The organism is Nocardia cyriacigeorgica NBRC 100375 (genome assembly GCF_000308555.1).
In the GTDB taxonomy this organism is placed as follows: domain Bacteria; phylum Actinomycetota; class Actinomycetes; order Mycobacteriales; family Mycobacteriaceae; genus Nocardia; species Nocardia cyriacigeorgica.
Genome location: NZ_BAFY01000194.1, coordinates 1 through 40,488, shown reverse-complemented (window position 1 = coordinate 40,488; position 40,488 = coordinate 1). Strand labels below are relative to the sequence as shown.

Sequence of the window (40,488 nt, the reverse complement as noted above, 5' to 3'; positions counted from 1 at the left end):
TGTGATCGATGTCATAGAGTCTGCCGATGTGGTTTTGCTCGCACCGTCGAACCCGGTGGTGAGCATCGGCGCCGTTCTCGCGGTGCCCGGCATCCGCGGCGCGCTGCGCACCACCGCCGCCAAGGTCATCGGCATTTCGCCGGTGATCGACGGAAAACCCTTGCGCGGCATGGCCGATGAGTGCCTGTCGGTGATCGGGGTGGAAACCTCGGCCGAGGCGGTCGGCCGGCACTACGGTGCCCGTTCGGCGACCGGCATCCTCGACGGCTGGCTGGTGCACACCACCGATACCGCCGAGGTGCCAGGCGTCGAGGTCCGCAGCGTGCCCCTGCTGATGACCGATCCGCCGACGACCGCCGAAATGGTACGGGCCGCACTGGATCTGGCCGGAGTCAAGCCATGACCCGGCCCGCCGACCACGCCGCGGGTGAGCTGCGGCTGCTGCCGATCACCGGGCTGCCGGAATTCCGCCCCGGCGACGATCTCGCCGCACACATCGCCGCGAACGCGCCCTGGCTGGCCGACGGTGACGTGCTCGTGGTCACCAGCAAGATCGTCGCCAAGGTCGAAGGCCGCATCGTCGCCGCGCCGCTGGACCCGGACGAACGCGACACCGCGCGGCGGGCGCTGGTCGATCAGGAAGCCGTGCGGGTGCTGGCCCGCAAGGGGCGCACCCTCATCACCGAGAACCGCCTCGGCATCGTGCAGGCTGCCTCCGGCGTCGACGGATCGAATGTGGAGCAGGGCGAATTGGTGCTGCTGCCAGTCGATCCCGACGCCAGTGCGAAGGCGTTGCGCTCGGCGCTGGCCGAGCGGCTCGGGGTTGAGGTCGCCGTCGTCATCACCGACACCATGGGCCGGGCCTGGCGTAACGGCCAGATCGATGCGGCGATCGGGGCCTCCGGGCTGCGGGTGCTGCACGACTACGCGGGCGCCGTGGACGGGCAGGGCAACGAACTGCACGTCACCCAGGTTGCCATCGCCGACGAGCTCGCCGCTGCCGCCGATCTGGTGAAGGGCAAGCTCGGCGGCGTCCCGGTGGCGGTGGTACGCGGCCTGCCGATCGCCGACGACGCTTCCAGCGCAGCCGATCTCGTACGCCGCGGCACCGACGACCTGTTCTGGCTCGGCACCGCAGAGGCGATCGAGCTCGGCCGCGCGCAGGCGGTGCTGCTGCGACGCTCGGTGCGCGAGTTCGCCGCCGACCCCGTCGATCCGGAACGGGTGCGCACGGCGGTGTCGGTCGCGTTGACGGCCCCGGCTCCGCATCACACCCGGCCGGTGCGCTTCGTCTGGCTGCGCGATCGCGCGCTACGGGAGCGTCTGCTGACGGCGATGGCCGACAAGTGGCGCGCCGATCTCACCGCCGACGGACTCCCGGCCGATCGGGCGGAGCGCCGGATCGCGCGTGGCCGCATCCTTTTCGACGCGCCCGAGGTGATCATCCCGTGCTGTGTGCCCGACGGCGCGCACGACTATCCGGACGACCGGCGCCGGGCCGCCGAGCAGACGATGTTCACCGTCGCGGTGGGCGCGGCGGTGCAGGGACTACTGGTGGCGCTGGCGACGGAGGGGCTCGGCAGCTGCTGGATCGGTTCGACCATCTTCGCCCCGGAGACGACGCGCGAGGTGCTCGGTCTGGCCGGCGACTGGAATCCGCTGGGCGCCATCGCGATCGGCCACCCGCTCGACGAGCTGACCCCGCGCCCGCCGCGTGCCCCCGGTGACGCGCTGGTCGAGCTGTGAGCGCGGAATCGCTGCACGCCTCGGCGACCGAGCTGCTCGAGGCGTGGTCGCCCACCGTGGGACCGGACGCTTCCCTGCGCGAGGCGATGCTCGCTTTTCTCGGCTCCGCGCCACGCGGATGTCTGCGTGAGCATGCCGCGGGACACATCACCGCCTCGGCGGTGGTGTTCTCCGCCGGTGGCGATGAGGTGCTGCTGACGTTGCATCCGCGGGTCGGCCGATGGATCCAGCTCGGCGGGCATTGCGAGGAGGGCGACCTCACGGTGGCCGACGCTGCGTTGCGCGAAGCCACCGAGGAGTCGGGCATCGCGGGGCTGCGCTTGGAGCCCGGCCTCTACGGCGCGCAAGCCCATCCGATCACCTGTTCGCTCGGTGTGCCGACCCGACATCTGGATCTGCTGTTCCGGATCACCGCGCCCGCGGGAGCGGTTCCGGTGCGCAGTGCCGAGTCGACCGATCTGCGGTGGTGGTCGATCGATGCGCTGCCGGACGATGCGGACGTGCTGATTCGCTGAACCGTGATCCGTGCCAGGGGCGCTCGCACAGCCGGTGCGGGCGCCCTTTTCGTGTTCGAACATCACGGTCGGGCGCCCAGATCACAGGCGCTTTACAAATTGGCTTGTTTGTCTAGACCGAGGACAAAGCAACGTCTATCGTCAACTTCAGGTGGTAGTGCACATCACATGTGATGTGTGTCGCATGAAGGAGACGATGATGTCTACTGATGCCGAAACCGCAGGCCTGGCGGCCGAGACGTCGGCCTGGCGGGACCGGAAGCGGTATATGTGGCTGTGGGGCCTGTTCGCGCCCACCGGGCTGTTCACCATCGGGCTTCCGCTCATCTGGGCACTGAACCAACTGGGCTGGACCGGCCTGGCGCATGTGCCCTTCTGGCTCGGCCCGATCCTGGTCTACCTCGTCATCCCGCTGGCCGACATCTTCTTCGGCCCGGACGGCTCCAACCCGCCCGACGAGGTGATGGAGTACCTGGAAAACGACAAGTACTACCGCTACCTGACCTACCTGTACCTGCCGTTCCAGTACGCCTCGCTGATCATGGCCTGCTATCTGATCACCGCCGACGATCTGAGCTGGCTCGGCATCGATGGCGGCCTGCTGGTGGTCGACAAGATCGGCTTGGCCATCACGGTCGGCATCATCGGCGGGATCGGCATCAACACCGCCCACGAACTCGGCCACAAGAAGGTCGATCTGGAGCGCTGGCTCTCCCGCATCGCCTTGGCTCAGTCCTGCTACGGCCACTTCTACATCGAGCACAACCGCGGCCATCACGTGCGCGTCGCGACCCCGGAGGATCCGGCGAGTTCCCGGGTCGGCGAGACGTTCTGGGCGTTCTGGCCGCGCACGGTCGCCGGCGGACTGCGCTCGTCGTGGCGATTGGAGAAGACCCGGCTGGAGCGGCTCGGCAAGAAGCCGTGGACCTTGCAGAACGAGGTGCTCAGCGCCTGGCTGATGTCGGTGCTGCTGTTCGCGGCGCTGATCGCGGTGTTCGGGATCGAAGTGCTGCCCTACCTGCTGTTGCAGGCGGTGATCGGGTTCAGCCTGCTGGAGGCGGTCAACTATCTCGAGCACTACGGGCTGGTGCGGCAGCGCACGGCCAGTGGCCGCTACGAGCGGCCTGCGCCGGTGCACAGCTGGAACAGCGACCACCTGGTGACCAACATCTTCCTGTACCACCTGCAGCGCCACAGCGACCATCACGCCTATCCCACCCGCCGCTATCAGACCCTGCGCAGCTGGGATGGCGCGCCGAATCTGCCCAGCGGGTACGCGAGCATGATCCTGCTCGCCTACTTCCCGCCGATCTGGCGCCGGGTGATGGACAAGCGGGTGCTGGCGCATTACGACGGCGACATCACCAGGGCCAACATCCACCCGGCCAAGCGCGACAAGGTGCTGGCCCGCTACGGCGCGACCGGGCAGGAGGCCGCCTCGTGAGCGCCTATCGGTGTCCGGTCTGCGAATACGTCTACGACGAGGCCACCGGCGAGCCGCATGAGGGCATTCCGGCGGGAACCCCCTGGTCGGTGGTGCCCGACGACTGGTGCTGCCCGGACTGTGGGGTGCGGGAAAAGATCGATTTCGAGCCGGTCGGCAGCGGCCGGGCGAGCCGCTAGGCCGGCGCGGGAGGAGAGGACGACATGACCGAGTACAAGCTGTATCAGTGCATCCAATGCGGCTTCGAATACGACGAGGCCAAGGGCTGGCCGGAGGACGGCATCGCGCCCGGCACCCGCTGGGACGCCATCCCCGACGACTGGACCTGCCCGGACTGCGGCGCCGCCAAGGCCGACTTCTTCATGGTCGAGATCGAGCGGTCGTGAGGTTTTTGACTGCGGCAGACGCCCGTGCCAATGTCGCAGGCATGCCGCGCAACGGGTCCAGACTTCCCTATCAGGAGGCCGCACGGGAGCTGCTGCGCAGCTCGGTCCTGGATGCCATGCGCGAACTGCTCACCGAGCGCGACTGGTCCAAGATCACCCTCGGTGATGTGGCCACGCGCGCCGGTGTCAGCAGGCAGACGCTGTACAACGAATTCGGCTCGCGCGCGGGCCTGGCCCAGGCCTATGCCCTGCGGTTGGCCGACGATCTGGTCGATCACGTCGGGGCCGCCATCGACGACAATGTCGGCGACGCGCGCGCGGCCTTCCGGCAGGGGCTGTCCGGCTTTTTCGTCGAGGCGGCGGCCGACCCGCTGGTGCGTTCGCTGGTCGCGGGCGAGGTCAAGCTCGACCTGCTGCGGCTGATCACCCTCGATGCCGAGCCGCTGGTCGAGCACGCCACCGAACGGCTGTCGGTCGCGTTCCGGCACAGTTGGGTCGATGCCACCGCCGCCGAGGCCGATGTGCTGGCCCAGGCGCTGGTGCGGATCGCGCTGAGCTACATTCCCACCCCGCCGGCACCCGGGCGCGACGCACCCGAGGAACTGAGCATGCTGCTCGGTCCGTACGTCGAGGCGATTCTCGCCGCGCGCGGGGTGCGGTAGCTACGGTGCTGCCCGACCGTGCTCGCGGTGACCAGCGGCCGCCGCCGGCCCGGCTGCCGGGACCCTTCCAGTTACGCCACGGTGGCCTTTTCAAGCGGCGGCGACCGACTCGGCTGAAGCTACACACCTGCGTGATCGGTGTGCCGTGATGTCGCTCACACGCTTGACGAGACAACGCGCTTTTATCAGCGCTGTAATGGTCACCACGTTTCCCACCCAACGGAAGGTGTAACAGACCACACGTCTGAGACTATGGATCTCCGTTGGTGTCAGGGTTCATTTTTAGCGGGGCAAGCGTGCAAACGGTTGGCAAACCGAGGGGATCGGCCGATCCCAAACGCCACCTGTGGTTTCTCGGTCTCATCGCGCCCGCGTGCGCGTTGCTGCCTTCTCAACTGGTGTTGCATACCGGCCTGACCATCTTCTGGTGGATCGGCCCGATCATCGTGCTGATCGTGATCCCGGTGCTCGATCAACTCGTCGGCGAGGACGGCAGCAACCCGCGCGAGGAGGATTACGAGCTGCTGTCCAACGACCGCTACTACCGGTGGTGCACCTACCTGTTCCTGCCCATCCAACTGCTCGGCCTGGTCGTGGCCGGCTATCTGTGGTCCGGCGACGAACTGAGCGTCGCCGACAAACTCGGGCTGGCCTCCACCCTCGGTCTCGTCTCCGGTATCGGGATCAATGCCGCCCACGAACTCGGCCACCGCGTCGAGCGCCTGGAACGCTGGCTGGCCAAGATCGCGCTGGCCCAATCCGGCTACGGGCATTTCTTCGTCGAACACAACCGCGGCCACCACATGCGGGTGGCCACCCCGGAGGATCCGGCCAGCGCCAGGTTCGGGGAATCGCTGTGGGAATTCCTGCCGCGCAGTGTGTCCGGCGGATTCCGCTCGGCGATCCGGCTCGAGCGCGCCCGGCTGGCCCGCCGCGATCTCGGCTGGTGGAGCGTGCACAACCACATCCTGCAGGCCTGGTCGATGACGGTGGTCCTGTTCGGCGGCCTGATGCTGGCCTTCGGCGTGCGGATCCTGCCGTACCTGCTGCTGCAAGCCATCATCGGCGTGATGCTGCTGGAGACGGTCAACTACGTCGAGCATTACGGACTGCTGCGTGAGCGCAGGCCGAGCGGGCGCTACCGGCGCTGCTCGCCGCGCGACAGCTGGAACAGCGACCGGCTGGTCACCAATATCTTCCTGTTCCATCTCCAGCGCCACAGCGACCACCACGCCAACCCCGGCCGCCGCTATCAGACGCTGCGCAGTTCCCGGCAGGCGCCGCAACTGCCCGCAGGCTACGCCACCATGATCCTGCTCGCGGCCATCCCGCCGCTGTGGCGGAAGGTGATGGATCCGCGGGTGCTCGCGCACTACGACGGCGACCTCACCCGCGCCAATCTCGCTCCGCGCAGGCGTGTTCGGTTGCTGGCCCGGCACGGGGTCCCCGCGACCTGAACCCGGTGGCTCGGTTGCCGAGCACCACCGCCGCGGGAGCGACTAGCCTTGCTTCGGAACCGATATCCGGAGAGAGGCTGATCCAGGCGCATGACGACCTCAGAACTTCCCGCACGTACGTCGCTGACCGCTGATGTCCGTAACGGCATCGATTACAAGGTGGCGGATCTGTCCTTGGCCGAGTTCGGTCGTAAGGAGATCCGGCTGGCCGAGCACGAGATGCCCGGCCTGATGGCCCTGCGCCGCGAGTACGCCGACGTGGCGCCGCTGAAGGGCGCGCGCATCTCGGGTTCGCTGCACATGACGGTGCAGACCGCGGTGCTGATCGAGACCCTGACCGCGCTGGGCGCGCAGGTCCGCTGGGCCTCGTGCAACATCTTCTCCACCCAGGACCACGCCGCGGCCGCGGTCGTCGTCGGCCCGAACGGCACCGTCGACGAGCCCAAGGGCACCCCGGTGTTCGCTTGGAAGGGCGAGACGCTCGAGGAGTACTGGTGGGCCGCCGAGCAGATGCTGACCTGGCCGGATGAGCCCGCCAACATGATCCTCGACGACGGTGGCGACGCCACCATGCTGGTGCTGCGTGGCGCGCAGTTCGAGAAGGCGGGTGTGGTCCCGCCGGCCGATGAGGAGCATTCCGCCGAGTACACGGTGTTCCTGAACCTGCTGCGGGAGCGGTTCGAAACCGACAAGGGCAAGTGGAGCAAGATCGCCGAGAGCGTGCGTGGCGTCACCGAGGAGACCACCACCGGTGTGCTGCGGCTGTACCAGTTCGCGGCGGCGGGGGAGCTGGTGTTCCCGGCGATCAACGTCAACGACTCGGTCACCAAGTCGAAGTTCGACAACAAGTACGGCACCCGCCATTCCCTCATCGACGGCATCAACCGCGGCACCGACGTGCTCATCGGCGGCAAGAAGGTGCTGATCTGTGGCTACGGCGATGTCGGTAAGGGCTGCGCGGAATCGCTTGCCGGACAGGGTGCCCGGGTGCAGGTCACCGAGATCGACCCGATCAACGCGTTGCAGGCGCTGATGGACGGCTACGACGTCGTCACCGTGGAGCAGGCCATCGCCGACGCCGATATCGTCATCACCTCCACCGGCAACAAGGACATCATCACCCTCGATCACATGCGGGCGATGAAGGACCAGGCCATCCTCGGCAATATCGGTCACTTCGACAACGAGATCGATATGGCGGCGCTGGAGCGTTCGGGCGCAACGAAATTGAACATCAAGCCGCAGGTGGACCTGTGGACGTTCAAGGAGTCCGGTAAGTCGATCATCGTGCTGTCGGAGGGCCGTCTGCTGAACCTGGGCAATGCCACCGGCCACCCCTCGTTCGTGATGAGCAACAGCTTCTCCAACCAGGTGATCGCGCAGATCGAGCTGTGGACCAAGCCCGACGAGTACGACAACGAGGTCTACCGCCTGCCCAAGCACCTGGACGAGAAGGTCGCGCGCATCCACGTCGAGGCCCTCGGCGGCACCCTGACCAAGCTCACCAAGGACCAGGCCGAATACATCGGTGTGGACGTCGAAGGCCCGTACAAGCCCGACCACTACCGCTACTGATCCAGTGACCCGCTGGTGGCCCGCCGACGCATCCGTCGGCGGGCCACCAGCTTGCCGGGACTCACGGCTCTCGGCCCGGCCGCCCCGGGTACCCTGCTGGCCATGGGTGCACTGATCGCAGTCGAGGGGCTCGACGGCGCCGGTAAGCGGACGCTGATCGAGGGTCTGCTTGCCGCCCTGCGCGCGCGTGGGCTGCGCGCGGGCACACTCGCCTTCCCCGGCTACGGCCGCTCGATCCACGCCGACCTCGCGGCCGAGGCGCTGCGCGGCTCGCACGGCGACCTCGCCGGGTCGATCAACGGCATGGCCGTGCTGTTCGCCCTCGACCGCGCCGATGCGGCGGTGGAGCTGTCGAACCTGTTGGACGGCAACGACATCGTGATCCTCGATCGCTATGTCGCTTCCAACGCAGCGTATTCGGCGGCCCGCGCCGGACAGTCCGCCGACGGCGAAATCGTCGATTGGGTGGGCGATTTGGAGTTCGGCCGGTTGAAGCTGCCGGTGCCCGCGCTCACCGTGCTGCTCGACGTCCCCACCGAGGTGGCCGCCGAACGTGCCCGCAGGCGCGGCGAACTCGACTCGGCCCGGGCCTTGGACGCCTATGAGCGCGACGGCGGACTGCAGGCGCGCACCGGCGCGGTGTACCGGGAGCTGGCCGAGCGGGACTGGTACGGCCCGTGGTGGATATACCGATCCGATGACGATAAAGACGCCCTACTCGCCCGTTGTGTGGAAATCCTGGGCGAATAAGGTTGGATATGCGGCGCGCATGCACCAGTAATGCGCGTGGTGGCCCGATACTGGCGTGGGAGATGACAACATAGAGATATGAAGCCGAAGATTCTGGTCGTCGACGACGATATGGCACTCGCAGAGATGCTCACGATCGTCCTGCGCGGGGAAGGGTTCGACCCGCATGTGGTCGGCGACGGCACGCAGGCGCTGTCGGCGGTCCGGGAAATCCGCCCCGATCTGGTGCTGCTGGACCTGATGCTGCCGGGTATGAACGGCATCGACGTCTGCCGCGTGCTGCGGGCCGATTCGGGGGTCCCGATCGTGATGCTCACCGCCAAGACCGACACGGTCGACGTGGTGCTCGGTCTGGAGTCCGGCGCCGACGATTACATCGTCAAACCCTTCAAACCGAAGGAACTCGTCGCGCGCGTGCGCGCGCGGCTGCGCCGCACCGAAGAAGAGCCCGCCGAACTGCTCACCATCGCCGACATCGTCATCGATGTGCCGGCGCACAAGGTGAGCCGGGAAGGCCAGCAGATCTCGCTGACCCCGCTCGAATTCGACCTGCTGGTGGCGCTCGCGCGCAAACCGCGGCAGGTGTTCACCCGTGAGGTCCTGCTCGAGCAGGTCTGGGGTTACCGGCACGCCGCCGATACCCGTCTGGTGAACGTGCACGTCCAGCGCCTGCGCGCCAAGGTCGAGAAGGATCCGGAGAACCCGGAGATCGTGCTGACCGTGCGTGGGGTTGGGTACAAGGCCGGACCGCCGTGATCGGTCGTCGGTCCGGGTCGATGACTCGGAGGCGGCGGCTTGCCTGAGCACGAAGGCGGCCGCCTCGCCTCGCTGCAGCGAGGGCTCGCGCCGGTGGGCGCGTGGTTCAAGGGTGTCGGCAGTTCGCTCGGTCATCTGTGGCGGCGTTCGTTGCAGCTGCGCGTCATCGTCTCGACGCTGACGTTGTCGCTGATCGTCATCACCATTCTCGGTGTGGTGCTCACCAGCCAGATCACCGATCGGCTGCTGGACGCCAAGATCAACGCGGCGATCGAGGAGATGGACCGCGCCCGCGCGACGGTGCAGAGCCAGGTGCAGGGCGCCCATGATCCCGCACTGCTGCGCCAGCGCCTGGCCGACGCGCGCACCGCGGTGTCCGATCGCGGTGGCGAGAGCCGGTCAGGCAGCGCGGCGGGCAGCTTCGACTCGGCGTTGAGCATCGTCGGCGGCACCCCGCCGCAGCAGATCACCGCGGGCCCGATCGAGCAGATCCCGGACGAGCTGCGCCGGTTCGTGCAGGGCAACCAGGTCAGCTACCAGTTCGCCACGGTGAACGATCCGGACGGCTACCAGGGCCGCGCGCTCATCATCGGTAGCCCCAGCGCCGACAACCCGACGCTCGAGACCTACCTGATCTTCCCGCTGGCCAACGAGGAACGGTCGCTGGCGCTGATGCGCGGCACCATGATGGTCGGCGGTCTGGTGTTGCTGGTGCTGCTGGCCGCGATCACCGCGCTGGTCACCCGGCAGGTGGTGCTGCCGATCCGGTCGGCGGCGCGGATCGCCAGCCGCTTCGCCGACGGCAGGCTGCGCGAACGCATGCTGGTGCGCGGTGAGGACGATATGGCGCGGCTGGCCGAGGCGTTCAACGAGATGGCCGAGAGCCTGTCCAACCAGATCACCCAGCTCGAGGAGTTCGGCAATCTGCAACGCCGGTTCACCTCCGACGTCAGCCATGAGCTGCGCACACCGCTGACCACGGTGCGCATGGCCGCCGACCTGATCCACAGCAGCAGCGAAGACCTCGACCCGGCGCTGGCGCGCAGCGCCGAACTGCTGGTCACCGAGCTGGACCGGTTCGAGGGGCTGCTCAACGATCTGCTCGAGATCAGCCGCCACGACGCGGGCGTGGCCGAACTGCAGGTCGAATCGCTGGATGTGCGGATGTGCGTGCGCGCCGCGGTGTCGACGGTGCGTCATCTGGCGAAGGAATCCGGCGTGGAAGTGGTCGTCGACCTACCCGAAGAGCCGGTGGTCGCCGAGGTCGATCCGCGCCGAGTGGAGCGGGTACTGCGCAACCTGCTCGCCAACGCCATCGACCACAGCGAGGGCAAGCCGGTGCTGATCCGGATGCGCGGCGACAGCGAGGCCAACGCCGTCGCGGTGGTCGTGCGCGATCAGGGCGTCGGGCTGCGGCCGGGGGAGGAGAAGCTGGTCTTCAGCCGGTTCTGGCGCTCGGATCCGTCGCGGATGCGGCGTTCCGGCGGGACCGGACTCGGTTTGTCGATCAGCGTCGAGGACGCGAATCTGCACGATGGCAAACTGGAGGCCTGGGGCGAGCTGGGCGTCGGCGCCAGCTTCCGGCTGACGCTGCCCCTGGTGCGTGGCCGCAAGATGGGCAAGAGCCCGCTGCCGTTGGAGCCGGGCATACGCAAGGTCCGCGGCGGCGGTACCGAATCGTCCGGCGCGGAAGCCGAATCCGCGCAGGCGGCTGCCGGCGCGGCGCTGTCGGAGGCAGGCGGTCCAGGCGCGGCCGAGGCGCAGGCGTCCGGGGCGAACCGGGACATTGAGGCCGCGACGTCCGTGCCGGCCGACGATGCGCAGGCCACCCACACCGGCGCGTCCACCGACGGCGCATCCGGCACCGGCTCACCCACCGACGCCGTGCTCACCGACACCGGAGACAAACAACCATGACGATGCGGCCCACCGACCCGAGCAGGACGCCGCGCGGGCGATTACTCGCCGCGCTGGCGGCCGCCCTGGCCGGGGTCATGCTGCTGGGTGGTTGCGCGAGCCTGCCGGAGTCCTCGCAACCGCAGGCGCTCGGCACCATCAACCGGGAACCGACCTCCGCCGGCCCGCCCGCGCCGCTGGAAGGCCGCGACCCCGGCCTGCTGCTGCTGGACTTCCTACAGGCCAGCGCCGACCCGACCAACCGGCATCTGGCCGCCAGGCAGTACATGAACCCGTCGGCGGCCACCAAATGGAACGACGCCGCGGGCACGGTGATCGTCGAGCGGCCCGACACCCTGCTGGAATCGCGCACCGAAACCACCGCGACCTACCGCATCCGCGCCCAGCGCGTCGCCGAGCTCGCCCCCGACGGTGCCTACCGGGCCATCGACGGACCGCCGCTCGAATACAAGGTCGAGATGAGCAAGGTCGACGGCGAATGGCGCATCGATGAGCTGCCCGACGGCGTCGTCATCGATAAGCCCGCTTTCGCCAAGTTCTACCGCCGTTATGTGCTGTACTTCGTCGATCCGACCGGCAGCGCGCTGGTGCCCGACCCGCGCTGGATCGCCTCGCCGAAGGATCAGTTGACCCAACGACTGCTCACCCTGCTAGGTGAGGGTCCGCAGCCTGCCATCGCCCCGGTGGTCCTCAATGAACTCGATGCCAGACGGGTGACGTTGCGCGGGCCGATCACCAAGGCCAACGGCGATCCGGAAGAAGTGGGCGTCGGCCTCGGCGGAGTCCGCATCGACCTCGCGGGAGCCTCGGCCCTGGCGCCGCGCGAACGGGAACTGCTGGCCGCCCAGATCGTGCTCACGCTGGCCAAGGCCGACGTCCTCGGCCCGTACCTGCTGCTGGCCGACGGCAAGCCACTGGATGAGCGGTACGCCGCCAACGGCTGGTCGGTCGCCGATATCCACCAGTACAGCCCCGAGGCCTTCGCACAGAACCAGACCGGGTTGCACGCACTGCGCGACGGCGCCCTGGTCGAGGTGAACGGCAACGGAATCGCCCCGGCCCCCGGTTATTTCGGTGCGGTGCGCAATCTGCAATCGGTCGCGATCACCCCCGACGGCCAGCTGGTCGCGGCCGTCGCGGATGCGGGCAGGCCCGCGCCGGAACCGCCGCGGACCCTGATGATCGGCAGTTACGGCGGCAACCAGTTCCCCGTCGCCGAAGGCACCACCATCAGCCGCCCGTCCTGGACGGTCGACGGCACGGCCGCCTGGGCGGTGATCGACGGTGAGCGGGTGATCCGGGTGGTCAACGACCGCTCCACCGGCAACGTCTCGGTGCAGGATGTCGACATCTCCGCGCTGACCAGCGGCTCGAGCGGGCTGCGGCTGCCCGTCACGGAGGTCAGGATCGCGCGATCCGGCGTGCGGGCCGCGCTGATCGCCGACGGCAAGGTGTACGTCGCGGTGGTCGAACGACGCCCGGACGGCAAGTTCGCGCTGACCTCACCGCTGCCCATCGCGGTCGGGCTCAGCACGCCGGCGGTCTCGTTGAACTGGCTGACCGCCGACACCATCATCCTGGCGCGCGACGGCGACGTCGACCCGGTCAGCACGGTCTCCATCGACGGCTCCCAGCTGATCTCGCAGACCACCCGCAACCTCACTCCGCCGGTCCGTTCGGTGACCGCGGCCCCGGACCACCAGTATGTGGCCGATTCTCGCGCGGTCCTGGAGTTCACCACCAATCCCGAAGGCGGCGAACAATATTGGCGTGAGGTGCCCGGCCTCGGCGCCAGCGCGGTGCCGATCCTGCCCGGCTGATCCCCGCTTCCCGTCGCGGATCCGGGCGTTCATGTCGGTGGGTGCGGGCACACTCGGGCGATGCGGACCCTGCTGGATCTGGTGTTGCCCTCCGAATGCGCCGGATGCGCCCGCCCGGGCCTCGGCTGGTGTGCGCGGTGCGCCGCGCACCTGACGGGCGCTCCGCACCGGGTCCGCCCGCGCACCGATCCCGGCGTGCCCTGCTGGACGCTGAGCCGCTATGCCGGCCCGCCGCGCCGCGCGGTACTGGCCGCCAAGGAACGCCGCAGGCGGGACCTGGCCCACCCGCTGGGCCGTGCGCTGGCCTGCGGGCTGGCCCGGCTGCGCGCCGATACCCGGCCGCTGGTGCTGATCCCCGCACCGAGCCGGCGGGTCGCGGCCAGGCGCCGCGGCGGCGATCCGGTGGTGCGGTCGGCGGATGCGGCGGCGAGTTGGCTGCGCGGTTGCCAGGTGCTTCCGGTGCTGAGCGTGTGGCGGGGTGTACACGATTCGGTGGGTCTGTCCGCCGGTGAACGCAGGCACAATCTGCGCGGCCGTATCATGACCGCTCCGATTCCGGCGCTGCCGGTAAACGCGCAGGTCGTGCTGGTCGACGATGTGCTGACGACCGGGGCGACCGCCGCCGAGTCGATTCGCGCGCTGACCGGGGCGGGGGTGGCCGTCGACGCGGTGGTGGTGATCTGCGCGGCTTGACTTCAGGAAATTTGCGTGAACAGTGGCGGACCAGCGGTTGTCGTACTAGCGTCGCGGTCACACACCCGAACCGGCAGTTTGGAGGTGGGTCTCGGACAAATGGTGCCGAGCGGCTGTCATCCGGCAGATCGATCGGCACGTCTCAATCCCGCCGCACGCCAATCGGGTCGTGCGGCCAGATCCGGGAGGTACGCGTGACGACTTCTTCACGACCTTCAGTGCAAGATGTAGATCCTTCGACGCTGGACGCTCAGCGGGCCGAGCAACCCGAGGCGGACCGCCCACGAGCCACCCGCGCCGACATCGTGGTGAAGGGCCGCAATGTCGAGGTGCCCGACCATTTCCGAATTTATGTGTCGGAGAAGCTATCTCGACTGGAACGCTTCGACCCGTCGATATTCCTGTTCGATGTCGAACTGTTCCATGAGCGCAATCGTCGTCAACGCAAGGCCTGCCAGCGTGTGGAGATCACCGCCCGCGGTAAAGGTCCGGTCGTGCGCGCGGAAGCCTGCGCGGACAGCTTCTACGCCGCCTTCGAATCGGTGACGGCGAAGCTGGAGAGCAGACTGCGCCGCACCAAGGACCGCCGCCGGGTGCACTACGGCGAGAAGACGCCGGTCTCGGTCGCCCAGGCCACCGCCGACCTGATCGACGAGTCGCTGTTCCAGCCGGGCGGAGGGGCGCATGAGCATCCCGACGAATCCCGTGGCCGGGAAAGCGACGAGCACACCGATTACGCGGCGGGCCCCGGCCATATCGTGCGCACGAAGGTGCATCCGGATACGCCGATGACCGTGGACGACGCCCTGTATCAGATGGAGCTCGTCGGGCACGATTTCTTCCTGTTCCACGACAAGGAAACCGACCGACCTTCGGTGGTCTATCGCCGACATGCCTTCGATTACGGCTTGATCCGACTGGCCTGACGGCCACGCCGAGGCCGCGGTTCGAGCACCGCCGCCACGGCCATCCGATGATTCCCGGCGACCCGGCCGGTGCTTCGCGCACCGGCCGGGTCTCGTCGTTCGTGGCGATTTCCTCGACGCATAACTTACTTAAGAGTAAGTTGGAGTGTCCGATGGCTGAAAGGAATTCGCATGGCAACCAGGGCTGCTCGCCGTGCCGTAATCGTCTCCGGCGCACGAACTCCGTTCGTGCGCGCGTTCACCGACTACACCCGGCTGGATTCGATCGACCTCGCCGATATCGCGGTACGCGGACTGCTGGAACGCACCGGCCTGGCCGGTGATCAGGTGCAGGCGATCGTCTGGGGCGGGGTGGTGCTGCCCAGCGCGGCACCCAATATCGCGCGGGAGATCGCCCTGGACCTGAAGCTGGACCCGGGCTGCGAGGGCTACACCGTCACCCGGGCCTGCGCCTCGGGTTTGCAGGCGGTGACCTCGGCCGCCGCCGCCATCGAGCGCGGTGAATACGACATCATGATCGCCGGCGGCAGCGATTCCACCAGCGGCGCCGAGGTCAAGCTGCCGCAGAAGATCGTGCACGCGATGGCCCCGCTGGCCTTGGGCAAGCCGAAGCCCAAGGACTATCTGTCGGCGATCTCCCAGCTGGCGCCGTTCACCGATCTGCTGCCCTCGCGGCCCAAGATCGCCGAACGCACCACCGGCGAGGTGATGGGGGAGTCGGCGGAGAAGATGGCGCGCATCCACGGCATCGGCCGGGCCGCCCAGGACGAGTTCGCCGCCCGCTCCCATCACCGGGCCGCCGCCGCCATCGCCTCCGGCCGGTTCGACCAGGAAGTGCTGGCGGTCGACACCCCGGACGGTGCCAGGATCACCCGCGACGGCCTGGTCCGTGCCGATACCAGTATCGAGAAGCTGGCCAGGCTGAAGCCGGTCTTCGCCGAGGACGGCAGCGTCACCGCGGGCAATGCCAGCCCCCTCACCGACGGCGCGTCGGCGGTGCTGCTGATGAGCGAGGAGACCGCGCGGGCGCTGGGCTACCAGCCACTCGCGGCGTTCCGTTCCTGGAGCTACGTCAGCGTCGATCCCACCGACCAGGTGCTGATCGGCCCGGCCATCTCCATGCCGCGGGCGCTGGACAAGGCGGGCATGTCGCTGGACGACGTCGACCTGGTCGACATCCACGAGGCATTCGCCGCCCAGACCCTGTCGGTGCTGTCGGCGCTGGCCAGCGACGAGTGGGCCAAGACCCGGCTGGACCGCGATACTGCCGTCGGTGAGGTCGATATCGACAGGCTGAACGTGCACGGCGGCTCGGTGTCGATCGGCCACCCGTTCGGCGCGACCGGCGCCCGGATGGTGACGACCATGGCCAACGAGCTCGCGCTGTCCGACAAGCAGACCGCCCTGCTCGGGATCTGCGCGGCGGGCGGTATCGGGGCGTCGGCGGTGCTCGAGCGGATCTGAGGAACCTGCCGCGCCGAGCGGTGGAGGACCGGGTCACCATGGAAACGCCCGGTCCTCCGCTGCGGCGCGGAGACCGTGTCGCTTCCGGATGGTGCGTTCCCGCGGGGTGGTTCAGCGGGTGGATCGGTGCGGCCGCCCGAAGGTTTCGTGGTGGACCGCCTCGTCCAGCGGGCGGCCGGTGCGCCACCCGAACCGCTCCAGATCGGGTACCTGCTGGAATTCGTGCACCGGTCCCACACACAACCAGGCGATCGGGCGAATCCCCTCCGGGACGCCGATGAGTTCGGCGAGGAACTCCGGTTCGTAGAACGACACCCAGCCAACGCCGATGCCTTCGGCGGTCGCGGCCAGCCAGAGGTTCTGGATGGCGAGAACCGCTGAGTAGACACCGGTTTCGGGGACGGTTGCGCGCCCGAGTACTTGCGGCCCGCCCCGATCGTGGTCGTAGGTGACCACGATCCCGGTGCCGCTCTCCTCGATCCCTTCGATCTTGATCGGATCGAAGGTCGCCGCGCGCTCCGGCGGCAGGCTGTCGTGGAAATCGCGGCGCTTGCCCGCGACGTGCTCGGCGAAACTGCGCAACCGGTGCCGATCACGCACCACGGTGAAATCCCACGGCTGCGAATTGCCCACGCTCGGCGCGCGATGCGCCGCGTCGAGGAGGCGCCACAGGGTGTCGTCGTCGACGATCTCGCCGGTGAATTCGGCGCGGACATCGCGTCGCATCCGGATGGCGTCGTACACGGATAGCTGTGGAGCACTCACCCGGAGAGTCAATCACGGGGCCGTCACCGGGCCGGCCCGCACATCACCGAAGTGAAGGCGGGCCGGGTGGACGCTCGACGAACCGGTATCAGCCGATCGGCAGGGCCCTGCGGGCGAAGCGGCGGCGTCCCTCGGCCAACGCCGTGCGCAGGCCGCGACGACGGCCGGTGACCGGGTCGAAGCTCGGCGTGGTGTTGCCGTTGAACTTGCGCTCGGACGCGGTCTCGGGGGCGTCGTCGGCGGTATCGCGCAGGTACTTGTTCGGCAGCGACAGCTTGAGGATGGTGCGCCACGCCTTGAAGTACTGCACCGGCAGCGAACCGGTGGTGTAGGGCAGGTCGTACTTCTCGGCCAGCGCGCGCACCCGCACCGCGATCTCGGCGTACCGGTTGCTCGGCAGGTCCGGGAAGATGTGGTGCTCGATCTGGTGGCTCAGGTTGCCGGTCATGAAGTGCATGACCGGGCCGCCGGAGATGTTGGCGCTGCCGAGCATCTGCCGCAGGTACCACTCGCCCTGGGTCTCGTTGTCGATATCGGCCTTGGTGAACTTCTCCGCGCCGTCGGGGAAGTGGCCGCAGAAGATGACGGCGTTGGTCCAGACATTGCGGACCATGTTCGCGGCCAGGTTGGCGGTGAGCGTGCTGAAGAACGCCGGGCCCGTCAGCAGCGGGAACACGACGTAGTCCTTGAGCGTCTGCTTACCGATCTTGGTGAGCACCTCCGAACGCTTGCGTTCGAACTCGGCCCGCTCGGGGCTGCCCGGCTTGTACTTGCCCGCGGCCAGCTTGCCCAGCTCCAGGTGCTGGATGGCGACGCCGTACTCGAAGAACAACTGCAACACCAGGTTGTAGACCGGGTTGCCGAGGTAGAACGGCTTCCAGCGCTGATCGCGGGTGACGCGCAGCAGGCCGTAGCCGATGTCGTCGTCCATGCCGAGCACATTGGTGTACTTGTGGTGCAGGTAGTTGTGGGTGTGCTTCCAATGCTTGGCCGGGCCGGTGTTGTCCCATTCCCAGGAGCTGGAGTGGATCTCCGGATCGTTCATCCAGTCCCACTGCCCGTGCATGACGTTGTGCCCGATCTCCATGTTCTCGATGATCTTGGCGGTGCCGAGCAGGGCGACGCCGGCCAGCCAGGCCGGCGGTAGGAAGCTGGCGAACAGCACGGTGCGGCCGCTGATCTCGAGAGCACGCTGCAACCTGATGACATTGCGGATGTAGCGTGCGTCCCGTTCACCACGCGAGGATTCGATATCCCGCCGAATCGCGTCGAACTCCGCGCCGAGTGCTTCCACATCGGCTTCGGTGAGGTGCGCGTACTCCTTGACATCCGAGATCGCCATGGCGGTTACAGTACCGTAAGTTACGAGACCGTAGGTTATCGAGTTCGTGCTGATATTGTGGCAAATTTCGCATTGCGATCAGCCGGTCAGGCTGTTAGTTTGCCTGCCCGCCGCAGCCGGTATTCGCGCTTCAGTGCCTCCCGTTCGGCCTTGGCCCGCTCCTTCAGCGAACGCCGGGCCTCGCGCAGCACTTCCTTCTCGTGCCTGGCCTTCTCCTTGAGGGCGCGCTTGGCCTCGCGCAGCACCTCTTTCTCGTGCCTGGCCTTCTCCTGGAGCACCGTTCTCGCCTCGTGCATGGCCGAGCGCAGACCCCGGCGGCGGCCCGTGGCGGGGTCGATGGACCAGTGCAGATGCTCGGTCCCGGTCCAGCTGGTGACCGGCGCGGGCAGGGTGATCCCGGCGAACTTGCGTTCGGAGGACGTCTCGGGCGCATCGTCGGAGGTACGGCGCAGGAACCGGTCCGGAAGGGCGAGCTTGTGGATCGTGCGGAACGCCAGCAAGTACTGCTTGCCGAGCGAACCCGTCGTGTACGGCAGGTCGTACTTGTCGCACAGCTCGCGCACCCGCTGGGAGACCTCGGCGTAGCGGTTGCTCGGCAGGTCGGGGAACAGATGGTGCTCGATCTGGTAGCAGAGGTTGCCGCTCATGAACGCCATCGCCGGCCCGGCCTTGAAGTTGGCGCTGCCGAGCATCTGGCGCAGATACCACTCGCCGCTGGTCTCGTCCTCGAGCTGCTCGATGGTGAATTTCTCGGCGCCGTCGGGGAAGTGACCGCAGAAGATCACCGCATACGCCCACAGATTGCGGACCAGATTCGCGGTGGCGTTGGCCTTGAGCGTCGACATGAACGCGGGGCCGGTGAGCGCCGGATAGAACAGGAAGTCCTTGGCCACCTGCCGGGCGATCTTGCGCCCGAACTCGATATTGGGCTCGGACTTCAACTGACGGCTCGGCACGCCCGCCAGTTCCTTCTCGATGCTCCAGTCGTGCAGCGCGATGCCCCACTCGAAGGTCGCCGCCAGAATCAGGTTCGCCACCGGCTGCACCAGGTGCACCGGACGCCACGGCTCATCCCTGGTCATCCGCAGGATGCCGAAGCCGAGGTCCTCGTCCTTGCCCAGCACGTTGGTGTAGGTGTGATGGGAGTAGTTGTGCGCGCTGCGCCACTGCGCCGACGGGCCCGTCATATCCCATTCCCAGGTGGTGGAGTGGATTTCCGGATCGTTCATCCAGTCCCACTGGCCGTGGCTGATGTTGTGGCCGAGCTCCATGTTCTCGATGATTTTGGCCACCGACAGCAACGCCGTGCCCGTCACCCAGGCCCAGCGGTTGCGGCTGCCGAACAGCACGGCGCGCCCGGCTACCTCCAGCGCGCGCTGCGCGGCAATGGTGCGGCGAATGTATTTGGCGTCGCGTTCGCCCAGCGACTGCTCCACCGAGCGGCGCACGGAATCGAGCTCATGTCCGAGGGTCTCGATGTCGGTGGCCGTCAGATGGGCAAAGGCTTTGATGTCGGTGATGGCCACCGGCGTCCCTTCTGTCTTCGATCAGCCCGGCGGGCCGTATCCGATCGGCCGCGAAGGCCGTAGTCGACTTACCCCGAGGGTACCCGCCGAACACCCGATCCAGGGGAGTCCGATCGGTGCGACATCGTTCAGACGTCGAGGGTGCAGTCGCCGGCCGCGGCCGAGACACAGGTCTGGACCTTCTCGCCTTCGCGCTTCTCGTTGCCGTTGCGCAGATCGCGGGTGTGCCCGGACGCGATGGTGACCACACAGGTCTGGCAGATGCCCATCCGGCAGCCGAACGGCATCTGCACACCGGCCGCCTCGCCCGCCTCGAGCAGGCTGGTTGCGCCGTCCACCTCGGTGGTGCGGCCGCTGCGGCCGAAGGTGACGGTGCCGCCCTCGCCGACCGCCGACCGCTCGATCTCGAACCGCTCGACGTGCAGCCGCTCGCTGATTCCCGCCTCGGCCCAGTGCTTTTCGATGTCGTCGAGCATCGGCAGCGGGCCGCACGCCCAGGTCTGGCGTTCGCGCCAATCGGGGATGCGTTCGTCGAGCGCGGCCACGCTGAACTTGCCCTGCTGGCCGGTGAGCTGAAGCTGCGCGGTGAAGCCGGCATGCTTGGTGTCCAGCTCGCGCAGTTCGTCGCCGAACATGACGTCCTCGGCGGTGCGCGCGGAATGGATGTGCACCACATCGGTGACCACGTCGCGGCGATCCATCGCCCGCAGCATCGACATCACCGGAGTGATGCCGCTGCCGGCGGTGAGGAACAACACCTTCTCCGGCGGCGGATACGGCAGTACGAACGAGCCCTGCGGTGCGGCCAGGCGCACGATGGTGCCCACCGGGACGCCGTTGACCAGATGGCTGGACAGGAAGCCCTCCGGCATCGCCTTCACCGCGATGGAGATGACCTTCTGCTTGCCCTTGCGCCCGCCCGCGTCGGAATCGGTCCAGTCCGGGGGGCAGGTCAGCGAGTAGGAGCGCCAATGCCAGCGGCCGTCGACCAGCAGGCCGATGCCGATGTACTGGCCCGGCTGGTACTGGAAGTCGAAGCCCCAGCCAGGCTTGATCACCAGGGTCGCCGAATCGGCGGTCTCCGAGCGCACGTCCACGATGCGACCGCGCAGCTCCCTGGCCGACCACAGCGGGTTGGCCAGATGCAAGTAGTCGTCGGGCAGCAGCGGGGTGGTCACCCTGGCCGCCGCGCCGCGCAGCACGTTCAACCGTCCGCCGCGCTCGGCGACGCTCGCGGCCGGTGCCTCGAGCCAATCGCGGACATTCTTGAAAACCATCGCTGCCGTTCGTCTCCCTGATCGTGGGCGGACCGGTCCACCGCCTGTCCGCAAGGTTACGGCATCGTAGGTTAACGGTTCGGTGCGGCGGTGTCAGGACCGCGGACGATTCACTCCGCTCAGAGCAATTCGAGCAGGAACGGCAGTTCCTGGGCGGCGTACCAGGCCAGCTGATGATCTTCGGCGTCTCCGAGGACGAACTCGGCATCGGGATCGCCGAGGTCGGCGGCATCGATGACGTCGACCGCCTTGGCGACCGCCGGTTCGGCGTCGGCCAGGTCGACGTGCACGGAGGCGATCCGGTCGTAGGTGATCGGACCGGACAGGCGCACCACGGCGTCGTCGAGGTCGGGGCGCAACTTCGCGCCGGTGACGTCGGCGGCGATCACCGCCCTGCGGTAGATCGGGGCGTCCGGCAGGGCGGCGGGCGCGGCGTCGTCGGGGTCGTCGCCTGCGGCCATGGCCTCGGTGATGGCGTCGCGCTCGGCGGCGATCAACCGCAGCGCGGCGCGGGCGGCCTCGCCCATGGCCACCTCGGCCAGCTCCTCGTCGTCGCCGGAGGCATAGGCCTCCCGAAGTGCCGGGGTGACCGCGAACGCGGTCGCGCCGACCGCGCGCAGCTCACGCTGGTCGACCAGTTCGCGCAGCATCGGCACGGTCGCGGGCACATAGACGCGCAGCTTGCTCTCAGAGGCAGGCACCGAGCATCTCCTCCATGGATTCGTGCACCGACGCCGACAGCACCCCGATATCGGCCATCGCGTCGCGATCGGCGTTGAGCCCGTAGAAGACCCGCCCGTCATAGGACGTGATCCCGATGCTCGTCACCTGATTACGCAGCAACGGCGACACCGGATACATCTCCAGCATCCGCGCGCCGCCGACATACATCGGCGTCTGCGGACCCGGCGCGTTGGTGATCACCAGATTGAACGTGTGTTCTGCGAAGGTACTCGCCGCCCGCACACTCATCGCGTGCAGGCTGGCCGGGGCGAACCCCGCCAGATGCACCAGTGTGCGCGCCCGCACACCGCGCCGGCTCCTGGCGGTGGCCTCGGTGGCGTGCGAGATATGGGAGAGCCGGATCACCGGGTTGGGTTCACCGACGGGCAGATCGATGAGGAACGAGGACACCTCACCGGCCGGGTTGCGTGTGTGGTCGGCGCCGTCGACGTAGACCGACATCGGCACCACCGCCCGCAGCACGCTCGAATCGACCAGTGCCTCCCCGCGGGAGAGCAGCCAATTGCGCAGGGCTCCGGTGACCACCGCGAGGATCGCGTCGTTGATCGAGCAGTCGAAGCGGCGCTTGATCTTGCGATAGTCCTCGAGCCCGGTGGTGACGACGTCGAAGCGGCGTTGCCGGGAGGTGCGGGCATTGAGCGGGCTGTCCGGAGCGCCGGTGGTGACCGACCGCACCGTCGACACCACCGAATCGACCGCACGTCCCGCCGCGCCGATCAGCCCGAAGCCGCTCGACCCCGCTTCGCGCAGCACCTCGATCGCCTCGCTGGGCTGGCCGGCCAGCTGGGTCAGCGCGCCGACCAGCAGTTCAATATCGCTGGGCTCGCGCGGAGCGCACCAGGCGTCGTCGGCGAAGCCGCGCGGTGAGGTGCCCGCATCCAGGATGACGTGCCCGATCTCCAGCGCGCCCTCGCCGTCCACCAGGGCGGAATGGGATTTGGTGAAGATCGCGCAGCGTCCACCCGACAGGCCCTCGATCAGATACATCTCCCACAGCGGCCTGCCCTGATCCAGTGGACGCGAGGACAACCGGGCCACCAGTTCGTGCAGCTGCTCGTCGGTGCCGGGAGCCGGGAGCGCGGAGCGGCGGATGTGGTAGTTGATATCGAAGCGGCTGTCTTCTACCCATACCGGCCTGCCGAGCGAGAGCGGGATCTCGCGCACCTTCCTGCGGTAGCGCGGCACCAGCGACAGCCGGGATTCGACCAGATCGACCAGGCGGTCGTAGTCGAGCACGGGCTTGTTGTGGCCGTCGCCGGAATCGGCGGTGGTGTTCTGGAGGATCGCGAGAGAGCCGATGTGGATCGGGTTGCTGCTCGACTCGAGTCGATAGAAGGACGCGTCCTGCGGCGTCAGCCTCGTGATCACGCTGCCCGATGCTCCTTCCCGTGCCGCCTCCGCGAGCAGCCCGTCCCGACCATTGTGGTCCCGCCACATCGATTCTTGTCCCATTCTGTGGCATCTCCCGCGAATACGTCGTGCACGGGTACCGTTGGGTTCATCCACATCGACACCGCGTGTGGCGGTGGTTGCCTCGCCCGTCCTCGGCCCGGCCCTGCAAGCGGCTGACCACGGCGCCTACCATGGGTGCCGCATTACCATGAAGCGAGCTGCGGCTTCCGCACCACGCGGGCCGTGCGTACCGGCCCGGGGGGCCGGGGACACGACGACACACCGACCAGAGGACTGACGAGACCCGTGCCTGCGCTGACACTGACGAGGTTGCTACGGATTGGTGAGGGTCGCATGGTCAAGCGGCTGTCCCATCTCGCCGACGAGGTTCTCGCACTCGAGTCCGACTACGAAGACTTCACCGACGACGAGCTGCGCGCCAAAACCGACGAGTTCAAGCAGCGCTACGCCGACGGCGAAACCCTCGACGACCTGCTGCTGGAAGCGTTCGCGGTGGCCCGCGAAGCATCGTGGCGGGTGCTGAACCAGAAGCACTACAAGGTGCAGATCATGGGTGGCGCCGCGTTGCACCTGGGCAATATCGCCGAGATGAAGACCGGTGAGGGCAAGACCCTGACCTCGGTGCTGCCCGCCTACCTCAACGCCATCAGCGGCGACGGCGTGCACATCGTCACCACCAACGACTACCTCGCCAAGCGTGACTCCGAGTGGATGGGCCGCGTGCACCGTTTCCTCGGGCTCGAGGTCGGCTCGATCCTGTCCGGCATGACGCCCGCGCAGCGGCGCCTGGCCTACAACGCCGACATCACCTACGGCACCAACAACGAGTTCGGCTTCGACTACCTGCGCGACAACATGACCCATTCGCTGGAGGATCTGGTCCAGCGCGGGCACAACTTCGCCGTGGTCGACGAGGTCGACTCCATCCTCATCGACGAGGCCCGCACCCCGCTGATCATCTCCGGTCCGGCCGACGCCTCCTCGAAGTGGTACGCCGAATTCGCGCGGATCGCGCCGCTGCTGAAGAAGGACCTGCACTACGAGGTCGACATCAAGAAGCGCACCATCGGCGTGCACGAGGCCGGTGTCGAATTCGTCGAAGATCAGCTCGGCATCGACAACCTCTACGAGGCCGCCAACTCGCCGTTGGTGAGCTACCTGAACAACGCCATCAAGGCCAAGGAGCTCTACCAGCGCGACAAGGACTACATCGTCCGCGACGGCGAAGTGATCATCGTCGACGAGTTCACCGGCCGCATCCTGGTCGGTCGCCGCTACAACGAGGGCATGCACCAGGCGATCGAGGCCAAGGAAGGCGTCGAGATCCAGCCGGAGAACCAGACGCTGGCCACCATCACGCTGCAGAACTACTTCCGCCTCTACGAGAAGCTCTCGGGCATGACCGGTACCGCCGAGACCGAGGCGGCCGAGCTGCACCAGATCTACAACCTCGGCGTCATCCCGATTCCCACCAACAAGCCGATGATCCGCGCCGACCAGGCCGACCTCATCTACAAGACCGAGGAATCCAAGTTCGCCGCCGTGGTCGACGATGTCGTCGAGCGGCACGAAAAGGGCCAGCCGGTGCTGATCGGTACCACCAGCGTCGAACGCTCGGAGTACCTGTCCAAGCAGTTCACCAAGCGCGGTATCGCGCACAACGTGCTGAACGCGAAGTTCCACGAGAAGGAAGCCGAGATCATCGCCGAGGCCGGCCGCCCCGGCGCGGTCACGGTGGCGACCAACATGGCCGGTCGTGGTACCGACGTCGTGCTCGGCGGCAACCCCGACATCATCACCGACATCATGCTGCGCAAGCAGGGCCTGGACCCGGTGAACACCCCCGAGGAGTACGAGGCCGCGTGGCTGCCGACCCTCGAACAGGTCAAGGCGCAGACCGCCGAAGACGCCGACAGGGTGCGCGAGGCGGGCGGGCTGTACGTGCTCGGCACCGAGCGGCACGAGTCGCGTCGTATCGACAACCAGCTGCGTGGTCGCGCCGGCCGTCAGGGCGACCCGGGTGAGTCGCGGTTCTACCTGTCGCTCGGCGACGAGCTCATGCGCCGCTTCAACGGTGCCGCGCTCGAAGCCATCATGACCAGGCTGAACCTGCCCGATGACGTGCCGATCGAGGCGAAGATGGTCTCCAAGGCCATCAAGAGCGCACAGACCCAGGTCGAGCAGCAGAACTTCGAGATCCGCAAGAACGTCCTCAAATACGACGAGGTGATGAACCAGCAGCGCACCGTCATCTACGGCGAGCGCAACCGGATCCTGCGCGGTGAGGACATGGAGGGCCAGGTCCAGGAGATGATCACCGACGTGATCACCGCCTACGTCGACGGCGCCACCGCCGAGGGCTATGTCGAGGACTGGGATCTGGAAAAGCTCTGGACCGCACTGAAGATGTTGTACCCGGTCGGCCTGGACTACAAGGAGCTGGTCGGCGAGACCGGCATCGGCGAGGCCGGCGAACTCACCCGCGAGGAGCTACTCGAGGCGCTGCTGCAGGACGCGCACGACGCCTACGCCAAGCGCGAGGCCGAGATCGACGGCCTGGCCGGCGAGGGCAGCATGCGCACCCTCGAACGCCAGGTGTTGTTGCAGGTGCTCGACCACAAGTGGCGCGAACATCTCTACGAGATGGACTACCTCAAGGAGGGCATCGGCCTGCGCGCGATGGCCCAGCGCGACCCGCTGGTCGAATACCAGCGTGAGGGCTTCGACATGTTCACCGCGATGCTCGACGGCCTGAAGGAGGAGTCGGTCGGCTACCTGTTCAACCTCCAGGTCGAGGTGCAGCAGCCGCAGCCGGAAGGTGTGGCGGTCCAGCCGGGTCTGCGTTCCCCGGTCGGCGCCGGCGCACCGGCACCGGTGCCCGCGGCTCCTGCTCACCCCGCTGCCAACGGCGCCCCCGCCGCGCTGCGCGCCAAGGGTATCGACACCTCCGGCCCTCGCGGCCTGAGCTACTCCGGCCCCGACGAAGGCGGCCACGCCGCCGTGCACAGCGCCTCGGAGGAATACGGCGACGGCGACGATTCGCACGGCACCCGCCGCGAGCGCCGCGAAGCCGCCCGCGCCCAGGCCAAGGGCAAGCGAGCGCCGAAGACACGTCGCAAGCACTGAGTGAGCAATAGCGAAGGCGCCCACGGAAATGCGTGGGCGCCTTCGTCATGCTGGGCAGTGTGCTGACAGCATGCCTGAAATATGTCGCTGTGTACACAAATGTGTGTACACTTGTCGTATGGAGGACTCACTAACGATTCGAGAGTTCCGGGCAGGCCTCGCCAAGGTTGTCGACGCGGCTGTTGAGGACGGCAAAGTCACCGTCGTCACCCGCGGCGGGGTGGAGGTCGGCGCCTTCATTCCGAAGTTCATGCTGGACAAGCTCGAAGAGTGGGAAGACGAGCAGCTTGGTCGGATGGCTGTCGAGGCCATGGCCGAAGACGGGGACGCGCCCGGTGTCAGTCTCACTGAGATGTATTCCGAGGTTCTGCAGGAACCGAAGTCCGGCGCGGCATGAAATATGCCTTCGAGTTCCGCCCGGCGGCCCGGCGGAGTTTGCGGGCGATCCCGCAGGCGGATGCGATTGGGCTGCTCAACGCGCTGACGACACTCGGCGATGATCCTTACGCGATTAACCATGCGGTGAAGCCCCTGACGGGTTATGCCGGGCTGTACCGGATCCGCTACGGCAACTACCGGGCTGTCTATCGAGTCGATGACGGTCGTCTCGTCATTCTCGTGGTTCACGCCGGTCACCGCAGGGAGATATACCGATCCCTGTGAGCGCGGCATGCTCCAGTGGTTGTGCCCGGCGGCAGCGTCATGTTCTCGCTGCGCCTGCACGGTGGGAAACCGGCGGTCGGCGAGTCGTGCGGGCAGGCGGCCGTCGTCAGTGAGGAGCTGGCCGCGTACCTGCCGTGACCCGTAGACAGTGCCACGCCCGGCTACCAGGGGTCGTTGGAATTCAACGCCGTCAGCAGCTGACGGATCGCCGCCACTCGGCGTTCCTTGCCGGGCAGCTGGTCCAGGGCGCATTCCGGGTCGGCGGGTGGGCCGAGATGGGTGCATCCTCGGGGGCAGTCCTCGATGGCGTCGGCGAGGTCGGTGAAGGCGGCGATGACGTCGTCGGGGGTGATGTGGGCCAGGCCGAAGGAGCGCACGCCGGGGGTGTCGATGACCCAGCCGCCGCTGGGTAGTGGCAGGGCTACCGATTGGGTGGAGGTGTGTTTGCCCTTGCCGACGCCGGAGACCTCGCCGACAGCTCGGTCGGCATCGGGTACCAGCCGATTGACGAGAGTGGACTTGCCGACGCCGGAGTGGCCGATGAAGGCGGTGAGGTGGCCGGTGAGCAAGTCGAGCACCGGCTCGATGGGGTCGTCGACGCCGCCGTAGACGATGGTCAGGTCGAGATCGTCGAAGAGGGCGGCGAACTCGGAATCCGCGGCCAGATCGTGTTTGGTCAGGCACAGGATCGGTTGCAGGCCACCGGCATACGCGGCGACCATGGCGCGTTCGACGAAACCGGTGCGCGGCGGCGGATCGGCCAGCGCGACGACGATGAACAGGCGTTCGGCATTGGCCACCACCACCCGTTCGAACGGATCGGTGTCATCGGCGGTGCGGCGCAACACCGTTCGCCGTTCGGCCACGCGCACGATCCGGGCCAGCGTGTCGGGTTTGCCGGACAGATCCCCGACGACGTCGACCTGATCGCCGACGACGATCGGGGTGCGGCCGAGTTCACGCGCCCGCATGGCGACGATCAGGCGATCCGGGTCGCCGTCGAGCACACACCCCCACCGGCCGCGATCCACCGACACCACCATGGCGGCTTCGGCGTCGTTGTGCTGCGGGCGGGTCTTGGTTCGCGGACGCGAGCTCTTGCCGGGACGTACCCGCACATCGGATTCGTCGTAGCCGGCGAGGGAGCGGCCGCGCCGGCTCAGCGCACCGCTCCCTGATCGGCGGGATCGAGCATCTGCTCCCACAGCGCCACGAAATTCGGCAGCGTTTTCGCGGTGGTGCCGATGTCTTCGATCTCGATCCCAGGGACGCTGAGGCCGAGAATGGCGCCGGCGGTGGCCATCCGGTGGTCGGCGTAGGAATGCCATTGGCCGCCGGTGAGCGGCGCCGGGACGATCTCGAGCCCGTCCTCGGTCTCGATGACATTGCCGCCGAGCCGGTTGATCTCGGTCGACAGCGCGGCCAGGCGGTCGGTCTCGTGGCCGCGCAGATGAGCGATCCCGCGCAGGTAGGACGGCGAATCGGCGAGGGCCGCCAGCGCGGCGACGGTGGGGGTGAGTTCACCGACGTCGTGCAGGTCGATATCGATGCCTGCGAGCCGATCCGGCCCGCTGACGGTCAGCACACCGTCGAAGATGCGCGCCTCGGCGCCCATCCGCACCAGGATCTCGCGAATGACGTCACCGGGTTGGGTGGTCAGCCGCGGCCAGTGCGGGATGCTGACGCTGCCGCCGGTGACCGCCGCCGCGGCCAGGAACGGCGTCGCGTTGGACAGGTCCGGCTCCACATCCCAGTCCACCGCGGCGATGGCGCCCGGCGTGACCGTCCAGGTCTGCTCCTTGCGGCTGTCGGCAGGCGCCTGGACCTCGACGTCGGCGCGGCGCAGCATCTCCACCGTCATCTCGATATGCGGCATCGACGGCAGCGCCTTGCCGTCGTGGTGAACGGTGATCCCCTCGTCGAAGCAGGCCGCCGACAGCAGCAGGCCGGAGACGAACTGCGAGGAACCCGACGCGTCGATGGTGACCGCCCCACCGCGCAGCGATCCGGTGCCGTGCACGGTGAACGGCAGTGCGTCGCCCTCGATCCGCGCACCGAGCCCACGCAGCGCGTCCAGGATGGTGCGCAGCGGGCGGACCCTGGCCTGCGCGTCCCCGTCGAAGGCCACCGCGCCGGTGGCGAGAGTGGCCAGCGGCGGCAGGAACCGCATCACCGTGCCCGCCAGCCCGCAATCGACGGCGCCGCCACGCAGGTCGCCCGGGGTGACGGTGAGGGTTTCGGCGTCCCCGTCGATCCGCACGCCGAGACCACGCAGCGCCTCGATCATCAAGTTGGTGTCGCGGCTGCGCAGCGCGCCGGTGATCGTCGAGGGACCCTCGGCGAGCGCGGCCAGGATCAGTGCTCTATTGGTGATCGATTTCGATCCGGGCAGGGTCACGGTCGCGTGCACGGGGGCGTCGACATGGGGCGCTGGCCAGAAATTCACCAGTCCATCTTCGCTTATGTGCGGCGCGGATACACGGGCGGCGTGGAATCCGCCCGATCTGTTACTTGTGCCTCCCGTGCAACACCGGCACCAGGCGACGCAGAAGTTTCATGGTCGACTGGGTGCGCGAGTAGCTGAGCAGCGCCATGCCCGGGATGCTGAACCGCTGGATCGCGATCGAATGGGGGCTGACGAACTCGCGCAGACCCTGCTCGCCATGGATGCGGCCGATGCCGGAATCGCCGCTGCCGCCGAAGGGCAGCCCCGGAATGGCGGCGAAGCCGAGCACCGAATTCACCGAGGTGGCCCCGGCGCGCAGCCGGCGGGCGATCTCGAGCCCTTGCTTGCGCGAGTACACCGCAGAGCCGAGGCTGTAGCTGGAGTCGTTGGCCAGCTCGATCGCCTCATCGACGCTGTCGACGGTGCGGATGGTCATGGTCGGACCGAAGGTCTCCTCCTTGACCGCCGCCGAATCCTCGGGGGCGTCCAGCAGCACGACCGGCTCGATGAACGGCGCCTTAACCGATTCCGGTCCGCCGACCACGGCGGTGGCGCCCTTGGCGATGGCGTCGTCGATGTGGCGGCGCACGATATCCACCTGGCTCGGCATCGTCATCGGGCCGTAGTTGGCGCCCGCCTCGGCGCCGGGCTTGACATCGGTGAGGATGCGGCGCACCTCGGCCACGAATTCCTCGCGCACCGAGCGGTGCACATAGACGCGTTCGACGCCCGCGCAGGTCTGGCCGCTGTTGGAGGTGGCGCCCCAGGCCACGGCGTCGGCCGCGGCCTTCACATCCGCGTCCGGGGCCACGATCACCGCGTCCTTGCCGCCGCATTCGAGCAGCACCGGGGTGAGCGACTCGGCCGCGGCGGCCATGATCTTGCGGCCGGTGCCGGGCGAGCCGGTGAACGCGATCTTGTCCACGCCTGCCCGCACCAGTGCCGCGCCGGTCGCGCCGTAGCCGTTGACCGTGGCGAACACGCCTTTCGGCAGGTCCGGATTGGCCTTGGTGAACGCCTCGGCGAGGAAATTGCCGATGCCGGTGGAGTATTCGCTGGGCTTGAACACCACGGTGTTGCCGGCGGCGAGCGCGTAGGCGATGGATCCGTTGGGGGTGTAGACGGGGTAGTTCCACGGGCCGATCACGCCGACCACGCCCAGCGGGCGCTGCTCGAGCCGGGCCGAGAAGTTCGACATCAGCGCGCCGGGGGAGATCTTCTTGGGCGCAAGCACCTTCTTGGCGTGCTTGGCCGCCCAGGCGATGTGTTCGAGGGCGAGCATCAGCTCGAGGAAGGCGTCGTCGAGCGGTTTGCCGTTCTCGGCATGGATCAGCGCGCAGAACTCATCGGAATCGGCGACCAGCCGGCTCGACCAGCGCAGCAGCGCTTTGCGGCGCTCGTCGAAATCGAGCGCGGCCCAGGTCTCTGCGGCCTTGCGGGCGGTGGCGACGGCGGCGCGCACGGCGTCGTCGTCGGCGATCGGGTAGGTGGCCAGGGTCGCGCCGGAGGCGGGGTCGACCGAGGTGAGCACCTTTTCCGCGGGGGCGGCGTCGGTCGTTGTCACAGGGGCTCCTCATGCCGGGCGCCCGGACGGTCCGCCTGGGCGCGCTGGGTGGTGGCGTGGCTTGTCGGGCGCATGCCGAGCGGGCCGGAGGAAACCCTCCGACTCGTTGAGAGAATGTTATGACATTACTCTCAGGGTGTCACCAGTTCGGGTCGATCGAGTCGGCCCTCGCCGGCGTCATCCCCGTCAGTATGCGCGCCTTCTGCGCCTCGGTCCCGGCATCGGCGGGCATTCCCTTGATGGAAGTCCGTTCCCCACAGCGGGATTCGAGCGTTCACGGCACGGGCGCGGGCACCGGAGCCGATGAACCCGAGCGCATGTCGACGACCACCGAGGGCGAGAAATCGAACAGATTCGGATCGAATTCCCCGCCGAGCGGATTGATGTTGCAGATCGTGCCCACCACATAGACCCCGCGCGGGATGTCGGTGAACGATCCGCTGATCTGCCCGGTCGAGGACGCGAGCTGGATCCGAGGTCCGGCGGTGAGCGCGCCCTCGGCGATCAGGCGTTGCAACAGCGCGAATACATCCGGCTCACGTCCGCTGAGGGTGTCGATGGCGGCGGGCGCGAGGATGGGTGCGGCGACGAGGACGTTCACCACGGCGGTGGTGCATTCGCCGCGGATGACCGGGAACGTGTCGCGCCGGTTGGGGACATTGTCGATGGTGTAGTCGATGGTGGAACCCGACACCGAGGTGTTCAGGTCGACCGGTGGTCGCGGCTCCTGTGCGGCGGCGACGGCGGGCAATGCGGTGGCGGTGAGGACGCCGAGCGCGACGGCCGCGCAGATTCTGGCGATGCCGATACGGAAGAAACTGGATCGAAGCATGGATCTCTCCTCTTCGTCAGATTCCGCTCACGCTAGCAGCGATCCGCAGGTCGCGGGCGGATTTGCCCAGCGGCCCGCCGGGGTGAACCGGCTGCGCGGCGCGAAGTTCACCGCCGGTGTCGGTGTCCGGTGGCAGTATCGGGATATGTGCGGACGCTATGCGACGACGACCGATCCCGGCCGGCTCGCGGTCGAACTCGACGCGATCGATGAGACCGGTGCCGAACCCGGCTCGGCGGACTCCGATCGCGGCGGCGCGAATTACAACGTCGCCCCGACGACCCAGGTGCTCACCGTGGTCGAACGCCACGACCACGACCACCCCGACGACGACCCGCGCCTGCGGATCCGCCGGATGCGGTGGGGGCTGATCCCGCATTGGACCAAAGCGGCCGAGCCGGGCGTGCCGGTGAAGGGCAAACCCCTGTTCAACGCGCGCGCCGACAAGGCCGCCACCACCCCGTCGTTCCGGGACGCGGTGAAGTATCGGCGGTGCCTGGTGCCGATGGACGGCTGGTACGAGTGGCTGGTGCAGCCGGATCCGTCCGGCGCCAAGAGCAAGGTCGTCAAGCATCCCTACTTCATGTCGGCCGCCGATGGTTCGCGGCTGTACATGGCGGGGTTGTGGTCGGTGTGGCGCGACCGCAGCCTGCCCGAGGCCGAGCCGCTGCTGTCGTGCACCATCCTGACCACCGACGCCGTCGGCGATCTCACCCGTATCCACGACCGGATGCCGCTGCCGATGCCGCGCGAACACTGGGACGCCTGGCTGGACCCGGATCATCCCGCGCCCGCCGACCTGCTGGAGCCACCGACGCCGGAGCTGGTCGCCGGTATCACCGCGCGGCCGGTGTCGCCGCTGGTCAACAGCGTGCGCAACAACGGCCCGGAACTGTTGGAGCCGGCGGAGGAACCCTCGGAGCAGATCAGCTTGCTGTGAGGGCCGTCGGCGCGTGCCGGGAAAGCGGGTGATCGCGCACCGGCGGAGGCAGGTCATCGGGCCGTCGTCGCCGTGCGTGGCGGCACGCGCAGCTCTGGGTTCTGTCGCCGAGTGAACGATGCGGGTTCACCGAACAGCGCGGGCGCCTCGGAAGTCACCGAGACGCCCGCCCGAGCCCGGGGAGTTCAGCTCAGATCGAGCACCCCACCGTCGGCGTCACGACGTTCAAACCGCATTTGAGGATGTTCGCGGCCAGATCGATGACCTCGCTGGCGAGCCCGCCGCCGAATTCCTCGGCGCGCTGGGCGCGCTCGTCCTTCTTCGGCTCGTGGGCGGTGCCGCCGTCTTCCCCACCGTCGAACGGGTAGGAGGGCTGGCCACCCTGCGGCGCGGCGACCGCGGCCGGGGCCGACAGCACCGCGGGGCCCGCGGCCAGGATCAACGCCCCGGACAGGGCGACGATCGTGGTGCGCAGACGTTGGCGCGGGGACATTCGCATCACATCCTCGGATCGGTCGGAAACTTGGCGCTTCAATTGACGCACACCGAACCGCCCGAGGCGAGGTTTACCGGCGTGGCGCCTCGCGTTTCCTGCCTGACGACACCGAGTTTCAGCTCGCCGCCACCGGCGCGACGACCGCATCGGTCAGCCGGATCAGGTCGGCCGGTGCCAGCTCGATCTCGAGACCGCGCCGGCCCGCGCTGCACAGAACACGTTCCCAGCGCTTCGCCGAGGCGTCGACGACGGTCGGCAACGTCTTGCGCTGGCCCAGCGGCGAGATCCCGCCGAGCACATAGCCGGTACTGCGCTCGGCCTTCCCCCGGTCGGCCATGGCGGCCTTGGGCGCGCCGAGTGCCGCGGCGGCCGCCTTCAGCGACAGGCTCTGCGGCACCGGCAGCACCGCGACCGCCAGCGACCCGGTCGACAGCTCCAGCACCAGTGTCTTGAAGATCTGGGCTGGATCGAGGCCCAGCTCGGCCGCGAGGGCGTCGACCGCCTCGGTGCCATAGGAATCGGTGCGTGGGTCATGGGTGTAGGCGTGCACCCGATGCTCGGCCGCGGCGCGCACCAGGGTGCGGATCGCGGGGGTGGAAGCTCCTGCCATATCGGTCACCCTAAAGCCGCTGTCGAGCCGATTTCGCGGCCGAGGCGCGCCCGCACCGTTCGCGGCCCGCCGCGACGAACCGGTGCCGCTACCGGATACGGCGTCGACGGCGACCGCTCGATGCGGGTTCGGGAACACGGCGCGGGGTTCCTCTGTTGCATCGGTACAGCGATCGCGCGTGATCCCCGCAGGAGTGCGTGACGGCTCGCATTCCGCCGCCGCGCTGGTCCGGCGCAGTCCATGAAGGAGGAGCTTTGCCCGTTCTGGTCGAAGAACGCCCGGTGTGGACCGAGGTCCCGCAAGCTCGGTTCCCGGCGGCAACAGTGGTGCCGGTAGATTTGGCGGGGACGCCGATCGAAGGGACACCTGTGACGAGCGACGAAGACGTGGCGGAGGATCCGACCGCGCTGGCTCAGCGGTTCGAGCGCGACGCGCTCCCGCTGCTCGACCAGCTCTACGGCGCCGCGCTGCGTATGACCAGGAACCCGGCCGATGCCGAGGACCTGGTTCAGGAGACCTACGTCAAGGCCTACCAGGGCTTCAAGTCCTTCAAAGAGGGCACCAACCTGCGTGCCTGGCTGTATCGGATCCTGACCAACACCTACATCAACTCCTATCGCAAGAAGCAGCGTCAGCCCGCGCAGTACCCGACCGACGAGATCACCGACTGGCAGCTGGCCGCGACCGCCGAGCACACCTCGACCGGTCTGCGTTCGGCCGAGGTGGAGGCGCTGGACGCGCTGCCCGACGATGACATCAAGGCCGCGTTGCAGGAGCTGCCGGAGGAATTCCGGATGGCGGTGTACTACGCCGATGTCGAAGGCTTCCCGTACAAGGAGATCGCCGACATCATGGGCACTCCAATCGGTACGGTGATGTCCCGGCTGCATCGCGGCCGTAAGCAATTGAAGGGTTTGCTCGCCGACGTGGCGCGCGAACGTGGATTCAACCGCGCCGGGGGCACGTCAGACGTAACGTCCGCGTCCACCGCGGACACGGTGCGCCAGGAGGTCAAGCAGTGAGCGCCGAGCACGATCCCGACATGGAGCTCGACTGCACGGCGGTACTCGCCGATGTGTGGCTGATGCTCGACGGTGAATGCGACGACTCGACCCGTGCGCGGCTACAGCACCATATGGATCACTGCGCGCCGTGCATCGAGGCCTACGGCATCGAGGAGAAGCTCAAGGGCCTGCTGAGCCGCAAATGTGGCGGCGACCGGGCGCCGGATTCGCTGCGCGACAGGTTGACCGTGGAGATCCGGCGGTCGGTGACGATGCGCCAGGAGACCACCCGCATCGAGCCGGCGGAGTCCTGAGGGAGTCCGGCACCCGGAAAACGAACGAGCGGCACGTCCTTCCGTCAGGAAGTGACGTGCCGCTCGTTTTTCGGTCGAAGACCGAGCGAACGCGCGTCAGGCGTTCGGACGCTTGCCATGGTTGGCGGCGTTGCCCTTGCGGCTGCGCTTCTTACGGCCACGTTTACCCATCGGTAGCTCCCGGATCACCCCCGCCTGCGCGGGGAACTCGTCGACAATTGGGACAGTCCTCCCGCGTGCGCGGGGAAAGACGAATCCTCCCCGCCGGTGCGGGGCCCGTGTCAATCTACCGCACACCCCCGCGGCGGCCGCCGGGGGATTCCTCGGCGAAGGCCGTGGCCGGGAGTGTGATTGGCTATATCGTCAGCGGGACCTCACCGCCCATGGCGGTGACCCATAGAACAGAGGCGAACGGGGTGTCATGGCTGAGGAAGTGCGTGCGGAGATGGTCTCGACCGTGCTGACGGTGGAGGTCGCGGTCGGTGACCGGGTGACCCATGACCAGACTCTGGTGCTGCTCGAGTCGATGAAGATGGAGATTCCGGTGATCACCGAGGTCGGCGGCGAGGTCACCTCGATCGCGGTCACCCCCGGTCAGGTGCTACAGCAGGGCGATCTGATCGCCGTCATCTCCTGAGCGCCGAGCGGAACCGAGCGACTGATCGATCATGGCGACACTGAGCGAACTGCTGGCCGAACACACCGATCTACCCGGCGTCGCGGTGGACCATCTGCAACGGGTAGTGGGGGATTGGCAGTTGCTCGCGGATCTGTCCTTCGCCGATCTGCTGCTGTGGGTGGGTGCGGGGCCCGTCACCGACGGCGCCGACATCGTGTGTGTGGCGCAGTGCAGGCCCACCACCGCGCCCACCGTGCATTACGAGGATCTCGTCGGGACCCAGGCGCTGCGGACGGAACATCCGCAGGTGTTCGAGGCCCTGACCACCGGCCGGATCGTGCGCACCGACGGTGAGGCCGACGCCAAGGGCGTCTACCACCCGTATCCGGTGGACGCCATCCGCGAAGCCATCCCGGTGCGCTGCGGCGACGATGTGATCGCGGTATTGAGCCGCGACACCGACCTGCAACGGTCCAAGGTGCGCAGCACCCTGGAGATCGCCTATGTGGCCTGCGCCGACGACCTGTGCCAGATGATCGCCGACGGCACCTTCCCGACCACCGAGGATCGTGCCGCCACCCATTCCAGCCCGCGCGCGGGCGACGGTTTCATCCGGCTCGACACCGAGGGCATCGTCACCTACGCCAGTCCCAATGCCCTTTCCGCCTATCACCGGATGGGCCTGCAAGCCGATCTGGCCGGGCAGGATCTGGCTGTCACCACGCGTTCGCTGATCACCGACCCGTTCGACGCCCAGGAAGTGGTCGGCGATATCCAGGCCGCGCTGGCCGGACGCACCGGGCGCCGGATGGAGGTCGAGGCCAGGGGTGCGACAGTGCTGTTGCGCACCCTGGTGCTGCGCCCGCACGGTGAGTTGGCCGGTGCGGCGGTGCTGGTGCGCGACGTCACCGAGGTCAAGCGCCGCGACCGCGCGCTACTGAGCAAGGACGCCACGATCCGGGAGATCCATCACCGGGTGAAGAACAATCTGCAAACCGTGGCCGCGCTGCTGCGGTTGCAGGCCCGCCGCACCGAGAACGAAGAGGCGCAGGTCGCGCTGACCGAATCGGTCCGCCGAGTCACCTCCATCGCCTCGGTGCACGAGATGCTGTCGATGTCGGTGGACGAAGAGGTCGACCTCGACGAAGTGGTGGACCGTTTGCTGCCGATCATGGCCGACGTCGCGACCGTGCACACCGCACGGATCAAGGTGCGACGGGCCGGTTCGCTCGGCGTGTTCTCCGCCGAGCGGGCGACACCGCTGGTGATGGTGCTGACCGAGCTGGTGCAGAACGCCATCGAGCACGCCTTCGATGCCGGCGAGAACGGTACCGTGACGATTCGATCGGAGCGTTCGGCCCGCTGGCTCGACGTCATCATCAGCGACGACGGTCGCGGCCTGCCGCCCGGTTTCAGTCTGGAATCCTCCGACCGGCTCGGCCTGCAGATCGTCCGGACGCTGGTCACGGCCGAGCTCGGCGGTTCCATCGGCCTGCATCCCGGTGCCGACATCGGCACGGACGCGGTGCTGCGGGTTCCACTGGGGCGGCGTTCGGGACGCTGAACTATCGACCCGCGGAACCCAAGGTCAGCGACTGGTCAACCCAATTTTCGAGCGAAGCGAGACCGAGCCCCAAAGTTCGCCGCAAAATAAACAGAGCCCGACAAACAACAAGCCCGGCACCTCTTGGGTGCCGGGCCGAATGCGATTCGGGTCCGGGCTGGGGCCCGAATCGCTCGTCTGACCGAGGGTCAGACGACCGTGCGGGTGCGGGTGCGCGCGTTGCGGCGTTTGAGCGCCCGACGCTCGTCTTCGCTCATGCCTCCCCACACACCGGCATCCTGTCCGGACTTCAGGGCCCACGACAGGCAGTCGGCGGTTACCGGGCAACGAGCGCAGACCAGCTTGGCATCGGCAATCTGCGCGAGCGCCGGACCACTGTTACCCACCGGGAAGAACAGTTCGGGGTCCTCGTCGCGACAGATGGCCTTGTGGCGCCAGTCCATTCCTCTGCTCCTTTACTGGGCGCCACAAATGGCGCCGATGGTTTGTGGATCGTTCACTTGTGCGACCTGAATGTTTCCGCACGGTTGCTTGTGAATGCTTTCACGAACACCGTAGATGTCAATAGGTATCCGGTGCACCGTGGGGAAGCTCACGCTCTGAAGGTCCCGCATGGGGAGCCTGCCCGGTCCTTTGTACTCGCTCCGCCGGGTTTTCGCAGCACAACGGCGATGTTTTTCACTCCGGCGAGTCTCAGGACGGGCGCGGCGCGACGACTTCCAGCACGTCGGGGACCGCGGTGAAATCCACCACGTTGCGTTTGCCGATAAAGTCGCCATCGATTTGCAGGCCGATCTGCTGATCGGTCTCGATTCGCACCGACGCCACGTCGTCTTCGCGAAACAATTTGCGTGACTTCGGGTTTCCGTTCGGTGCCAGAAGTTGCCCGGCGACCCGCAACGTCGGCAGCAACGCCATGGAGCGCATCGCGAACACGCCGAGCCCGGATTCGAAGGCGGTGCCGGGGTTGGTGCGCACCGGGGTGGCGTTCAGATAGGTCCACGGACTGGTGTTGGTCACGAATGCGTAATGCACGCCCTCGACCGGGTCGTGTCCGGGAACGATGACGGTGGCCTCGGGCTTGTGCCGTTTGGCCCGGAAGAACTGACGCACCGTGGTCGCCAGATACCGCACCGGCGTGGCGGCTTTGCCGTTCGCGCGGCTGGCGTCGATGGCCTCGCAGACGTCGGCGTCCAGGCCGACGCCCGCGCTGAAGCAGAACCAGCGATCGTCGGCGATGCCGAGACCGATGCGTCGGTCGTCGTTCACCGACAGCAGGTCGATGAGCTGATTGGTGGCCGCGACCGGATCGGGTTTGAGGCCGAGCGCGCGGGCGAAGACGTTGGCCGAGCCGCCGGGGATCACGCCGAGCCGCGGCCGCCACGCCTGGCCGTCGTCCACCTGCGGCAGCGGCAGGAAGCCGTTGATCGTCTCGTTGACGGTGCCGTCGCCGCCGTGCACCACGATGAGATCCATCTCATTGGTCGCCGCCCACTGGGCGAGCTCGGCGGCGTGGCCTCGATGCTGGGTATGGGCGACGGTCAACTGCGTCCGGCTCTCCAGCGCGTGGGCCAGCAGATCCCTGGTGGCCGCGGTGGTAGAGGTGGCATTCGGATTCACGATCAACAACGTCCGCACCTACGCACCTTAATTCAGCGGGGTTACCGGCTCGGCCGATGCCACGGCCGTCGACCCCGCGACCTACCCTGGTCGGGTGGCTGAGCGAGATGACGTCGGAACGGTGCCGGGCACGGTGCGTGGCGCCGGTGGGCTGGTGGCCTTGGAGGGCGCCGTCGCGGTGACGGTGGCGATCGTGCTGGTGGTGCGTGGTCTGCTCGGTCACGATCAGAGCCAGGCCAGCGGTTACGGCACGGCCGCGTGGTTCGTGATCCTCGGCGGTGCGGTACTGGCGGCGGGTATCGGGCTGCTGCTCGGGCACCGCTGGGGCCGTGCCATCGCGGTGATCGCGCAACTGCTGCTGTTGCCGGTGGTGTGGTCGTTGCTGACCGATTCCCATCAGCCGTTCTACGGTGCCCTGCTGGGTGTGGTGGTGGTCGGTGCGCTGGTGTTGTTGTTCACACCGGCCACCAGTCGGTGGATGGCGCGCGAGTACGGGATCGATCCGGACTGACGCGTAGGGCCCAACCGGCTCGCACGCCGCCGGCCGGGCCGAGCGAAGGCGCGGGGTGCGAACCACACCGGCGATCCGGACGCGATGAGCTCAGTGTGCGATCGCGTTCTGCAGTGCCCGACGGCACAGCTGATCGGCGCGGCGAGTCGTTTCCGGCAGCCGGTACTTCGAGGTCAGGGCGAGCACCTGCGCGCAGGCGGTGTCCAGGTCGATGAGGTGGCCGACCGAGACGAACACCGGCTTCACTCCGGTGCGGGTCCGCAGCACCCGGCCGACGATCTCGCCGTCGATGGTGATGTCGGCCTGTGCGCCGCGTTCGGGTCCGGGCTCCGGACAGTCGCCCCATGCCGATTTGGCGACCCCGATCGTCGGCACGCCGGTGACGACGCCGACATGGCAGGCGAAGCCGAAGCGGCGCGGATGGGCCAGGCCTTGCGCGTCGCAGACCAGCAGGTCGGGCGTGGTGGTCAGCTGTTCGAGCGCGGTGACGGTGGTGGGCATCTCGCGGAACGACAGCAGCCCGGGGATGTAGGGGAACGTGGCGGTTCCATAGGCCACGGTGGTGTCGACGGTGTCCAGGGTCGCCGCGTCCACGACGACGATGGCGGCGGCGACGGTGCCGTCGTCGTGATAGGCCGAGTCGAGCCCGGCGATGGTGCGAAAGCGCGGTGGCCGCGGATTCTCGGCGCGCACCAACGGACGCAGCTCGTCCTGCATCGCCGTCGCCTCGGCGGCCGAGGCCGGCCACCGATCCGGTCGAGTCAGCCGCATCAGCGGCTCCCGGCCAGCGCCGTCAGCGCCGCACCGGACAACCGGTAGCCCACCCAGTCGTCCTGGACGTCCGCGCCGAGGGATTCGTAGAAGTCGATGGATGGGGTGTTCCAGGTGAGCACCGACCACGACACGCGGCTGTACCCGTTGCGCACGGCCTCCTCGGCCAGCGCCGCGACTCAGCGCCTTGCCGAGTCCGGTGCCGCGCGCCTGCGGCTTGACGTACAGAT

At 67.9% G+C, this 40,488-nt stretch carries 42 protein-coding genes and 1 pseudogene; 26 read left to right on the top strand and 17 right to left on the bottom strand.

Annotation, left to right across the window (positions count from 1 at the left end):
- The 16 genes from RJ05_RS19630 to RJ05_RS19555 form a co-directional block, all read left to right on the top strand.
- Positions 1-403 (top strand): 2-phospho-L-lactate transferase CofD family protein (locus tag RJ05_RS19630; RefSeq protein ID WP_036539173.1); only part of this gene is annotated, 403 nt, incomplete at its 5' end.
- Positions 400-1,746: a coenzyme F420-0:L-glutamate ligase gene (locus RJ05_RS19625; RefSeq protein WP_036539171.1), complete on the top strand. Its 1,347-nt coding sequence runs from the start codon at positions 400-402 to the stop codon at positions 1,744-1,746. The genes RJ05_RS19630 and RJ05_RS19625, both read left to right, overlap by 4 nt.
- A complete protein-coding gene (locus RJ05_RS19620) occupies positions 1,743-2,261 on the top strand; it encodes an NUDIX hydrolase (RefSeq protein ID WP_036539170.1) in 519 nt (172 codons plus the stop codon). Before RJ05_RS19625 ends, RJ05_RS19620 begins: the two co-directional genes overlap by 4 nt.
- A gap of 199 nt (positions 2,262-2,460) precedes the next feature.
- On the top strand, positions 2,461-3,705 hold the full coding sequence (locus RJ05_RS19615) for an alkane 1-monooxygenase (RefSeq protein WP_051016742.1): 1,245 nt from the start codon (positions 2,461-2,463) through the stop codon (positions 3,703-3,705).
- The gene (locus RJ05_RS19610; RefSeq protein WP_036539169.1) at positions 3,702-3,884 is read left to right on the top strand and encodes a rubredoxin; all 183 of its coding nucleotides are present in this window, start codon (positions 3,702-3,704) and stop codon (positions 3,882-3,884) included. Before RJ05_RS19615 ends, RJ05_RS19610 begins: the two co-directional genes overlap by 4 nt.
- 24 nt (positions 3,885-3,908) lie before the next feature.
- On the top strand, positions 3,909-4,091 hold the full coding sequence (locus tag RJ05_RS19605; RefSeq protein WP_036539167.1) for a rubredoxin: 183 nt from the start codon (positions 3,909-3,911) through the stop codon (positions 4,089-4,091).
- A 41-nt stretch (positions 4,092-4,132) separates the two neighbouring features.
- On the top strand, positions 4,133-4,753 hold the full coding sequence (locus tag RJ05_RS19600) for a TetR/AcrR family transcriptional regulator (protein ID WP_051016741.1): 621 nt from the start codon (positions 4,133-4,135) through the stop codon (positions 4,751-4,753).
- A gap of 296 nt (positions 4,754-5,049) precedes the next feature.
- Positions 5,050-6,210 carry an alkane 1-monooxygenase gene (locus tag RJ05_RS19595; RefSeq protein ID WP_036539164.1) on the top strand — a complete coding sequence of 387 codons (1,161 nt, stop codon included), beginning with the start codon at positions 5,050-5,052 and terminating at the stop codon, positions 6,208-6,210.
- A gap of 90 nt (positions 6,211-6,300) precedes the next feature.
- Positions 6,301-7,785, top strand: coding sequence for an adenosylhomocysteinase (gene ahcY, locus RJ05_RS19590; RefSeq protein WP_036539163.1), 1,485 nt, complete (start codon positions 6,301-6,303; stop codon positions 7,783-7,785).
- 102 nt (positions 7,786-7,887) lie between these two features.
- On the top strand, positions 7,888-8,535 hold the full coding sequence (locus RJ05_RS19585) for a dTMP kinase (RefSeq protein ID WP_036539178.1): 648 nt from the start codon (positions 7,888-7,890) through the stop codon (positions 8,533-8,535).
- Positions 8,536-8,613: 78 nt separating this feature from the next.
- Positions 8,614-9,291 carry an MtrAB system response regulator MtrA gene (gene mtrA / locus RJ05_RS19580; RefSeq protein WP_014352544.1) on the top strand — a complete coding sequence of 226 codons (678 nt, stop codon included), beginning with the start codon at positions 8,614-8,616 and terminating at the stop codon, positions 9,289-9,291.
- Positions 9,292-9,330: 39 nt separating this feature from the next.
- Positions 9,331-11,208, top strand: coding sequence for an MtrAB system histidine kinase MtrB (mtrB, locus tag RJ05_RS19575; RefSeq protein ID WP_036539162.1), 1,878 nt, complete (start codon positions 9,331-9,333; stop codon positions 11,206-11,208).
- Complete coding sequence (gene lpqB / locus RJ05_RS19570; RefSeq protein WP_036539161.1) at positions 11,205-13,028, top strand: MtrAB system accessory lipoprotein LpqB; 1,824 nt, start codon at positions 11,205-11,207, stop codon at positions 13,026-13,028. Before mtrB ends, lpqB begins: the two co-directional genes overlap by 4 nt.
- Before the next feature lie 60 nt (positions 13,029-13,088).
- Positions 13,089-13,721: a ComF family protein gene (locus RJ05_RS19565; protein ID WP_036539160.1), complete on the top strand. Its 633-nt coding sequence runs from the start codon at positions 13,089-13,091 to the stop codon at positions 13,719-13,721.
- Between the two features lie 194 nt (positions 13,722-13,915).
- Positions 13,916-14,647: a ribosome hibernation-promoting factor, HPF/YfiA family gene (gene hpf / locus RJ05_RS19560; protein WP_036539159.1), complete on the top strand. Its 732-nt coding sequence runs from the start codon at positions 13,916-13,918 to the stop codon at positions 14,645-14,647.
- A gap of 171 nt (positions 14,648-14,818) precedes the next feature.
- Positions 14,819-16,111 carry an acetyl-CoA C-acyltransferase gene (locus RJ05_RS19555; protein WP_036539158.1) on the top strand — a complete coding sequence of 431 codons (1,293 nt, stop codon included), beginning with the start codon at positions 14,819-14,821 and terminating at the stop codon, positions 16,109-16,111.
- Between the two features lie 111 nt (positions 16,112-16,222).
- On the opposite strand, the gene bluB is transcribed toward RJ05_RS19555, so the two are convergent.
- The 6 genes from bluB to RJ05_RS19525 all read right to left on the bottom strand — a co-directional run bounded on the left by bluB (position 16,223) and on the right by RJ05_RS19525 (position 23,133).
- Complete coding sequence (gene bluB, locus RJ05_RS19550) at positions 16,223-16,876, bottom strand: 5,6-dimethylbenzimidazole synthase (protein ID WP_036539156.1); 654 nt, start codon at positions 16,874-16,876, stop codon at positions 16,223-16,225.
- Between the two features lie 88 nt (positions 16,877-16,964).
- Positions 16,965-18,218, bottom strand: coding sequence for a fatty acid desaturase family protein (locus RJ05_RS19545; RefSeq protein WP_036539155.1), 1,254 nt, complete (start codon positions 18,216-18,218; stop codon positions 16,965-16,967).
- An 86-nt stretch (positions 18,219-18,304) separates the two neighbouring features.
- Positions 18,305-19,744: a fatty acid desaturase gene (locus RJ05_RS19540; protein ID WP_036539153.1), complete on the bottom strand. Its 1,440-nt coding sequence runs from the start codon at positions 19,742-19,744 to the stop codon at positions 18,305-18,307.
- A 128-nt stretch (positions 19,745-19,872) separates the two neighbouring features.
- On the bottom strand, positions 19,873-21,021 hold the full coding sequence (locus RJ05_RS19535) for a ferredoxin reductase (RefSeq protein ID WP_036539152.1): 1,149 nt from the start codon (positions 21,019-21,021) through the stop codon (positions 19,873-19,875).
- A gap of 119 nt (positions 21,022-21,140) precedes the next feature.
- Positions 21,141-21,671, bottom strand: coding sequence for a DUF6912 family protein (locus RJ05_RS19530; protein WP_174343954.1), 531 nt, complete (start codon positions 21,669-21,671; stop codon positions 21,141-21,143).
- A 37-nt stretch (positions 21,672-21,708) separates the two neighbouring features.
- Positions 21,709-23,133 (bottom strand): WS/DGAT/MGAT family O-acyltransferase, encoded by a 1,425-nt coding sequence (locus RJ05_RS19525; protein ID WP_036539151.1) that lies wholly within the window; start codon positions 23,131-23,133, stop codon positions 21,709-21,711.
- Between the two features lie 330 nt (positions 23,134-23,463).
- Between RJ05_RS19525 and secA the strand changes: the two genes are divergently transcribed.
- The 4 genes from secA (at position 23,464) to RJ05_RS32420 (ending at position 27,105) form a co-directional block, all read left to right on the top strand.
- Complete coding sequence (gene secA, locus RJ05_RS19520) at positions 23,464-26,304, top strand: preprotein translocase subunit SecA (protein ID WP_036539150.1); 2,841 nt, start codon at positions 23,464-23,466, stop codon at positions 26,302-26,304.
- A gap of 118 nt (positions 26,305-26,422) precedes the next feature.
- The gene (locus RJ05_RS19515; protein WP_036539148.1) at positions 26,423-26,701 is read left to right on the top strand and encodes a type II toxin-antitoxin system Phd/YefM family antitoxin; all 279 of its coding nucleotides are present in this window, start codon (positions 26,423-26,425) and stop codon (positions 26,699-26,701) included.
- The gene (locus RJ05_RS19510; protein ID WP_036539147.1) at positions 26,698-26,967 is read left to right on the top strand and encodes a type II toxin-antitoxin system RelE family toxin; all 270 of its coding nucleotides are present in this window, start codon (positions 26,698-26,700) and stop codon (positions 26,965-26,967) included. Before RJ05_RS19515 ends, RJ05_RS19510 begins: the two co-directional genes overlap by 4 nt.
- Positions 26,968-26,982: 15 nt before the next feature.
- Entirely contained in the window at positions 26,983-27,105 is a 123-nt protein-coding gene (locus RJ05_RS32420) for a hypothetical protein (protein ID WP_255220947.1), read from the top strand.
- A gap of 23 nt (positions 27,106-27,128) precedes the next feature.
- Here RJ05_RS32420 and rsgA read toward each other — a convergent pair whose 3' ends face one another.
- The 4 genes from rsgA to RJ05_RS19490 all read right to left on the bottom strand — a co-directional run bounded on the left by rsgA (position 27,129) and on the right by RJ05_RS19490 (position 31,809).
- Positions 27,129-28,130 (bottom strand): ribosome small subunit-dependent GTPase A, encoded by a 1,002-nt coding sequence (gene rsgA, locus RJ05_RS19505; protein WP_085996240.1) that lies wholly within the window; start codon positions 28,128-28,130, stop codon positions 27,129-27,131.
- Positions 28,127-29,413, bottom strand: a complete 1,287-nt coding sequence (gene aroA / locus RJ05_RS19500) for a 3-phosphoshikimate 1-carboxyvinyltransferase (RefSeq protein WP_036539144.1) — start codon at positions 29,411-29,413, stop codon at positions 28,127-28,129. Before aroA ends, rsgA begins: the two co-directional genes overlap by 4 nt.
- Positions 29,414-29,474: 61 nt before the next feature.
- Positions 29,475-30,977 (bottom strand): aldehyde dehydrogenase family protein, encoded by a 1,503-nt coding sequence (locus tag RJ05_RS19495; protein ID WP_036539143.1) that lies wholly within the window; start codon positions 30,975-30,977, stop codon positions 29,475-29,477.
- Positions 30,978-31,251: 274 nt separating this feature from the next.
- Complete coding sequence (locus RJ05_RS19490; RefSeq protein ID WP_036539142.1) at positions 31,252-31,809, bottom strand: hypothetical protein; 558 nt, start codon at positions 31,807-31,809, stop codon at positions 31,252-31,254.
- 145 nt (positions 31,810-31,954) lie between these two features.
- Here RJ05_RS19490 and RJ05_RS19485 point away from each other — a divergent pair, with 145 nt between their 5' ends.
- Positions 31,955-32,749 carry an SOS response-associated peptidase gene (locus RJ05_RS19485; protein ID WP_036539176.1) on the top strand — a complete coding sequence of 265 codons (795 nt, stop codon included), beginning with the start codon at positions 31,955-31,957 and terminating at the stop codon, positions 32,747-32,749.
- 190 nt (positions 32,750-32,939) lie between these two features.
- Here RJ05_RS19485 and RJ05_RS19480 read toward each other — a convergent pair whose 3' ends face one another.
- Positions 32,940-33,242, bottom strand: a complete 303-nt coding sequence (locus tag RJ05_RS19480; RefSeq protein ID WP_036539141.1) for a hypothetical protein — start codon at positions 33,240-33,242, stop codon at positions 32,940-32,942.
- Positions 33,243-33,360: 118 nt separating this feature from the next.
- Positions 33,361-33,855 carry a Cys-tRNA(Pro) deacylase gene (gene ybaK, locus RJ05_RS19475; protein ID WP_036539175.1) on the bottom strand — a complete coding sequence of 165 codons (495 nt, stop codon included), beginning with the start codon at positions 33,853-33,855 and terminating at the stop codon, positions 33,361-33,363.
- 368 nt (positions 33,856-34,223) lie between these two features.
- Here ybaK and RJ05_RS19470 point away from each other — a divergent pair, with 368 nt between their 5' ends.
- Positions 34,224-34,877 carry a sigma-70 family RNA polymerase sigma factor gene (locus RJ05_RS19470; protein ID WP_036539139.1) on the top strand — a complete coding sequence of 218 codons (654 nt, stop codon included), beginning with the start codon at positions 34,224-34,226 and terminating at the stop codon, positions 34,875-34,877.
- Complete coding sequence (gene rsrA / locus RJ05_RS19465) at positions 34,874-35,173, top strand: mycothiol system anti-sigma-R factor (protein ID WP_373365071.1); 300 nt, start codon at positions 34,874-34,876, stop codon at positions 35,171-35,173. Before RJ05_RS19470 ends, rsrA begins: the two co-directional genes overlap by 4 nt.
- Positions 35,174-35,269: 96 nt before the next feature.
- Here the strand turns inward: rsrA and RJ05_RS32910 are convergent, their stop codons facing one another.
- A complete protein-coding gene (locus RJ05_RS32910) occupies positions 35,270-35,344 on the bottom strand; it encodes a 50S ribosomal protein bL37 (RefSeq protein WP_022597109.1) in 75 nt (24 codons plus the stop codon).
- A 250-nt stretch (positions 35,345-35,594) separates the two neighbouring features.
- Here RJ05_RS32910 and RJ05_RS19460 point away from each other — a divergent pair, with 250 nt between their 5' ends.
- Positions 35,595-35,810, top strand: a complete 216-nt coding sequence (locus RJ05_RS19460; RefSeq protein WP_014352520.1) for a biotin/lipoyl-binding carrier protein — start codon at positions 35,595-35,597, stop codon at positions 35,808-35,810.
- A 31-nt stretch (positions 35,811-35,841) separates the two neighbouring features.
- On the top strand, positions 35,842-37,356 hold the full coding sequence (locus RJ05_RS19455) for a sensor histidine kinase (RefSeq protein ID WP_014352519.1): 1,515 nt from the start codon (positions 35,842-35,844) through the stop codon (positions 37,354-37,356).
- Between the two features lie 188 nt (positions 37,357-37,544).
- On the opposite strand, the gene RJ05_RS19450 is transcribed toward RJ05_RS19455, so the two are convergent.
- On the bottom strand, positions 37,545-37,799 hold the full coding sequence (locus tag RJ05_RS19450; protein ID WP_011211115.1) for a WhiB family transcriptional regulator: 255 nt from the start codon (positions 37,797-37,799) through the stop codon (positions 37,545-37,547).
- A gap of 250 nt (positions 37,800-38,049) precedes the next feature.
- On the bottom strand, positions 38,050-38,994 hold the full coding sequence (locus RJ05_RS19445) for a diacylglycerol/lipid kinase family protein (protein WP_036539138.1): 945 nt from the start codon (positions 38,992-38,994) through the stop codon (positions 38,050-38,052).
- Positions 38,995-39,070: 76 nt separating this feature from the next.
- Here RJ05_RS19445 and RJ05_RS19440 point away from each other — a divergent pair, with 76 nt between their 5' ends.
- Complete coding sequence (locus RJ05_RS19440) at positions 39,071-39,487, top strand: hypothetical protein (protein WP_036539136.1); 417 nt, start codon at positions 39,071-39,073, stop codon at positions 39,485-39,487.
- Between the two features lie 90 nt (positions 39,488-39,577).
- On the opposite strand, the gene RJ05_RS19435 is transcribed toward RJ05_RS19440, so the two are convergent.
- Complete coding sequence (locus RJ05_RS19435; RefSeq protein ID WP_036539135.1) at positions 39,578-40,258, bottom strand: endonuclease V; 681 nt, start codon at positions 40,256-40,258, stop codon at positions 39,578-39,580.
- Positions 40,258-40,488, bottom strand: a pseudogene (locus RJ05_RS19430) (GNAT family N-acetyltransferase); the annotation flags it as partial. The gene RJ05_RS19435 and the pseudogene RJ05_RS19430, both read right to left, overlap by 1 nt.

Coding starts and splice junctions, on each gene's coding strand:
- ahcY (WP_036539163.1), top strand. CDS start 6,301: ATGACGACCTCAGAACTTCCCGCACGTACGTCGCTGACCGCTGATGTC.
- ybaK (WP_036539175.1), bottom strand. CDS start 33,855: ATGGCAGGAGCTTCCACCCCCGCGATCCGCACCCTGGTGCGCGCCGCG.
- RJ05_RS19615 (WP_051016742.1), top strand. CDS start 2,461: ATGTCTACTGATGCCGAAACCGCAGGCCTGGCGGCCGAGACGTCGGCC.
- RJ05_RS19490 (WP_036539142.1), bottom strand. CDS start 31,809: ATGCTTCGATCCAGTTTCTTCCGTATCGGCATCGCCAGAATCTGCGCG.
- RJ05_RS19600 (WP_051016741.1), top strand. CDS start 4,133: ATGCCGCGCAACGGGTCCAGACTTCCCTATCAGGAGGCCGCACGGGAG.
- RJ05_RS19485 (WP_036539176.1), top strand. CDS start 31,955: ATGTGCGGACGCTATGCGACGACGACCGATCCCGGCCGGCTCGCGGTC.
- lpqB (WP_036539161.1), top strand. CDS start 11,205: ATGACGATGCGGCCCACCGACCCGAGCAGGACGCCGCGCGGGCGATTA.
- RJ05_RS19450 (WP_011211115.1), bottom strand. CDS start 37,799: ATGGACTGGCGCCACAAGGCCATCTGTCGCGACGAGGACCCCGAACTG.
- RJ05_RS19480 (WP_036539141.1), bottom strand. CDS start 33,242: ATGTCCCCGCGCCAACGTCTGCGCACCACGATCGTCGCCCTGTCCGGG.
- RJ05_RS19585 (WP_036539178.1), top strand. CDS start 7,888: ATGGGTGCACTGATCGCAGTCGAGGGGCTCGACGGCGCCGGTAAGCGG.
- RJ05_RS19565 (WP_036539160.1), top strand. CDS start 13,089: ATGCGGACCCTGCTGGATCTGGTGTTGCCCTCCGAATGCGCCGGATGC.
- RJ05_RS19460 (WP_014352520.1), top strand. CDS start 35,595: ATGGCTGAGGAAGTGCGTGCGGAGATGGTCTCGACCGTGCTGACGGTG.
- RJ05_RS19530 (WP_174343954.1), bottom strand. CDS start 21,671: ATGCTGCGCGAACTGGTCGACCAGCGTGAGCTGCGCGCGGTCGGCGCG.
- RJ05_RS19555 (WP_036539158.1), top strand. CDS start 14,819: ATGGCAACCAGGGCTGCTCGCCGTGCCGTAATCGTCTCCGGCGCACGA.
- RJ05_RS19455 (WP_014352519.1), top strand. CDS start 35,842: ATGGCGACACTGAGCGAACTGCTGGCCGAACACACCGATCTACCCGGC.
- RJ05_RS19625 (WP_036539171.1), top strand. CDS start 400: ATGACCCGGCCCGCCGACCACGCCGCGGGTGAGCTGCGGCTGCTGCCG.
- RJ05_RS19435 (WP_036539135.1), bottom strand. CDS start 40,258: ATGCGGCTGACTCGACCGGATCGGTGGCCGGCCTCGGCCGCCGAGGCG.
- RJ05_RS19515 (WP_036539148.1), top strand. CDS start 26,423: ATGGAGGACTCACTAACGATTCGAGAGTTCCGGGCAGGCCTCGCCAAG.
- RJ05_RS19535 (WP_036539152.1), bottom strand. CDS start 21,021: ATGGTTTTCAAGAATGTCCGCGATTGGCTCGAGGCACCGGCCGCGAGC.
- mtrA (WP_014352544.1), top strand. CDS start 8,614: ATGAAGCCGAAGATTCTGGTCGTCGACGACGATATGGCACTCGCAGAG.
- RJ05_RS19545 (WP_036539155.1), bottom strand. CDS start 18,218: ATGGCGATCTCGGATGTCAAGGAGTACGCGCACCTCACCGAAGCCGAT.
- RJ05_RS19605 (WP_036539167.1), top strand. CDS start 3,909: ATGACCGAGTACAAGCTGTATCAGTGCATCCAATGCGGCTTCGAATAC.
- RJ05_RS19510 (WP_036539147.1), top strand. CDS start 26,698: ATGAAATATGCCTTCGAGTTCCGCCCGGCGGCCCGGCGGAGTTTGCGG.